The sequence below is a fragment of the Staphylococcus sp. GDY8P119P genome (assembly GCF_017892075.1).
GTDB classification, from domain to species: Bacteria; Bacillota; Bacilli; order Staphylococcales; family Staphylococcaceae; genus Staphylococcus; species Staphylococcus ureilyticus.
In genome coordinates this window covers 31,884-89,554 of the sequence record NZ_JAESKJ010000008.1, presented here as the reverse complement: position 1 = coordinate 89,554, position 57,671 = coordinate 31,884, and the positions used below count along the sequence as shown (strand labels likewise).

57 protein-coding genes and 1 pseudogene are annotated in these 57,671 nt (G+C 31.6%); 17 read left to right on the top strand and 41 right to left on the bottom strand.

All coding sequences use genetic code 11. From position 1 onward, the window contains the following. The first annotated feature begins 9 nt into the window (after window positions 1-9). The 3 genes from KA830_RS10775 (at window position 10) to KA830_RS10765 (ending at window position 2,159) form a co-directional block, all read left to right on the top strand. Window positions 10-474 carry a low molecular weight protein-tyrosine-phosphatase gene (locus KA830_RS10775; protein ID WP_046207950.1) on the top strand — a complete coding sequence of 155 codons (465 nt, stop codon included), beginning with the start codon at window positions 10-12 and terminating at the stop codon, window positions 472-474. A gap of 7 nt (window positions 475-481) precedes the next feature. Then, window positions 482-766 (top strand): YtxH domain-containing protein, encoded by a 285-nt coding sequence (locus KA830_RS10770; RefSeq protein WP_046207951.1) that lies wholly within the window; start codon window positions 482-484, stop codon window positions 764-766. A gap of 304 nt (window positions 767-1,070) precedes the next feature. Then, entirely contained in the window at window positions 1,071-2,159 is a 1,089-nt protein-coding gene (locus tag KA830_RS10765; RefSeq protein ID WP_046207952.1) for a YihY/virulence factor BrkB family protein, read from the top strand. 69 nt (window positions 2,160-2,228) lie between these two features. On the opposite strand, the gene vraR is transcribed toward KA830_RS10765, so the two are convergent. The 5 genes from vraR to map all read right to left on the bottom strand — a co-directional run bounded on the left by vraR (window position 2,229) and on the right by map (window position 5,849). Further along, window positions 2,229-2,858 carry a response regulator transcription factor VraR gene (gene vraR / locus KA830_RS10760; RefSeq protein WP_019469616.1) on the bottom strand — a complete coding sequence of 210 codons (630 nt, stop codon included), beginning with the start codon at window positions 2,856-2,858 and terminating at the stop codon, window positions 2,229-2,231. Continuing rightward, window positions 2,848-3,891: a sensor histidine kinase VraS gene (vraS, locus tag KA830_RS10755; RefSeq protein ID WP_046207953.1), complete on the bottom strand. Its 1,044-nt coding sequence runs from the start codon at window positions 3,889-3,891 to the stop codon at window positions 2,848-2,850. Before vraS ends, vraR begins: the two co-directional genes overlap by 11 nt. Further along, the gene (gene vraT / locus KA830_RS10750) at window positions 3,888-4,589 is read right to left on the bottom strand and encodes a cell wall-active antibiotics response protein VraT (protein ID WP_073345877.1); all 702 of its coding nucleotides are present in this window, start codon (window positions 4,587-4,589) and stop codon (window positions 3,888-3,890) included. The genes vraS and vraT overlap by 4 nt, the downstream gene beginning before the upstream one ends. A 16-nt stretch (window positions 4,590-4,605) precedes the next feature. Further along, window positions 4,606-4,992 (bottom strand): hypothetical protein, encoded by a 387-nt coding sequence (locus KA830_RS10745; protein WP_210134248.1) that lies wholly within the window; start codon window positions 4,990-4,992, stop codon window positions 4,606-4,608. A 104-nt stretch (window positions 4,993-5,096) separates the two neighbouring features. Then, entirely contained in the window at window positions 5,097-5,849 is a 753-nt protein-coding gene (gene map / locus KA830_RS10740) for a type I methionyl aminopeptidase (protein WP_046207955.1), read from the bottom strand. Between the two features lie 176 nt (window positions 5,850-6,025). Here map and KA830_RS10735 point away from each other — a divergent pair. Next, window positions 6,026-7,013 (top strand): annotated as a pseudogene (locus KA830_RS10735) (FUSC family protein). A 70-nt stretch (window positions 7,014-7,083) separates the two neighbouring features. Here the strand turns inward: KA830_RS10735 and gatD are convergent. Together gatD and murT are read right to left on the bottom strand one after the other, a co-directional pair. Beyond that, the gene (gatD, locus tag KA830_RS10730; protein WP_064209718.1) at window positions 7,084-7,809 is read right to left on the bottom strand and encodes a lipid II isoglutaminyl synthase subunit GatD; all 726 of its coding nucleotides are present in this window, start codon (window positions 7,807-7,809) and stop codon (window positions 7,084-7,086) included. Beyond that, window positions 7,806-9,125: a lipid II isoglutaminyl synthase subunit MurT gene (gene murT / locus KA830_RS10725; protein ID WP_046207958.1), complete on the bottom strand. Its 1,320-nt coding sequence runs from the start codon at window positions 9,123-9,125 to the stop codon at window positions 7,806-7,808. The genes gatD and murT overlap by 4 nt, the downstream gene beginning before the upstream one ends. 170 nt (window positions 9,126-9,295) lie before the next feature. Here murT and KA830_RS10720 point away from each other — a divergent pair, with 170 nt between their 5' ends. Beyond that, entirely contained in the window at window positions 9,296-9,802 is a 507-nt protein-coding gene (locus KA830_RS10720) for a ferritin (RefSeq protein ID WP_046207959.1), read from the top strand. Between the two features lie 215 nt (window positions 9,803-10,017). After that, a complete protein-coding gene (locus KA830_RS10715; RefSeq protein ID WP_046207960.1) occupies window positions 10,018-10,572 on the top strand; it encodes a 3'-5' exonuclease in 555 nt (184 codons plus the stop codon). 38 nt (window positions 10,573-10,610) lie between these two features. Here KA830_RS10715 and dinB read toward each other — a convergent pair whose 3' ends face one another. The 7 genes from dinB to gatC form a co-directional block, all read right to left on the bottom strand. Next, a complete protein-coding gene (gene dinB / locus KA830_RS10710) occupies window positions 10,611-11,681 on the bottom strand; it encodes a DNA polymerase IV (RefSeq protein ID WP_070039292.1) in 1,071 nt (356 codons plus the stop codon). Window positions 11,682-11,880: 199 nt separating this feature from the next. Next, window positions 11,881-12,435 carry a DUF3267 domain-containing protein gene (locus tag KA830_RS10705; protein WP_046207962.1) on the bottom strand — a complete coding sequence of 185 codons (555 nt, stop codon included), beginning with the start codon at window positions 12,433-12,435 and terminating at the stop codon, window positions 11,881-11,883. 204 nt (window positions 12,436-12,639) lie between these two features. Continuing rightward, complete coding sequence (gene rlmD / locus KA830_RS10700) at window positions 12,640-14,001, bottom strand: 23S rRNA (uracil(1939)-C(5))-methyltransferase RlmD (protein ID WP_064209722.1); 1,362 nt, start codon at window positions 13,999-14,001, stop codon at window positions 12,640-12,642. 137 nt (window positions 14,002-14,138) lie between these two features. Then, window positions 14,139-15,056, bottom strand: coding sequence for a diacylglycerol kinase (locus KA830_RS10695; protein ID WP_046207964.1), 918 nt, complete (start codon window positions 15,054-15,056; stop codon window positions 14,139-14,141). Between the two features lie 448 nt (window positions 15,057-15,504). Further along, window positions 15,505-16,932: an Asp-tRNA(Asn)/Glu-tRNA(Gln) amidotransferase subunit GatB gene (gatB, locus tag KA830_RS10690; protein WP_046207965.1), complete on the bottom strand. Its 1,428-nt coding sequence runs from the start codon at window positions 16,930-16,932 to the stop codon at window positions 15,505-15,507. A gap of 12 nt (window positions 16,933-16,944) precedes the next feature. Next, window positions 16,945-18,402 carry an Asp-tRNA(Asn)/Glu-tRNA(Gln) amidotransferase subunit GatA gene (gatA, locus tag KA830_RS10685; RefSeq protein ID WP_046207966.1) on the bottom strand — a complete coding sequence of 486 codons (1,458 nt, stop codon included), beginning with the start codon at window positions 18,400-18,402 and terminating at the stop codon, window positions 16,945-16,947. A gap of 1 nt (window position 18,403) precedes the next feature. Then, window positions 18,404-18,706 (bottom strand): Asp-tRNA(Asn)/Glu-tRNA(Gln) amidotransferase subunit GatC, encoded by a 303-nt coding sequence (gatC, locus tag KA830_RS10680; protein WP_019469599.1) that lies wholly within the window; start codon window positions 18,704-18,706, stop codon window positions 18,404-18,406. A 381-nt stretch (window positions 18,707-19,087) separates the two neighbouring features. Between gatC and putP the strand changes: the two genes are divergently transcribed. After that, entirely contained in the window at window positions 19,088-20,623 is a 1,536-nt protein-coding gene (gene putP / locus KA830_RS10675) for a sodium/proline symporter PutP (RefSeq protein WP_204180464.1), read from the top strand. Between the two features lie 98 nt (window positions 20,624-20,721). Here the strand turns inward: putP and KA830_RS10670 are convergent, their stop codons facing one another. From KA830_RS10670 to KA830_RS10625, 10 genes are all read right to left on the bottom strand, one after another. Beyond that, a complete protein-coding gene (locus KA830_RS10670; protein WP_064209724.1) occupies window positions 20,722-21,933 on the bottom strand; it encodes a CamS family sex pheromone protein in 1,212 nt (403 codons plus the stop codon). 12 nt (window positions 21,934-21,945) lie between these two features. Next, window positions 21,946-23,949: an NAD-dependent DNA ligase LigA gene (gene ligA / locus KA830_RS10665; protein ID WP_204180465.1), complete on the bottom strand. Its 2,004-nt coding sequence runs from the start codon at window positions 23,947-23,949 to the stop codon at window positions 21,946-21,948. Between the two features lie 3 nt (window positions 23,950-23,952). Continuing rightward, window positions 23,953-26,157 (bottom strand): DNA helicase PcrA, encoded by a 2,205-nt coding sequence (gene pcrA, locus KA830_RS10660; protein ID WP_210134247.1) that lies wholly within the window; start codon window positions 26,155-26,157, stop codon window positions 23,953-23,955. Continuing rightward, on the bottom strand, window positions 26,154-26,846 hold the full coding sequence (gene pcrB, locus KA830_RS10655; RefSeq protein WP_070039287.1) for a heptaprenylglyceryl phosphate synthase: 693 nt from the start codon (window positions 26,844-26,846) through the stop codon (window positions 26,154-26,156). Before pcrB ends, pcrA begins: the two co-directional genes overlap by 4 nt. A gap of 296 nt (window positions 26,847-27,142) precedes the next feature. Next, window positions 27,143-27,445, bottom strand: coding sequence for a YerC/YecD family TrpR-related protein (locus KA830_RS10650; RefSeq protein WP_046207972.1), 303 nt, complete (start codon window positions 27,443-27,445; stop codon window positions 27,143-27,145). A gap of 85 nt (window positions 27,446-27,530) precedes the next feature. Further along, window positions 27,531-28,826: an adenylosuccinate lyase gene (gene purB / locus KA830_RS10645; RefSeq protein ID WP_064209727.1), complete on the bottom strand. Its 1,296-nt coding sequence runs from the start codon at window positions 28,824-28,826 to the stop codon at window positions 27,531-27,533. Between the two features lie 327 nt (window positions 28,827-29,153). Continuing rightward, a complete protein-coding gene (locus tag KA830_RS10640) occupies window positions 29,154-29,339 on the bottom strand; it encodes an NETI motif-containing protein (protein ID WP_046207974.1) in 186 nt (61 codons plus the stop codon). Next, a complete protein-coding gene (locus tag KA830_RS10635) occupies window positions 29,336-29,914 on the bottom strand; it encodes a DUF2179 domain-containing protein (protein WP_019469590.1) in 579 nt (192 codons plus the stop codon). The genes KA830_RS10640 and KA830_RS10635 overlap by 4 nt, the downstream gene beginning before the upstream one ends. 69 nt (window positions 29,915-29,983) lie before the next feature. Next, the gene (gene nadE / locus KA830_RS10630) at window positions 29,984-30,820 is read right to left on the bottom strand and encodes an ammonia-dependent NAD(+) synthetase (RefSeq protein ID WP_070039285.1); all 837 of its coding nucleotides are present in this window, start codon (window positions 30,818-30,820) and stop codon (window positions 29,984-29,986) included. After that, window positions 30,813-32,282 (bottom strand): nicotinate phosphoribosyltransferase, encoded by a 1,470-nt coding sequence (locus KA830_RS10625; RefSeq protein ID WP_107365332.1) that lies wholly within the window; start codon window positions 32,280-32,282, stop codon window positions 30,813-30,815. The genes nadE and KA830_RS10625 overlap by 8 nt, the downstream gene beginning before the upstream one ends. Before the next feature lie 240 nt (window positions 32,283-32,522). On the opposite strand from KA830_RS10625, the gene KA830_RS10620 reads away from it, so the two are divergent. Beyond that, window positions 32,523-33,590: a nitric oxide synthase oxygenase gene (locus tag KA830_RS10620; protein WP_046207977.1), complete on the top strand. Its 1,068-nt coding sequence runs from the start codon at window positions 32,523-32,525 to the stop codon at window positions 33,588-33,590. Between the two features lie 33 nt (window positions 33,591-33,623). Continuing rightward, window positions 33,624-34,433 carry a prephenate dehydratase gene (locus KA830_RS10615; protein WP_046207978.1) on the top strand — a complete coding sequence of 270 codons (810 nt, stop codon included), beginning with the start codon at window positions 33,624-33,626 and terminating at the stop codon, window positions 34,431-34,433. A gap of 95 nt (window positions 34,434-34,528) precedes the next feature. Here the strand turns inward: KA830_RS10615 and KA830_RS10610 are convergent, their stop codons facing one another. Continuing rightward, window positions 34,529-36,082 carry an SLC13 family permease gene (locus tag KA830_RS10610; protein ID WP_046207979.1) on the bottom strand — a complete coding sequence of 518 codons (1,554 nt, stop codon included), beginning with the start codon at window positions 36,080-36,082 and terminating at the stop codon, window positions 34,529-34,531. 132 nt (window positions 36,083-36,214) lie between these two features. Further along, window positions 36,215-37,297, bottom strand: coding sequence for a glycosyl hydrolase family 28-related protein (locus tag KA830_RS10605; RefSeq protein WP_046207980.1), 1,083 nt, complete (start codon window positions 37,295-37,297; stop codon window positions 36,215-36,217). Between the two features lie 136 nt (window positions 37,298-37,433). On the opposite strand from KA830_RS10605, the gene KA830_RS10600 reads away from it, so the two are divergent. The 3 genes from KA830_RS10600 (at window position 37,434) to KA830_RS10590 (ending at window position 40,498) form a co-directional block, all read left to right on the top strand. Next, window positions 37,434-37,985 (top strand): cysteine hydrolase family protein, encoded by a 552-nt coding sequence (locus tag KA830_RS10600; protein WP_070039281.1) that lies wholly within the window; start codon window positions 37,434-37,436, stop codon window positions 37,983-37,985. Window positions 37,986-38,040: 55 nt separating this feature from the next. Then, a complete protein-coding gene (locus KA830_RS10595; RefSeq protein WP_046207982.1) occupies window positions 38,041-38,967 on the top strand; it encodes a manganese-dependent inorganic pyrophosphatase in 927 nt (308 codons plus the stop codon). Between the two features lie 151 nt (window positions 38,968-39,118). Then, complete coding sequence (locus KA830_RS10590; protein ID WP_046207983.1) at window positions 39,119-40,498, top strand: aldehyde dehydrogenase; 1,380 nt, start codon at window positions 39,119-39,121, stop codon at window positions 40,496-40,498. A 60-nt stretch (window positions 40,499-40,558) separates the two neighbouring features. Here KA830_RS10590 and pglS read toward each other — a convergent pair whose 3' ends face one another. Further along, window positions 40,559-41,596, bottom strand: a complete 1,038-nt coding sequence (gene pglS, locus KA830_RS10585) for a 6-phosphogluconolactonase (RefSeq protein WP_046207984.1) — start codon at window positions 41,594-41,596, stop codon at window positions 40,559-40,561. A gap of 312 nt (window positions 41,597-41,908) precedes the next feature. On the opposite strand from pglS, the gene KA830_RS10580 reads away from it, so the two are divergent. Beyond that, entirely contained in the window at window positions 41,909-42,334 is a 426-nt protein-coding gene (locus KA830_RS10580) for a YolD-like family protein (RefSeq protein WP_204180468.1), read from the top strand. Window positions 42,335-42,519: 185 nt separating this feature from the next. On the opposite strand, the gene KA830_RS10575 is transcribed toward KA830_RS10580, so the two are convergent. Next, a complete protein-coding gene (locus KA830_RS10575) occupies window positions 42,520-42,690 on the bottom strand; it encodes a hypothetical protein (RefSeq protein ID WP_019469577.1) in 171 nt (56 codons plus the stop codon). A gap of 429 nt (window positions 42,691-43,119) precedes the next feature. Here KA830_RS10575 and KA830_RS10570 point away from each other — a divergent pair, with 429 nt between their 5' ends. Beyond that, window positions 43,120-44,160 carry a C45 family autoproteolytic acyltransferase/hydrolase gene (locus tag KA830_RS10570; RefSeq protein WP_046207986.1) on the top strand — a complete coding sequence of 347 codons (1,041 nt, stop codon included), beginning with the start codon at window positions 43,120-43,122 and terminating at the stop codon, window positions 44,158-44,160. A 190-nt stretch (window positions 44,161-44,350) separates the two neighbouring features. Here KA830_RS10570 and KA830_RS10565 read toward each other — a convergent pair whose 3' ends face one another. Together KA830_RS10565 and KA830_RS10560 are read right to left on the bottom strand one after the other, a co-directional pair. Beyond that, window positions 44,351-45,202: a DUF4097 family beta strand repeat-containing protein gene (locus KA830_RS10565; protein WP_046207987.1), complete on the bottom strand. Its 852-nt coding sequence runs from the start codon at window positions 45,200-45,202 to the stop codon at window positions 44,351-44,353. Then, a complete protein-coding gene (locus tag KA830_RS10560; RefSeq protein ID WP_064209733.1) occupies window positions 45,199-45,759 on the bottom strand; it encodes an HAAS signaling domain-containing protein in 561 nt (186 codons plus the stop codon). Before KA830_RS10560 ends, KA830_RS10565 begins: the two co-directional genes overlap by 4 nt. A gap of 452 nt (window positions 45,760-46,211) precedes the next feature. Between KA830_RS10560 and KA830_RS10555 the strand changes: the two genes are divergently transcribed. Then, window positions 46,212-46,772: a thioredoxin family protein gene (locus KA830_RS10555; RefSeq protein ID WP_064209734.1), complete on the top strand. Its 561-nt coding sequence runs from the start codon at window positions 46,212-46,214 to the stop codon at window positions 46,770-46,772. A gap of 71 nt (window positions 46,773-46,843) precedes the next feature. Here KA830_RS10555 and pmtD read toward each other — a convergent pair whose 3' ends face one another. The 7 genes from pmtD to KA830_RS13735 all read right to left on the bottom strand — a co-directional run bounded on the left by pmtD (window position 46,844) and on the right by KA830_RS13735 (window position 51,145). Further along, the gene (gene pmtD, locus KA830_RS10550) at window positions 46,844-47,572 is read right to left on the bottom strand and encodes a phenol-soluble modulin export ABC transporter permease subunit PmtD (protein ID WP_046207990.1); all 729 of its coding nucleotides are present in this window, start codon (window positions 47,570-47,572) and stop codon (window positions 46,844-46,846) included. Continuing rightward, the gene (gene pmtC, locus KA830_RS10545) at window positions 47,572-48,444 is read right to left on the bottom strand and encodes a phenol-soluble modulin export ABC transporter ATP-binding protein PmtC (RefSeq protein ID WP_046207991.1); all 873 of its coding nucleotides are present in this window, start codon (window positions 48,442-48,444) and stop codon (window positions 47,572-47,574) included. Before pmtC ends, pmtD begins: the two co-directional genes overlap by 1 nt. 18 nt (window positions 48,445-48,462) lie before the next feature. After that, a complete protein-coding gene (pmtB, locus tag KA830_RS10540; protein WP_070039275.1) occupies window positions 48,463-49,125 on the bottom strand; it encodes a phenol-soluble modulin export ABC transporter permease subunit PmtB in 663 nt (220 codons plus the stop codon). 36 nt (window positions 49,126-49,161) lie between these two features. After that, on the bottom strand, window positions 49,162-50,028 hold the full coding sequence (gene pmtA / locus KA830_RS10535) for a phenol-soluble modulin export ABC transporter ATP-binding protein PmtA (protein WP_046207993.1): 867 nt from the start codon (window positions 50,026-50,028) through the stop codon (window positions 49,162-49,164). Then, on the bottom strand, window positions 50,025-50,405 hold the full coding sequence (pmtR, locus tag KA830_RS10530; RefSeq protein ID WP_046207994.1) for a PSM export ABC transporter transcriptional regulator PmtR: 381 nt from the start codon (window positions 50,403-50,405) through the stop codon (window positions 50,025-50,027). The genes pmtA and pmtR overlap by 4 nt, the downstream gene beginning before the upstream one ends. A 220-nt stretch (window positions 50,406-50,625) precedes the next feature. Then, window positions 50,626-50,820: an SE1626 family protein gene (locus tag KA830_RS10525; protein WP_046207995.1), complete on the bottom strand. Its 195-nt coding sequence runs from the start codon at window positions 50,818-50,820 to the stop codon at window positions 50,626-50,628. Between the two features lie 229 nt (window positions 50,821-51,049). After that, on the bottom strand, window positions 51,050-51,145 hold the full coding sequence (locus KA830_RS13735) for a Trp-rich small protein (RefSeq protein WP_225309943.1): 96 nt from the start codon (window positions 51,143-51,145) through the stop codon (window positions 51,050-51,052). A gap of 201 nt (window positions 51,146-51,346) precedes the next feature. Here KA830_RS13735 and KA830_RS10520 point away from each other — a divergent pair, with 201 nt between their 5' ends. Next, window positions 51,347-52,639, top strand: a complete 1,293-nt coding sequence (locus KA830_RS10520; RefSeq protein ID WP_204180469.1) for an aminotransferase class I/II-fold pyridoxal phosphate-dependent enzyme — start codon at window positions 51,347-51,349, stop codon at window positions 52,637-52,639. Between the two features lie 370 nt (window positions 52,640-53,009). Here the strand turns inward: KA830_RS10520 and KA830_RS10515 are convergent, their stop codons facing one another. The 3 genes from KA830_RS10515 to groES form a co-directional block, all read right to left on the bottom strand. Then, window positions 53,010-53,477, bottom strand: coding sequence for a bacillithiol transferase BstA (locus KA830_RS10515; RefSeq protein ID WP_064209736.1), 468 nt, complete (start codon window positions 53,475-53,477; stop codon window positions 53,010-53,012). 403 nt (window positions 53,478-53,880) lie between these two features. After that, complete coding sequence (gene groL / locus KA830_RS10510; RefSeq protein ID WP_046207998.1) at window positions 53,881-55,503, bottom strand: chaperonin GroEL; 1,623 nt, start codon at window positions 55,501-55,503, stop codon at window positions 53,881-53,883. A gap of 51 nt (window positions 55,504-55,554) precedes the next feature. Continuing rightward, a complete protein-coding gene (groES, locus tag KA830_RS10505; RefSeq protein ID WP_019469562.1) occupies window positions 55,555-55,839 on the bottom strand; it encodes a co-chaperone GroES in 285 nt (94 codons plus the stop codon). Window positions 55,840-56,014: 175 nt separating this feature from the next. On the opposite strand from groES, the gene mroQ reads away from it, so the two are divergent. Continuing rightward, complete coding sequence (mroQ, locus tag KA830_RS10500; protein WP_064209758.1) at window positions 56,015-56,758, top strand: intramembrane glutamic endopeptidase MroQ; 744 nt, start codon at window positions 56,015-56,017, stop codon at window positions 56,756-56,758. Window positions 56,759-56,851: 93 nt separating this feature from the next. Here the strand turns inward: mroQ and KA830_RS10495 are convergent. Continuing rightward, on the bottom strand, window positions 56,852-57,671 hold an 820-nt coding region (locus KA830_RS10495), incomplete at its 5' end, for an SdrH family protein (RefSeq protein WP_245335772.1).

Sequence of the window (57,671 nt, the reverse complement as noted above, 5' to 3'; positions counted from 1 at the left end):
GGTCAATATATGATTACAGTTGCATTTGTTTGTTTAGGAAATATTTGTCGCTCACCTATGGCAGAAGCTATAATGCGCCAAAGATTAAAAGATAGAAGTATCGATGGTATAGAAGTCACTTCAAGAGGTACAGGTAAATGGAATCTTGGTCAATCACCTCACGAAGGGACACAAAAAATATTAACTGAACATCATATTCCATTTGATGGGATGATTAGTGAACTATTTGATTCTAACGACGACTTTGATTATATTATTGCTATGGATCAAAGCAACGTTGATGATATTCAAAGTATTAATCCAAATATTAAAGGAAAATTATTTAAATTGTTAGATTTCAGTGATATGACTGAAACTGATGTACCAGATCCTTATTATACAAACAATTTCGAAGGCGTGTATAAAATGGTACAATCGTCTTGTGATAATTTAATTGATTTCATTATTAAAGATGCTAATTTAAGAGAGGGGTAACAACATCATGCAAAACAAATTAATTCCAGGTATATTATTAGGTGCTGTAATAGGAGGCGCAGCAACACTTGCTGACAAATCTACACGCCAATCATTAAAACAATCAATTAAAGATATTAAAGAAGGTAATCGTTCACAAAAGCCTTCAGCATTTTCTAACATTAAAGATGAAGTTTCATATTGGAAAGATGCAATTGAAGAAATTAGACGTAATAATCCTGAGTTAGAACGTTCTTTAAAAGATGCAAAGGATACATTTGTTGAACGCAAAAATAATCGTTTGAAAAATTAAGGAACAGCTTTACTAATGAACATTATAAATGTTTATCTATTTCATATTTATAAATTGAAGTGAATCGTCAAAGATGACTAGCAGAAATATAACATAGTCAACTTAGCCGGGGGTGGGAATTGGAAATCAACTTGTTAGTTATGATTTCTTTCCTACCCTCTTTATTTTTGATTTATTATCTGATATTTTATTTCTCAAAAGATACTTTATTTCAAAAGAATGTGGCAACACATATTTACCTTTAATAGATTTTACAGTATATTAAACTGTATACGTAAAATATCAGTACACAAGGAGATTTGATATGTCTAAAAATGAAAAAACATCTTCTAATTTTCTGAATGAAACTAAAGAAGTTGAAGAACAAAAGAACAAAAAAGATAAGCACGAACAAATTGAACGTGATCGCATATACATAACACCAAATGAATTCAAATCGAAATCACCAAAAAAAGATAATCAAGAATTTTTTGTCTCACGTATCAATAAACCAGCAAAATATACTAAAGATTCAAATTTTTTCTCTTATTTAGTATATAGAATAGGAAAAGACGATGCATCAGGATTATCAGCACAATTATCCTATTATTTTATGCTGTCACTATTTCCTATGTTACTTTTCTTGTTATCTATTGTGCCATATCTCGGTATTAAACAAGGTTCAATTAGAAGCATGATTAAGGAACATGTACCACAAGATTACGCACCACAAGTATCATCTATTATCGGTGATATTATGGACAATGCTAGTGGTGGCTTACTATCTATTGGGTTAATCGCAGCATTATGGTCTGCATCCAACGGTATGACTGCATTAATGAATTCGTTCAATGTCGCATATGATGTTGAAGATAGTAGAAACTTTGTAGTTTCTAAACTATATAGCGTGTTATTCACATTAGCAATGATAATCGTAATGCCAGTTGCGCTTGTTTTACCTACATTTGGTCAACAAATTGGCGATCTATTATTTGGGCCTATTGGACTTGGTGAACAAGTGAAATGGGTATTTGATACAGTACGTTTTGTATTGCCCGTTATTGTCGTTCTAATTGCATTTATGGTTTTATACACATTAGCGCCAAATGTTAAAATTAAAATGCTTTCAGTTATACCTGGTGCTATTTTTGCAACTATCGTATTTTTAGGCGGCTCTTATTTATTTGGTATTTATATTTCAAACTTTGCTAATTATTCTAAAACATATGGCAGTATTGCCGGTATCATTATATTAATGCTATGGCTTTATATCACTGGTTTTATCATCATCATTGGTGCTGAAATCAATGCTATTATGCATCAAAGAAAAGTTGTTGCAGGTAAGACACCAGAAGAAATTACCATTGATCAACTTGAAGAAGAAAAAAATAATGATGTAAATGAAACGACTTAATTTTCTTTATATATAAATTTAAAAAGCTAAAACCTAGGCACACATTATTTGCTTAGGTTTTAGCTTTTTTTATTGTATTAAATTATGTTGAAATGCATAAATTACAGCTTGAGTTCTATCTTGTACTTCTAATTTACTCAACACGTTACTGACATGTGTTTTAACTGTTTTGATTGTAATATGTGAAGCACTAGCAATTTCCTGATTTGAGTAACCTTTAGCGATTAATAATAATATCTCCATCTCACGTTCAGTTAACATCTCATATAATTCAGCGCGTTGTTTCATACGATTCCTCATCTTAACCAACACTTCTGCTTCAAACACAGATTCATCACGATATGTTTTACGTATCGCTTCGGCGATATCGCTGGCACTTGTCGTTTTTAAAATATAACTATCTACACCAGAATCTAAAGCACGGTATACTTCATTATCTTCAATATAACTGGTTAGCATAACAACTTTAATGTGTGGCAAATCTTTCTTGATTTGTTCTGTAGCTTCTACACCATCCATATCATCCATGAGTAAGTCCATTAAAATTAAATCAGGCTTAAGTTCATGTGCTTTTTCAATTGCATCTTTCCCCGATTGCCCTTCTCCGACTACTTCTATATCTGGTTGAGTAGATAAATAACTAGAAATACCAATTCTGACCATTTCATGATCATCAACAAATAATACTTTAATCGGCATACGAATCCTCCTTATTTAATGGGGCTTTGACTTCAATCCGTGTTCCTGAATCTGGCAGTGATACTATATGAAATGTTGCGCCAATTTCAAGTGCTCGTTCACGCATATTTTTTAACCCATAGCTTTGTTCTACCTTATCATCAACGTTAAAGCCTTTACCATCATCTTGTATACGTAATAATAAATATTCTTCTCTATTAAACAATTCAATTGTAACTTTTGTACCTTTTGAATGTCTTAATGTATTTGAAATTGCTTCTTGTGTAATTCTAAACAAATGATCTTCAATGCCTTTAGGAACGTCGAAATCTTCAATATCATGTACGACTTTCATTGGCACTTTTTTCTGTAGATCAACCACTAAATCTTTGATACCTTGGCCAAGTGATTTATCCTTCAAGCCAATTGGTCTTAAATGTAATAGCAAGGCGCGCATTTCTAATTGTGAATCTTGGACCATTTTTTCCAATACTGGAATTTGTTGATCTAAAGGTGCTTTCAAATCAGTTTCTTTAATGGCAGAGAGCATCATGCTTGCTGCAAATAGTTGCTGGCTTACGGAATCATGTAACTCACGAGCCAGTCTTTGCCTTTCATCTTCAATTATTTTTTTAACTTTCACATCGTTCATATTATATGATTCATTCGTTAAATTTTGTGTTTTTAAACGTAATTTATGAACTTCTTGATTGAGCGGTACAAGTGTTTGATATAATTCAATTGTTTCATTATATAATTCTATATTCTGGTCGTTGATACCAACTGTTTGTCCTTCAATAGAACGCTCAATTTGATCTTGTAACCAATGATTTTGTTGGTTGATTTTATATGCTAATACTGAGCCAACTATGATGCATAGTAATATAACTAATAAATTAATAAATAGTAAAACTGGAATACCAAAGATTTGTGTATAAATCATACCTTGAAAATATATAATATTCACAAATACTTTATCTATAAAAAACATAGCGAAAAATGTACTATAAACTAATATCAACATCGACCCTATTGCTCTTATGTAGTGATTCATTTATAAATCACCTCAACATCTCCTATGAATGTTGACAAATAGACATTAACAGCATAATTATCTTCTTTTGTTTCTTCACTAACTTTAATATTGTTGTTTTCAACTTTATATGATGTTTCATTGACGTATGCATTGCCATAAAGTGCTGAAAAATGTAATTTTATATTGTAATTTAAAGGCACAATAATTTGCACTTTACCTAAAAAATGTCTGATTACTACCGTATTATGTTCTCTAATATTAGCAGCTTTAGACATATCTATATGAATATCACCAATACCATGCTGTATTTGTAAATCTTCCCATTTATAAACATAAATAGGTGTACGTTGCTCACCAAACCACTTTTGTTTAATAAATTCTGGAGATTCAACTGCCTCTTCTGTCGCAATAATTTTCAACGGTTTAAATCTATAAAAGATATATCTCACTATTAACACAATTAAAAATATAAATAATATAATAATCGTGTATTTATTGGATAATAAAGTAAAAGCAATAAGTAATACCCCTATCCAAAATGACAATAAACCTCGTATTTTATGAAAATATAAATATCCTACATAAACCAATATACAGCCTAATAATAATACAAAAATAAAGCCAATTTTTTCAAAGAAAATATAGTAGAAATTAGCTATTATCATTAATGCTGTAAACACAATCAACATCTCAGTTGATATATATTTATGAGTCATGTTTCGCCACCTTTCTTCAAGCGACTAAACTAATTTGTTCGATTAAATCAAATTCTGTTTCAACATTTACTTTTTCTTTAGCTTGTTGTGATAAATCGGCTACAATACGTGCGTAGTCTGCTTCCATTTCATTCAAATCATTTTTAATTTTTTCTATATCATAGTGCTCAATTTCCTGTGCACATTCAATATCAGATTCATCTAAAATGTCGATATATTTATTTTCTAAAGATAATGTTAAATGATCTATTAGCCTAGCTACATAAGTTTTTCTTTCAAACAGATAATTTATGTACATTTCTATACTTCTTAATTTTTTATCAAGATATTGTCTATACTCAATTAAGCTTGAATAAAAGGTTTGTTTGGTCATTTTTTCTAAATAAGTCGTAATATAATTCATAGAATCACCTCATGATTGATTAGATTCTATTATAAAAAATATCCGGAACCATTAGTATAGGCTCCGGAACCATCTTATATTAGGACTTTAGACCGAAACTTATTCTAATCTATTTTAGTAGTTAAAACTGGTCCTTCTTTCGTTACTATAACGGTATGTTCAATTTGAGCAACAAAGCTTTTATCTTGCGTTTCAAAAGCCCATTCATTTTTACCTTCTGTAACAAATGTTGCTTTTGAAGAAATAAATGGCTCAACAGCAATTACAGTGCCTTCTTTGAGCAATGTTTTATCTTTTGGATCATAATAATTCATCACATGGCTTGGAGATTCATGTAATGACTGACCTACACCATGACCTGTTAAATTTTTAATCACAGTTAAATCATTTTTACGTGCCGTCGCGTGGACTGCTTTACCAATTTGACTTAGCTTCGCACCAGGCTTGATTTTGGTCATAGCTGCATCAAATGCTTCTAATGCAACATCACAAACTTTTTGTTTCAATGGATTATCCGCTTCACCAACTACAAATGAAATCCCTGTGTCCGCATAATAGCCATTTTTCAAGGCAGAAACATCAATATTTACTAAGTCGCCTTCACGAATTTTTCGTTTTCCAGGAATACCATGTGCCACTTCTTCATTTACGCTGATACAAGTTTGGCCTGGAAAGTTTTCGTCATGAATTGGCGCTGAAATAGCTCCATGTGCTTCAAATAAATCTTTTGCAATATCATCAAGTTCTTTTGTAGTAATACCAGGTTTAGTAGCTTCTTGCATTTTGTCTCTGACAAGTGCACAAATGTATCCAATATCTTTTAGTGCTGTTAATTCTTCTTCTGTTTTTACAATCATTTTATCCCGTTCCTTTTTGTAAATTATATTCCTTCTTATTATAGCAGACTTTTTTTGATATAATAAATTAGAAAATTTTTATCATATATAGTTTAACATTTTAACGAAGTAATGACATAACCAGTTTTACAATTCTGGTTAAATCATTAAACGTTTATTTATATAGGAGTTTTAATATGAATGATTCTTGGTATAAAAATATTGTTGGTGCACGTACAATAAAAACAGGTTTAGCTACATTTTTAACTGCTCTTTTTTGTTTAGCCTTAAATTTAAACCCAATTTTCGCTATATTAACAGCTATAGTCACAATTGAACCAACCGCTAAGGCTTCATTAATAAAAGGGTATAGAAGACTTCCTGCTACAATTATTGGTGCATTATTTGCCGTGATTTTCACTTTTATTTTTGGTGATCAATCTGCTTTTGCCTATGCATTTAGTGCAACATTCACCATTATTTTATGTACAAAATTGAACTTACAAGTTGGTACTACTGTAGCAACATTAACCGCAATGGCTATGATCCCTGGTATACATGATGCTTATTATTTTAATTTCTTTTCCAGACTATTAACAGCTATTATTGGATTAGTAACAGCTGGATTAGTAAACTTTATTGTCTTACCACCCAAATATTATGATCAACTGGATGATGCTATTAATTTAACAGAAGAAAAAATGTATGCACTATTTCATAAGCGTATACGCCAACTAGTTGTTGGTAAATTTTATAATGGATCGACCAATCAACAACTTGCCACTTTATTAAATTTAAATCAAAAAGTCGAAACGTTGCTTTCTTATCAAAAAGACGAACTCAGTTATCATAAACATCATCATTCAGAATGGATTCGTTTAAAGTCTTTAACTACACGTACACATACAAATCGCTTATTCATAACACACCTATCTAACTTAGTTTATTTGCCAAAAGACACGCAGGTTACTTTTACTAAAGAAGAGCAACTTGCTATGCTGAATATTGCTGACAGTATAAATAATATACATAGTACCGGATATTTTTGAACGTCATCCTGAATCAGCGTCATTACTTAAATCCACGGTCAAAGGTTTAGATGAGTTTGATAAAAACCAATTAAAAAGTCATATTGTCTATGAAATACTATTAATTTATAGAATTTTAAATAGTCGATTTGCTTAAAGAATAACATTAAATACGTAACATAAAAAATAGCCTAGGCTATTTTTTATGTTTTAATAAAGTCGAAATTCTATTTTTTCTGTTGAGAAACGCGTTCAATAATGACTTTCTTAGCTGCTTCTTCCTCAGTATTATCTAATTCTTTCGGTTCGAATACAATGCCTTTGCGTTCACACGCTTTTTCTAATAGATAGTCTGTAATTTCATGGTTTTTAGGTAGTATGGGTCCATGTAAATACGTACCTAATAAATTCTTGTAATGAATACCTTCTTTGGCATCGTCATCATTATTACCAAAACCATGCGTAACTTCTCCCAAAGTCCCGAAATTATGATAAGTACGTCCCCCATGATTTTCAAATCCAACTATTGTGCCAAAAGTATTACTTTCGATTACAATATCTCCTGTCAAACGATCTTTTTTAGATTCTGTATAAAAATCTAAAATATTTAAACCGTCTAATTCTGTACCATCTGGCGTAACGTATTTACGTCCTAAAAATTGGTAACCACCGCACACAGTTAGACCGGGTAAGCCATCTTCAATCGCATCTTTCAACTTGCTTTTAATTTTAGTTAATTCTTGTGTAGCTAATGCTTGTTCTCTGTCACTACCGCCACCAATAAAAAAGATATCACATTCATCGAAAGTAACATTTTCTGTCTGATTAATATCTACTACCTTTAGTTCGATATTACGGCGTTTAGCACGTTGTTTAAGTGCAATGATATTTCCTATATCACTATATAAATTTAATTTATCGGGCATAAAGTGATAGACCGTCAACTCATTCATTTTACTTTGTCCTCCTCAAAAGAGTGGTTCAATTGCTTTAACATAGGGGAAAGTGAAGTATAGTTAGGTATTGCTACAGTAAAGCTATTTGTATATTCCATTGTTTTCGCAGTCGCTTTGTAGATATCACTTTCTAATATGATCGGTACATTAATCTCTGCAAGTTTTAATCTTAATTGTAGCTCTTCCGCTCGTGAACCTGTAACTATAATAGCTTCTATTTGTTGATTCACTAATTTTTCAAAATCAGCATCGTAAATCCAAGATGTGTCACGTCCGTCCGCAGCATAATCATTTAAACTGATAACATAAACTTTATTCCCTTCTATTCGATCACCGACCGAGAGACTTGCATTCATACCGGCAGGGTTTTTTGCTAGATTGATCATAGCTTCTTTGGTACCCTTTTTAAAATACTGCATTCTGCCATTATCAGAAGTATAAGTTTCAAACCCTTTTCGAATTGACGCATCATTTAATCCAAGTTCTCTGAGCACGGTATAAGCAGCAATTGCATTATATGCATTAAAATCGCCTGCAATTTTCATATTAAATGTTGTAGTACCAACATTTAAGTTAAGAAATGGAGTTAAATCAAATTGAGATACTTCATATTTTGTTTTTTCTCGTTTAAAACCACATTCACAATAATAATGGCCTAATTGGTTATAATGAATATAATCATAATGTAATAAACGACCACAATTAGGACAATATCTACTTTCATTCATAGAACTTTGTTCAAAATCATGCGCATGCTTTTTCATACCATAATAAGTAACAGTATCACTTGCTATCTTTAATCTACTAACAAAAGGATCGTCGGCATTTAATAATAATTTTATACCTTTATTATCAATTGCTTTTGCAATATTATTTACCATAATATCGATTTCCCCAAATCGATCCATTTGGTCACGAAAGAAATTAGTGACGACCATCATTGTAGGTGTAACTTCGTTTAGTACTCTTGGTATAGAACCTTCATCAATTTCAATAACTGCAATTTTAGTATTTTTTTTAAGTTGCAAAATAAAAGCTGATGTAATTCCAGCAGCCATATTTGCACCTTCATTATTATGTATGATTTCAATTTGGTTTGCTTTTAACGTATGACCTATTAAATTTGATGTAGTCGTTTTCCCATTTGTACCACTTATAAATACAATCTCATCAACATGAGATGCTAATTCTCTTAAAATATTTTTATCCACTCTTCTAGCGACTTGACCTGGTAAGTCTGTTCCTTTTTTCCCAACAGTACGACTTACTTGTCTTGCCAATCTCGCTAGGCGTGTTGCAGTCCATTGTCTCATCTACTTCCTCCTCTACTATTCACTCAAATATTATAACACGATTAAGTTGTATTCCAAACAATTCTCAATGCAAATATATATATCAACCTCCCAGATTAGAATAATTATTATTTACGAATGAGAATAAATTTGCTATACTAATAAAAAATGATACATGGAGGCTTTGACTTATGTTGAATAAAGAATTATTAGATGCATTAAATGAACAAATGAATCACGAATATTTTGCTGCACACGCCTATATGGCAATGGCTGCATATTGTGATAGCAAATCCTACGAAGGCTTTGCTAATTTCTATATCCAGCAAGCAAAAGAAGAAAGATTTCATGGTAAGAAAATTTATGATTACATCAATGATCGTGGTGAACAAGCAATCTTTAATTCGATACCAGCACCTAAATCCGAATTCACAAGTATCTTAGAAACCTTTGAAGATGGCTTAGCTCAAGAACAAGACGTAACACGCAGATTTTATAACTTATCTGATTTAGCTAATAAAGATAAAGATTATGCTACGATTTCATTTTTAAATTGGTTCCTAGATGAACAAGTCGAAGAAGAATCAATGTTTGATACACATATTGATTACTTAAAACGTATCGGTGATGATAGTAATACTTTATATTTATATGAGAAAGAATTAGCCTCACGTTCATTTAATGAAGATGAAGCATAGAGTTAGTGTGGTAACTCACTACTTATTTCTATATAGTTATTAATAACTATACAAAAGCATGCCAATGATGTTGGCATGCTTTTTAAGTATTTATGAGTCAGCAGCAAAGACTAGCAGGTGCAACTATTTGTATCATTGAGTTTTACTCACTTGACTTCGAAAAGAGAATTATATAAAGTCATAACATATTCTATAAGAGAAAGGATTCTTGCTTGATGACAGCTAATGCTTATATTGCTTTAGATTTTGAAACTGCAAATGGAAAAAGAACGAGTATATGTTCAGTGGGAATGGTCAAAGTGATCAATCATCAAATTACAGAATCTTTTTACACACTAGTTAATCCAAATGACTATTTTTCAAAACAAAACATTGCAGTTCATGGTATTAATCCAAATGATGTGAAAGATGCACCGACATTTGAGTCAGTATATCCATATATGATGCAATTCATTGATGGTTTACCAGTAGTTGCTCATAACGCAGCTTTTGATATGAATGTGTTGTATGACAGTATTAAACAAATTGGACAAGAAACGCCAACAATTACTTATTTTTGTTCACTACAACTGTCTAGAAAAACAATAAATAGTCATCGTTATGGGTTGAGCCACATGATGCATTATTACAATCTAGATTTTCATGGTCATCACGATGCTTTAAATGATGCGAAAGCATGTGCAATGATTACCTTTAGACTATTACAACACTATGATGATTTAAACAGTATGTTATCAATATTTGGTAAACAGTTAAAAGATAAAGATTAATGGATTTAAAATCAGTCTATATTACCTTTGTATTTTACTTAAATATAGTCGTAAATTGTCATATTTTCATAGGTCGCCTTTTCTAGGTTACCCACTGTCACACCGACCAATCTAATTGGTGTTTCTGAATCTTTTAATTCAGTATATAAACTATAGGCGATGTTATAAATATCCGTCTCATTTCTTACTGGATCTCTCAAACTTCTTTGTTTTGACAAAGTTTCAAATTTAAAAGTTTTAATTTTAACAGTAACGGTTTTGCCAGATTTTTGAATTCTGGCTAAGCGTTCAGCTGTTTTATGACTTAATTCCCATATTTTTTGCAGAATTTGATCATCATCGTTAATATCAGTTGCAAAAGTACGTTCTGTGCCGACGGATTTTCTAATTCTTGTAGCTTTCACTTCATTATTGTCTATACCTCTTGCCTTATTGTACAATCCATAACCGCGTTTTCCAAAAAGACGAATTAATTCACGTTCACTTTGATTATACAAATCTTGACCATTATAAATTTTATGTTCATGCATTTTTTCTTTTGAAGCTTTACCCACCCCTGGAAAATCTCCAATATCTAATCCCATTAAAATATCGTGTACATTTTTGTAATCAATAATAGTTAGACCATTAGGCTTATTCATACCACTCGCTAACTTCGCCAAAAATTTATTGTACGAGACACCTGCAGAGGATGTTAACTTAGTTGCTTCATATATATCTCTGCGAATATATTGTGCAATCATAGACGCTGGTAAATCAGGTCGCACTAAATGCGTAATATCTAAATAAGCCTCATCTAATGACAATGGTTCGACAATTTCAGTATAACTTTTAAAAATATTCATAATTGTATTTGAAGCTTCTTTATAAGCTTCAAATCTAGGTGATACATAAAAACCATTCGGACATAATTTATGAGCTTGTGCGGTGGGCATTGCAGAATGAACACCATATTTTCTTGCCTCATAAGAAGCTGTTGACACCACGCCTCTACCACTTGCCTTTCCACCGACGATGACTGGCTTCCCTTCCAAATTTGGATTATCTCTTATTTCTACTTGAGCAAAGAAATAGTCCATATCTATATGAATAATCCTTCTTTCTGACAATGCACACACCTCCCTTTTAAAATTCATATTATGATGCTTTTGATATTTATCTTACAATCTAAATGATTTTGTTACATAATATATGCTCATAACAAAAAAAACATACAAAAAAGAGTTAGCTAACCACTTTTTTAACACGCAATGATCCATAAAAACAACTGCGTATATAGTAGTAATACTAACTCAGATTAATTATTTTTTATGATTTTGGTTCAGTTTGCAATTCATTTGAAGGGTTTTTTGTATAATATTTAATACCATCCTCAGTGTCTTCTATCACTTCAACCTTGTCATTTAATACGCCGGAAAGTAAATATAAATCCATAACACAATAGCCAATGTGAAAACTTGCTATAAATATGATAGATGAATAAGGCGTAATAAAAAATACGATAAATAAAATGGATGATATAACAATTAAAGGGGCTAACATAATCAAGCTATATTGCCATTTTTTAAAATAAACTTGTGGCATATGTGACTTTACCAAACCATACTTAACTCGATAAATTGGTTTTTGACCTTTTGATAAAATGCGAAACATCAAGTTATGAATCAATTCATGTATGAAATAAACAATTGTAAAACCTAAAATACCATATATTAAATTAAATAAGATATTTTGCTCTATAACTGAAGCAAATAAATAAGCAAATTTATACGATAGCAATATACTGATCATTACTATTGTCAATTGGAATAGTAAAAATCCTTCTAATAACTTTTTATTAGAAAACAACTCAATTTTAAACATTAGCAACCCTCCAAATGCTTTGTTGTTACCTAGAGTATACAATGATTTTATCCACTTAGAAAGAGCTATTGAACAAAGTTAATGACTTGTAATTGAATTTTAACAAATCTTCTTAGATTGAAATAAACTGCAATACTGAGTAAATAACAAGTTAATTAACTTTACACAAAGTTTATTGAATAACACTTATCTATTAAGCTATTTTTAAATACGGTTGAATTGTGCAACCGTTTCAACATGTGTTGTATGTGGAAACATATCTACTGGTGTAATTTTCGTTAGTTTGTAATGTTGCGCTAAATATTGCGCATCACGTTGCTGTGTAGATGGATTACATGAAATATAGACAATTTTTCTTGGATTTAATTCTAATAATGTTTGTAAAAATGTTTCATCACAGCCTTTTCTAGGTGGATCAACCATCACTACATCTGGTTTAATTCCTTGTGATTTCCATTTTAATATAACCTCTTCTGCCTTACCACAGACAAAAGTAGTATTTTCAAATTGGTTTATAGTCGCATTTTGTTGTGCATCTTCAATGGCTTCTGGCACGACTTCTACTCCATAAACATGTTTTGCTTTTGGTGCCATATATAAACCTATTGTTCCAATACCACAATATGTATCCAGGACAATATCATCTTGATTTAAGTTTGCATATTCAATCGCAAGTTGATACAATTTTTCAGTTTGTATCGAATTAATTTGATAAAAAGATTGATCGCTTATTTTAAAAGTAACGTCTGATAATTTATCATTAATTGTTGTCTCACCATATAAGGTATTAGACTCGGCTCCTAATATCACATTGGAATGTGTATTGTTGATATTATGTTTAATACTCGTGATTTCAGGAAATGTATCAATTAATTTTTGTACAAGTAAATCACTTTGTTTAAATTTCCTGCCATTTGTCACAAAAATAACCATTAATTCTCTTGAATGGTGTCCAGTACGTATAACAACATGTCTCATAAGCCCTTGTTTTTTTTGTTCATTATAAACACTAATATTTAATTCGTTAAACCAAACTTTAAGTTGGTTCATAACTTTTTGATGCAATTGGTCTTGAATTAAACATGTTTCCATATCTATAATATCGTGACTTCTTTGTCTATAAAAACCTGAGATAATCTCTCCTTCTTTATTCTTTCCAACGGGTATTTGTGATTTATTTCGATAATACCAGGGGTTTTCCATACCAACTGTTTCATTAATTATCGTTTCTTTAAAATCTGCTTTTCGATGAAACAAATTAACCACTTGTTCTTTCTTCATATTCAATTGAGCTTGGTATGTCATATGTTGTAATTGACAGCCCCCGCATTTGTAATAATATACACAGGGTGGCTCGACACGTTCACTACTTTGTTCTTTAACTTCTATTAATTTACCTATCGCAAAATTCTTTTTTACTTTGATCACTTTAAATTTAATCGTTTCATCTATTAAACTATTAGGAACAAACACAGGATAACGGTCTAACTTTACAACGCCATGTCCTTCATGTGTTAAATCAATTACACGTCCTTCTATAATTTCATTTTTTTGTATTATGCTCATTTTGTCACCCCATATAAAAGAGGTTAGGCTATTTGTAGTTTTACCTAACCTCGTTGTCTATTAACATTTTGGAAGATTCATTTTATCTTATTCATTAATCTCGTTCACGATGATGCTTTATTTTAATATATTGTCTATTATTGCTCAACTAACTCCTCGTTTTTAATATCGTTTGGTGTATAGACTTCAATATGCTGTTTTAAATTCAAAAAGTTTCCAGGCAACTTGCCACCATATTCACCATCCACATTCAATTGCAAATCTATAAATGAAGAAATATTAATCGATTTGGCTTTTTTATAATGTACTTTAGGATGTTTAATATGTTCACCTCGAGATGCAAGCGTCATAATATGTCCTAATTCTGCTAAATTAGCTTTTTCAACTATAATCAAGGTAAAATAGCCATCATCTAATTTGGCATCAGGCACTAACTTTTCAAATCCTGCCATAGAGTTGGTCAAACCTAATAAAAATAAGAGCGCCTCTCCTTGGAAAACCTCATCATCATATTCGATACGTAAATCAACAGCTTTCATCTGAGGCAACATTTCAAATCCTTTAATATAATATGCAAAAGGGCCGACAATTGATTTTAATCTACTTGGTGTCTCATAAGATACCTGTGTTAATTGTCCACCTGCAGCTAAATTAATGAAGTATCTACTGTTCATTTTCCCGATATCAACGCGTGTTGAATGACCTTCAATAATGACATCTATCGCGCTCATAATATCATTAGGTAAGTGCAAAGCTCGCCCAAAATCATTTACAGTTCCCATTGGGATAATGCCAATCTTAGGTCTATTCGGATGTTCTGCTATGCCATTGATGACTTCATTAAGTGTCCCATCACCACCAGCAGCTATTAAAACATCATAATCTTGTGTTAAACAACGCTTCGCCTCAGTGGTAGCATCTCCAATTTTTTCAGTCGCATAGGCACTCGTTTCAAAACCGGCCTTTTCTAATTTTATTAACACATCTGGTAATGTTCGCTTAAACAATTCTTTACCAGATGTTGGGTTATAAATGATTCTAGCTCGTTTTCTCATATTTTATCCCTCAACTTTTTATACTCAGTATATATATTAAATGATTTAGTTAAATGATAAAAGCATTTAGGCTATTTTTAAAAAGAAAATATAATATACTACTCAATATTAAAGTTTTTGAAACATCCATACCAATGGCTAAAACATAAGCATTAATCCATAATTAAGAATTGCTATCACATTAGAAATTTTAAAGTTTTGATTGTGCTACATTTTACATGAATATACCTTATCCTCATTTGCTCATTTTAAATAATCCCCCTGGTGTCAATAATTGCCAAAATCGCTAAAAAAAGATGATAATGATATATTCCTGAATGTTACACCAACAAAAAACGCCAATTCCTATATTTGTAATAGAAATTGACGTTTATTTTTTAATTTAAGATGCTTCAGTCTCAGGTTTTTCTTTAATTAGATTAAAACTGTTTAAAAATGAATGATGATGTTATCTTTTATCTAATTCTTGTTTTAATAATTGGTTCACTAATTGTGGGTTAGCTTGACCTTTGGAAGCTTTCATAATTTGACCAACTAAGAAGCCCATAGCTTTACCCTTACCATTTTGATAATCTTCAACGGATTGTGGATTGTTGTCTAACGCTTCATTTACAAATTTAAGCAGTGTTGCTTCATCAGAGATTTGCACTAAGCCTTTATCTTCCATAATTTGTTTGGCATCTCCACCATTTTCAGCTAGTTCTGGGAAAACTTTTTTAGCGATTTTACTACTCATTGTGCCATCTTCAATCAACTTAATCATACCTGCAAGATTTTGTGGTGTAAGTTTAGTATCTAATAATTCTATTTGATGTTTATTTAAATACTCATTAACGCCGCCCATTAACCAGTTTGAAGTTAATTTTACATCTGCACCTTCAGCTACTGCACCTTCAAAGAAATCCGACATTTCTTTTGTCAATGTAATCACATGTGCATCATATGCTGGTAAACCAAATTGATTGACGTATTTATCTTTTCTTTCATCTGGTAATTCAGGTATTGTTTGACGTACGCGTTCTTTCCATTCATCGTCAACATATAAAGGCACAATATCTGGTTCTGGGAAGTAACGGTAATCATCAGAACCTTCTTTTACACGCATAAGATTCGTTTTACCTGTAGCTTCATCAAAACGTCTCGTTTCTTGTAAAATCTCTCCGCCGTTCAATAATTCTTCTTCTTGACGTTTTTCTTCATATTCTAACCCTTTACGTACATAAGTAAATGAGTTTAAATTTTTCAATTCTGCTTTTGTTCCAAACTCTTCTTGACCATATGGTCGTAAAGAAATATTAGCATCACAACGCAATGATCCTTCTTCCATTTTACAATCAGAGACACCAGTATATTGTATGATTGAACGCAATTTTTCTAAGTATGCATACGCTTCTTGTGGTGAGCGAATATCTGGTTCAGATACAATTTCAATCAATGGTGTACCTTGTCTATTTAAGTCAACTAGTGAATAACCATCCTTATGCGTTGACTTACCAGCATCTTCTTCCATGTGTAAACGTGTGATACCTATACGTTTCGTTTCACCATCTACTTCAATATCAATATAACCATTTTCACCAATTGGCTGATCAAATTGTGAAATTTGATATGCTTTAGGATTATCTGGATAGAAATAGTTTTTACGATCAAATTTTGATTCTGTTGCAATATCCATATTTAATGCCATTGATGCTCTCATCGCCCAATCAACCGCACGTCTATTGACAACCGGTAATACACCAGGGTAAGCCAAATCAATGACGTTTGTGTTTGAGTTAGGTTTTGCTCCGAAATGTGCTGGTGATGGAGAAAACATTTTAGATTCTGTTTTTAACTCAACATGGACCTCTAGTCCAATAACTGTTTCAAAATGCATGATTTCCACTCCTTATAAATTTTCGTATTCATTATGCAAATTAAATTTTGTTTCATATTGGAAAGCGACACGATATAATGTTTTCTCATCAAATGGTTTACCAATAAATTGCAAACCAATTGGACGTCCATTCGCTTTACCGCAAGGAATAGATATACCTGGCAAACCAGCTAAGTTAACTGGTGTTGTTAGTAAGTCATTCGCATACATTGTAAGTGGATCATCGATTTCTTCACCTATATTAAATGCAGTTGTTGGTGTTGTTGGTCCTACTACAACATCATAGTTATCAAAAATACGATCGAAATCATTTTTAATTAATGTTCTAACTTTTTGTGATTTTTTGTAGAACGCATCATAGTAACCCGAACTTAACGCAAATGTACCAAGGAAAATACGACGCTTAACTTCTTCACCAAATCCTTCACTTCTTGACATTTTATATAATTCTTCAAGTGAATTTGCTTCTGGTGAATGATAACCGTATCTGATACCATCAAAACGCGATAAATTTGATGATGCTTCAGATGATGCGATTACATAATAAGAAGGAATGCCATATTTTGTGTTTGGTAATGAAACTTCTTCTACTGTAGCACCTAGTTCTTTCAATGTTTCAACAGCGTTTTTCACAGATGCTTTCACTTCGTCAGATATACCTTCGCCAAGATATTCTTTTGGTAATGCTACTTTAAGTCCTTGAATATCTTTACCAATATCAGATGTAAAGTCTGCATCTTCTACTGGTGCACTTGTACTATCATTTTCATCTAAACCAGTGATTGCTTCTAATACTAAAGCATTGTCCTTAACATTGCGTGTTAACGGTCCGATTTGGTCTAATGAAGACGCAAACGCTACCAAACCAAAACGTGATACACGACCATAAGTTGGTTTTAAGCCTACGATTCCACAATAAGCTGCAGGTTGACGAATTGAACCACCAGTATCAGAGCCTAAACTAAAAGGAACTAATCCTGCTGCAACTGCTGCTGCAGAACCACCAGATGAACCACCAGGAACAGCTGTGTGATCAAATGGATTTAACGTTTTTTTAAAATAAGAAGTTTCTGTAGAACCTCCCATTGCAAATTCATCCATGTTTAATTTTCCAATTAAAACCGCTTGTTCGTTGCGTAATTTATTCATAACTGTGGATTCATAGATAGGTACAAATCCTTCTAGCATTTTACTAGCACATGTTGTTTCTACACCTTCAGTAATAATATTATCTTTAATTCCCATTGGAATACCAAAAAGTTTGCCTTCCATTTGGTCCTTGGCTTGTAACTCATCTAATTCTTGTGCTTTTTTAATAGCATTATCTTTATCTAATGCAAGAAATGATTTGATTGTTGGATCAGTTTCTTCAATTGCATCGTAGATATCGTTTACTACTTGTGAAGGTTTAATTTCTTTGTTTTTTATTAATGTAATTAAATTTTCCACAGATTCATAACGGATGGTCATCTTAAGCGTCCTCCTCATTCATGATAGATGGCACCTTGAATTGTCCATCTTCCGTCTCTTTAGCATTTTTTAATGCAAGCTCTTGAGGAATGCCCTCGATTGCTTTGTCTTCTCTTAACACGTTTTGTAAATCTAATACATGATAAGTTGGCTCAATTGAGCTAGTGTCTGCTGTATCTATATGATTAGCAAAATTTAAAATACTTTCTAATGTATCTTGCATTTCAATTGTTTCTTCTTCTGATATTTGAAGTCTAGCTAAATTAGCAATATGCTCTACCTCTTCACGTGTAACTTTAGCCATTAAATAAAAGCCTCCTTTTTACTCATTCATTATAAAATTGTATCAAAATTCCAAGCAAAAATCTAAACTTTTCACCAATAACAATAAATAACCCTGTTTATTTTAATTCCTTTTGCTTAACCTTTTGGAATTATGTGACATAAATATATTTTGAACATAATCTACTTAAGTATCACAGCATTTATATCAATCATTGCATAATAAATCATATTTTTTATAAATAGTGTAATATTATTTTATTTGATGTAAGCATTTTCATTTTTGTCATTGAGCTAATTATTTTGAAAACCAAAAAATATTTCTACTCTATTTATAAATTTCATTGTATAATAATTCATGTAACACAATTTAATATTCTGGGAATAAGGGAGTTGAAGTATTATGTTTATTCTAGGCACATCTTTAGTGAATCAAGTTCACGCTACTTGGCAAACGTATATCATGATTATTATTTATTTTATCATTTTATTAGTTATTGGCTATTACGGTTATAAGCAATCCACAGGTAATTTAAGTGAATTTATGCTTGGAGGTAGAAGTATTGGCCCTTATGTAACCGCCCTATCAGCAGGTGCATCTGATATGAGTGGATGGATGATTATGGGGCTTCCTGGATCTGTATATAGTACTGGATTATCTGCAATGTGGATTACAATTGGTTTATCGCTTGGCGCTTATGTTAACTATTTTGTAGTCGCACCTCGACTTCGTATTTATACTGAAATTGCAGGAGATGCTATTACCTTACCAGATTTTTTTAAAAATCGACTCAACGACCGCAAAAATTACATAAAAATAATTTCAGGTCTAATCATCGTTGTGTTTTTTACTTTATATACACATTCTGGGTTTGTATCTGGTGGTAAATTATTTGAAAGTGCTTTTGGCTTGAACTATCATTGGGGGCTTATCATTGTTGCAGCAATCGTTATTTTTTATACGTTTTTTGGTGGATATTTAGCTGTATCCATTACAGATTTCTTTCAAGGTGTAATTATGTTAATTGCTATGGTCATGGTCCCTATCGTAGCACTTATAAAACTCAACGGTTTGGATACATTTAGTGAGGTAGCAGCAATGAAACCTACCAATATGGACTTGTTTAAAGGGACTACATTTTTAGGTATTATTTCCTTATTTGCCTGGGGTTTAGGTTATTTTGGACAACCACATATCATCGTTCGTTTTATGTCCATTAAAACACATAAACTTTTACCAAAAGCTAGACGTTTAGGTATAAGCTGGATGGTTGTAGGGCTCTTAGGTGCAGTTGCTGTAGGGTTAACAGGTATCGCATTTATACCTCAATACCATATTAAAATGGAAGATCCAGAGACACTATTTATCATTATGAGCCAAATTTTATTCCATCCACTCGTTGGTGGATTCTTATTAGCAGCTATATTGGCAGCTATCATGAGCACAATTTCATCTCAGTTATTAGTAACTTCTAGTTCACTGACTGAAGATTTTTATAAACTTATTCGCGGTGAATCGAAAGCAAAAACACACGAAAAAGAGTTTGTAATGATAGGAAGACTATCTGTTTTACTAGTAGCAATTATTGCAATTTGGATTGCTTGGTCTCCAAATGATACAATTTTAAACCTTGTAGGTAATGCTTGGGCAGGGTTTGGCGCGGCATTTAGTCCGTTAGTAATCTTCTCACTTTACTGGAAGGGTTTGTCTCACGCTGGTGCTTTGAGCGGTATGATTACCGGTGCTTTAGTCGTTATTGTATGGATTGCTTGGATTAAACCATTAGCATCAATAAATGAAATCTTCGGTATGTATGAAATAATTCCTGGTTTCCTAGCCAGTGTGATCGTTACTTATCTAGTAAGTAAAATTACGAAAAAGCCCGGTGAATTTGTAAATAACGATTTAAATAAAGTAAAAGAGATTGTCAAAGAATAATCGTGTAATAACTCTTTCACTATAAATTAACACTAAAAAAGCCACACTTGTAATACATATCTTGATTACAAGTGTGGCTTTTAATGTGTATATGCTTATTAATTATTGTTTTTATAAATATGGACTTGTGGGTCTTTGTCATCTTTAGTTTTACTGATTAAAGCTTTTGCCTTGTTACCATCTTTTATACGAATTTCATATTCGTCAATATCATCAAAGTATTTCTCTGCTTGTTCAGTGATATATTGTGTGATACCAATTGTTTCTGCTTCGCCATAATAATCAATCGGTACATCAACAGTTAGTTGCTTCGCTTTTTTATTATCAAATTTAACTGTCCCTACTGCTTGAGTAAAGTTATTAAAATACGTCTGTAAATCATCATTAAATTGTTTGAAATTATTATTTAAATTTTCATCAATTTTACTTGCTTCATCAGAAGGTAACAATGCTGTTGTTTGATTAATATCTTTCCATTCATTAATACGTGTCTTACCATCTTCAACTGTCGTACCAGCAATAAACTCTCCTGGTACAATTGAATTTTCGCCAGTTTGTTTATAAATTGCAAAGTGTATAGGTATGTCTTTCAAAGCTTTATTTTCTCTGACTCTTGACAAAATTTCGCCTGCCATTTGCTTTCCTTGTTTCTTAATTTCTTTATCATCTAAATCTTTACTATAGGTCTCGCCATCTTTTTCTTTTTGATAGTAATAAGTACTATTCATTGCTAGCCCAATGGTCATACCTTTAATTTTCTTCCCTTTAGTATCACCACTCGCATAAAAATCCTGTTCCAAAATATTAGAAAGATATGCAGGTGAATCTTCCGCAATTTTTTCTGGATCTGTTTCACCATTATGTGATGGATTTAAACCTAAATTCTCATTCGCTTTCTTTTCTTTTCGTTCATCTTCATCCATTGCATCTACTTCTGATTTGGTATATTTCGGGTCTAAATAAGCGTTAATCGTATCTTTATCTAAGTATTGACCATCTTGATATAAATAATCGTCAGTTGGAAAAACTTCTTTACTCAATTCTAAAAGCCCGTTTTCAAAATCTTCACCGTTATAACTATTTGCCATATTATCTTGTAATAAACCACGTGCTTGACTTTCTTTAAATGGTAAAATCGTTCTATAATTATTGCCTTGAACATTTTTATCGGTGGCAATTTCTTTAACTGAACCTGATTTTTCTTGCTGCTTATTGTCATTAGATTGTTCTTTACTTTTTTCATTATCCTCATTTCCACATGCTGATAATAGAAAAATTGCTGAGATGAATAGTATAATCGTTCTTTTCATGCATTATCTCCTCTATCCCTCTATTTCTTTTTGTTTCTGGACAAAGTCATCTTCTGTCCAAACTTCTGTACCAAATTGTTCAGCTTTTGTAAGTTTTGAACCAGCGTCTTCTCCAGCAATTACTAAATCTGTCTTTTTTGTAACACTGTTTGTAACTTTAGCACCTTGAATCTCTAACCATTTTGAAGCTTCATTTCTTGTCATTTGATATAACTTTCCAGTTAAAACAATGGTCTTATTAATAAATTCTGGATGTCCTTCTAACTCTGTTGTGTTGACACCTTTATAAGTCATATTAACATGTTTTTTCTTTAATTTATTAATAAGTGCACGGATATCTTCATTTTCTAAATAAGTGACTAATGATTGTGCTAATTTTTGACCAACATCATAGATTTCAATCAATGACTCTTCTGTAACATTAAATAAATCATCCATGGTTCCATATTTTTCAGCAATGACTTGGCTCGCTTTGACACCTAAGTGTCTAATCCCTAAACCAAATAGCAAATGTTCTAATGAGTTTGATTTAGCATCTTCAATCGCATTTAATAGATTGTTTACTTTCTTTTCACCCATTCGCTCTAATGGTAGCAAATCGTCTTTAGTTAAGTAAAATATATCAGCAACATCTTTTATTTTTTCATTTTCATAAAGTTGTTGAATAATTTTAGTACCTAAACCATCTATATTCATTGCTTGTCGTGATACAAAATGAATCATACCTTCAACAAGTTGTGCTTGGCATTTTGGATTGATACATCTTAAAGCCACTTCTCCTTCAATTCTTACAAGTTCATGACTACAACTAGGGCAATGTGTAGGCATGTGATAAACTTCAGCATTTTGTGGTCGACGATTTAATACGCTTTTTATGACTTCTGGTATAATGTCTCCCGCCTTCTTAATTACAACACTATCACCAATTCGAATATCTTTTTCATGTATTAGATCTTCATTATGTAAAGAAGCTCTAGAAACTGTAGTGCCCGCTACTTTAACTGGTTCAAGTATAGCCGTAGGTGTAACGACGCCTGTTCTACCAATACTCAGTTCAATATCTAATAAATCTGTTATGACTTCTTCAGCAGGAAACTTATACGCAATTGCCCAACGAGGAGATTTTTGTGTATAGCCAAGCTCATCTTGCTGGTCTAAATCATTTACTTTGATAACAATGCCGTCGATATCATAAGGTAACTGTTCACGTGCTTCAGTCCATTTTTCAATATAATCGAATACTTCTTCTATAGTTTGGACACGTTCTCTTTCTTTATTTGTTTTAAAACCTAATTTATCTAATTCATCTAAAGCTTCGCTTTGTGTATGTGCATGAAATTGTGTAAAGTCATTTACGCTATATAAGAAAACACTTAACTTTCTCTTTGCTGCAAGTTTGGAGTCTAATTGTCGAAGTGAACCAGCAGCTGCATTTCTTGGATTGGCAAAAGGTTGCTCATCATTTTGTGCTTTAGCTTCATTTAAATCAAAAAATGATTTTCTGGGCATGTATGCTTCACCACGAACTTCAAATGTTCTAGCTTCATTAATCTTTAATGGTATTGCATGTATAGTTCTTAAGTTTTCGGTGATATCTTCACCCGTAGTACCGTCACCACGCGTCAAACCTTGTACAAATTTACCATTCTCGTATTTGAGAGAGACTGCTAAACCATCTATTTTCAATTCGCACATGTATTCCACATGATTAATTTGTTCACGTATACGCTGGTCAAATTTTTTTAAATCTTCTTTATTAAAAGCATTCCCTAAACTTAGCATCGGTGTATCATGATTCACTTTTTCAAAAGTTGATTGAGCTGAGCCACCTACTCTTACTGTAGGTGAATCAGCTGTTCGATATTCTGGGTTGTTCGCCTCAATATCTATCAATTCATGTAAAAGTTTATCGTATTCACTGTCTGGTACTGAAGGGTTGTCTTGTACATAATATTCATAACTATATTGATTTAGTAATTGATGTAATACATCGACACGCGATTGTAAGTCAGCCACGCTTTATTCCCCTTTCTTTTCAATAGGTGCAAATTGAGCAAGCAAACGTTTAGGCCCTTCAGATTTAAAGATAATATCTAATTCAACCGAACCATTTTTTTCATTAACATTACTTACCATACCTTCGCCCCATGATTTATGAATAACTTTGTCACCAACATGCCAATCCGTCGATTGTTGTGCTTTTTCCGAGGATGTCACACGTTTACTATATCCTCTTTTTTCAGGTTGTTTGGTTGCAGATTTAAATCGATTTCCTTGTGCAGTTGCCCGTGATTTATTTTCGTTTTCTAATAAATCTTCAGGTATTTCATTTAAGAATCTTGAAGCCATATTGGACTGCGGTCTTCCAAAAAGCATTCTTGATGTCGCATGCGTTAAATATAACGTTTCTTCAGCACGTGTAATCGCTACATAACAAATTCTTCTTTCTTCTTGCATTTCATGATCATCATCACTTTTTATCGCCGTTATATGTGGAAATAATGATTCTTCCATGCCCATAATAAATACAATAGGAAACTCTAATCCTTTGGCTGAGTGCATTGTCATCAACGTTATGCCATCATCTATTTGCGCTTCGTCTATATCAGCAACTAAAGATAAGTCTGTTAAAAAATTGATTAACGACTGTTCTTCTAATGGCGTGTTTTCTTCGTAGTCTTTAGGGACTGACATAAATTCATCTATATTTTCTAATCTACTTCTTGATTCTAATGTTTGTTCTCGTTCCAACATCTCACGGTAACCTGATTTCACCAATACTTCTTCAACGATTTCTGTAATCTCTAAAAATTCTTGTTGTTTAATTAAGTTCTGTATCATGTCATAAAATGAAATACATGCTTGTGTTACTTTTTTAGATAAGCCTATAAAGTCTACTTCTGCTAGTGCATCAAACATACTTATCTCGTTTTGAGCAGCATATGCCTGAATTTTATCTACTGTCGATGGACCTACACCACGTTTTGGTACATTGATTACACGACGTAAACTGATATCATCATTGCTATTGGCTATTATTCTCAAATAGCTAAGTAGATCTTTAATTTCTTTACGATCATAGAATTTTTGACCACCAACCATTGTGTATGGAATATTAGATTTCATAAATGTCTCTTCCAACACACGAGACTGAGCATTGGTACGGTATAAGATAGCCATATCTTTATATTTTTTTCCATTACGTTGTTGTTTCATAATTTCCTTAACTACATATTCCGCTTCGTCTCTCTCAGTAGTAGCTTCATAATAGTGAATTTTTTCTCCAGATGTATTACCTGTCCATAACCCTTTGGGTTTACGCTCTGAATTATTTTTGATTACTTCGTTAGCTGCATTTAATATATTTTTAGTTGAGCGATAATTTTGTTCTAAAAATATCGTTTTAGCTTCAGGATAATCTTCTTCAAAGGAAAGTATGTTTTGAATATCAGCACCACGCCAACCATAAATAGATTGATCAGAATCACCAACTACACATAAATTTTTAAATTTAGATGCTAAAAGATTTACTAATGTATATTGTGCTTTGTTTGTATCTTGGTACTCATCGACATGAATGTATTGGAATTTATTTTGATAAAATTCTAACACATCTGGCACACGTTCAAATAATCGAATTGTAACCATGATTAAATCATCAAAATCTAACGCTTCATTTCTTGATAACTGTCTTTGATATCCTTTATACACTGTAGCAACCATTTGTTCATGATATGTTTCAGCATCTTTTTGTGCATCCTCTGGTGTTTTCAATTCATTTTTCAAATTACTTATAGCACCTATAAACATTCTTGGTTCAAACTTTTTACTATCTATATTTTCATTTTTCAATACATCTTTGATAACTGATTTTTGGTCAGTAGGATCAATTATAGTAAAATTACGTTCAATACCAATTCTATCCGCATCTCTTCTCAGTATTCTTACACACATTGAGTGAAATGTTGACATCCATATAACTTGAGCCGGTTCTCCTACTAAAGCTTCCACACGTGCTTTCATTTCTTTTGCTGCCTTGTTTGTAAAAGTAATCGCTAGAATGTTGTATGGGGATACGTCCTTTTCATCAAGCAAGTAAGCTATACGATGAGTTAAAACACGTGTTTTGCCTGAACCCGCACCCGCCATAATAAGTAGTGGCCCTTCTGTAGTGCGTACTGCTAAACTTTGTTCATCATTCATCTTATTTACTAATGCATTCATTTATGTGACTCCTTTATCTTAACTGTTTTTAATGCGTTTTTAATATCTTTATAAACAATATCACCAACGATAATCGTATCAGCAATCGAAGCCATTTCTTCAGCTTCTTCTTGATTACTAATGCCACCACCATAAAATAATTGTGTATCACTTAACATATTTGCAGCTGTCTTTACCTTTTCAACTTCTCCGTATGCACCACTATATTCAAGGTACATAACTGGTAATTTATACATTTCATTAATCATTTGAGCATATGCTTCGATATCTTCATCTGTTAAATTTGTTTCAGCTTGTGTAACTTGTGCTACTTTGCTTTCAGGATTCATGACAACATATCCTTCAAAAACAACTTCTTCAAAATCTATGACATGTCCAAATGATTTCAATGCTTCTAAAAGTACACCGTTATGATATTTTACATCTGTACTATTCAATACAGTCGGTACAAAATAAAAGTCAAAACCAGGCATAACACTTTCGATATTGGAAATTTCGAAAACGAGAGGTAAAGGATATCTTCTCACCCTACTCATCAATTGAATAACATTATCTTCAGTAACATCATCTGTGCCACCTATCATAATTGCGTCGGTTTGAGACATACATACCGCATCTAAATCATCGTCAGAAATCGACTTAGCAGGATCTAATTTAAAAATATGTTTCCATTTTTTAATGTCATACATGATATGTTACTCCTTTTTTTAGCATACTTTTGATTATATCATTTTTAACCACTGAGTTCTAAAACGATATAGGATTTTATATTGAATTCTAACATGACATATCAATGGTAGATTAATCATGTTTCTCATTAAATATATTCAAAATTTTTCAGAAAAATAATCGCTTCGTATCTATTTTATCAATACACTTTAAATTAACAACATAAAAAGCTGTCAGCAAAGAAAGTTTCTTTACTAACAGCTTTACTAATGAAATCATTAAAATTACACTTCGCTACAGTATATAGAATTGTTAATTAATCGGCCGTTTCAATATTCATGCGGTCTAGAATCATTGTGTAAGCATCATTTCCCCATTGTAAAGATCTCTTAACACGAGAAATCGTTGCAGTTGAAGCACCAGACTCTTGTTCAATCGTCGCATAAGTATATCCTTGCTTAATCATTTTTGCGACTTGCAATCGTTGAGATAACGATTGAATCTCATTTACTGTACATAAATCGTCAAAGAATTGGTAACATTCTTCTCTGTTTTCTAATGTAAGAATTGCATCAAATAATTCATCTAATGCTTTTCCTCTTAATTTTTCTATTTGCATTAAAAACAACCCCTGTACTTTCATTTTAATCTTAATTCAACGTGCTAATACATTAAAGTGTAACGATTTCATAAGTAAATTTCAATTATTCTAATCCTGCACGTTTAAAAATCGTATCAACTTGGTTTAAATGATGTTTTGGATTGAAACATTCATCTAATTCTTCAGTGCTCAATAAATCTGTAATAGATGAATCTTGTTCAATTAATGTTCTAAATGGTGTTTTTGTTTCCCAAGACTCCATCGCTTTTGGCTGTACTTTATCATATGCTGCTTCACGTGCTAAACCTTTATTTATCAACGCTAATAATACACGTTGCGAATAAATAAGACCAAAAGTTTTATCGATATTTGCTAACATATTATCTTCAAATACAGTAAGTCTTTCTACAATATTTGTAAATCTATTTAACCCGTAATCTAAAGCTATCGTTACATCTGGCAGCATGATTCTTTCTGCAGATGAATGTGAAATATCTCTTTCATGCCATAAAGCTACATTTTCATATGCAGTTGTAATGTATCCTCTGATAACACGAGCAATACCAGTAATATTTTCTGAGCCAATTGGATTACGTTTGTGTGGCATCGCTGACGAACCTTTTTGGCCTTTAGCAAAAGCTTCTTCAACTTCTCTTGTTTCAGTTTTTTGTAAGTTGCGTATTTCCACTGCAAATTTTTCCATAGAAGTACTTATCAACGCTAAAGTAGCTATATAATATGCGTGTCGGTCACGTTGTAACGTCTGAGTAGAAACAGCGGCTGTATCTAAACCTAAATTTTCACAGACATGCGCTTCAATTTCAGGTGGGATGTTTGCAAAAGTCCCTACTGCACCACTCATTTTACCAACTTCTATTTCTTTTCTCACACGCTTAAAACGCTCTAAATTACGTTTCATTTCTGTATACCATAATGCCATTTTGACACCAAATGTTGTTGGTTCCGCATGTACACCATGAGTTCGTCCCATCATTAAAGTATATTTATAATTTTTAGCTTTTTGTGCTAAAACATCAATAAATCTTTCTAAATCTTTTTCAATAATATCGTTTGCTTGTTTAATGACATAACTTAATGCCGTATCAACTACATCAGTTGATGTTAACCCGTAGTGTACCCATTTACGCTCTTCACCTAATGTCTCTGATACTTGTCTTGTAAATGCAACGACATCGTGTCGTGTTTCTTCCTCAATTTCTTTTGCGCGGTTAACATCAACCTTTGCATTCTGACGAATTTTCAATACATCTTCAGCAGGTATATCTCCTAATTTACTCCAAGCTTCACATGCTAGTATTTCTACTTCTAACCAAGCTTCATAGCGATTTTGATCCGTCCAAATATTAGACATTTCTTCTCTAGAATAACGTTCTATCATTAAAATAAGCTCCTATCTTGCGTAAGTTTTAGTTCACAAACTCCAAAAACATGTACATTCTATCAAAAAATACAATTAAAGTTCGTGTTTATTCTTGTCATTATTAGTTTAACAGAATTGATCATAAATGTATAAGTCTTTTCTATCTTCTTTATAGAAATTTTAACACGTTTTATCAAAAGCCGTGCATAAAAACCTTATTCTCCTCAAGATTTATCATTTTATATTAATTTGCGATTATATGATAAAAAAATCGTTGACCTGAGATTTCTATCTCTGCCAACGATTACGTTTATATATCTAACACTAAGTATCTGTTTTAAACAATTATTCTATTAATTTCCCAACAAATTGAATTTCTTGCCTGTATACTTCATATTTACCATCTTTATTTTCTTTATAAATTGGTTTTTCAAAGCGTTTAATAGGCATATATCCAGCATCTCGCATACGTTGCAAACAAGCCTGTATCGTTTCGTTTTCTTCTACTTTAAACTTTTGCTGCTTTTTCATATACTTTCCACTTTATCTGGATCATATTGTTTAAGTTTCTTGCTACGCACACCTTTAACCCAAAAACCACCGTGAATTGTTCTTGGTTCATATGCGATGATAAACGCTTTTTCATCAATTTGCTTAATGGTTTCTATCAATTTCAGCTCAAAACGTCTTGGTGTTAATATTTGTAAAATTAATCTTGTGCCATCTCTGCCATAAGCAGTATTATGTGTAACGCCATAACCTAAATCTCTCAATTGCTTTGGTAAATCTAATTCATATTCAGATGAAGTAACATTCACAACTGTATAGCCAAGCGCTAATTTCTCTTCAATTTTCATTCCTACAATAATACCGATTGAAAACCCAAATGCATATGCAAAGACATTTTGAATTTGATCTAAACTAGACATAACCATTCCCAAACCGATAACGTATACTAAAACTTCTAAGAAACTTACCACTGCTGCAACATAACGATAACCTTTGAGTGTTAAAATCGTTCTCATTGTCAAACAAGTTACATAAGCAACATTAATAATAAAAATAGCTAAAACCATTAACCATGGATTAGAAGTAATTACTGACATGTTCATTTCCCTTTCTTTCTCATTAAATTCAAATTATTTTATCAGTAACTTATTATTTTGTCACTAAAATCATTCGAAATCTGTTTGATTTTTCGGCCATGTATATCTTGTGTAAGCTAATTCTCTTTTATGTGCATTTTTAATATAATGATTTTCTATGATAACTTTTGCTTCTTTTGGCACTTGTTTTCCTTCTAAATAATCATCTATATGAGCATAACTAACACCAAGTGCATCTTCATCTGGTAATTGTGGTTTGTTTTCTTCTAAATCAGCAGTTGGTACTTTTTCATATAAATGTGCTGGAGCATCTAAATATGCTAATATTTGTCGCCCTTGACGTTTATTTAAACCAAATAACGGTGCGATATCTGCTGCACCATCGCCATATTTTGTAAAAAATCCAGTCAAGTTTTCCGCTGAGTGATCAGTACCCACAACAATTCCTTGTTGATTGGATGCAATCGAAAATTGTGCTTTCATACGTTCACGCGCTTTTTCATTCCCTTTTTGGAAATCCGTCAACACAATTCCAGATTCTTTTAGCGATTCTACACTTTGATCTACTGAAGGTTTAATGTTGACTGTAATTGTTCGATCCGGTTGTATAAACTTCAAAGCATCTTCAACTTCATCAGCATCTTTTTGTTCGCCATATGGTAATTTAACTGCAATAAATTGACAATCAATATCTTTTTCTTTTAATTCATTTATCGCGATTTGACATAGCTTACCAGCTAAAGTCGAATCTTGCCCACCTGAAATACCTAAAACCAATGATTTAATAAATGAATGAGATTGGATATAATTTTTAATAAATTGAATAATATTACGCGTTTCTAATTTGCTATCAATGCTGGGCTTGACTTTCATTTCTCTTACGATAATATCTTGAATTTCACTCATTTTCTTCTTCCATCTCCTTCACATGTTCTGCCACTTCAAATATACGTTTATGTTTATTTTCCCAACATTCTGTACTTAAATCAACTGGGTACTCCTGAGGATTAAGATGACGCTTGTTCTCATCCCATAAGTACGAAAGACTTTTAGTCAAATAATTTTGTGCTTCCTTTTCATTTGGTAAATCATAAACGAGTTCACCTTCTTTAAAAATATCATGGTGTAACGGCTTGGCTATAAAGGATTTTATAAATTTCATCTTATACGTATGTACAGGATGGAACAATTTAAGTGGAGACTCATCATAAGGATCTTCATGCGCTAACGTGATATAGTCACCCTCAGCTTTGTTTGTTTTCTTATTAATAATACGATAGACGTTTTTCTTTCCTGGTGTAGTTACCTTTTCTGCATTGTTTGATAGCTTTATTCGGTCTACATAATTCCCTGAAGCATCTTCTACTGCCACAAGTTTGTATACTGCACCTAAGGCAGGCTGATCGTAACCAGTAATTAATTTAGTACCAACACCCCATGAATCAACCTTTGCACCTTGCGATTTCAAGCTTGTAATCGTTTGTTCATCTAAATCATTTGATGCAATAATTTTAGTTTCAGTAAATCCTGCATCATCTAACATGCGACGTGCTTCTTTTGATAAATAAGCGATATCACCAGAATCTAAACGTATACCAACAAAGTTAATTTCATCACCAAGCTCTTTAGCAACTTTTATCGCTGTTGGTACACCAGATTTCAAAGTATGAAAAGTATCAACTAAGAACACGCAATCTTTATGGCGTTCTGCATATTTTTTAAATGCAATATATTCATCACCATAAGTTTGAACCATTGCATGCGCATGCGTTCCTGATACTGGTATGCCAAAAAGTTTTCCAGCGCGCACATTACTCGTTGAATCAAATCCACCAATATATGCTGCTCTTGCACCCCACAAAGCAGCATCTGCTTCTTGTCCACGTCTTGTTCCAAATTCCATTAATGTGTCATTTGGCGCTACTTGTTTTATTCTACTTGCTTTCGTAGTAATTAGCGTGTGAAAATTCACGATATTTAACAACATCGTTTCAATTAATTGTGCTTGGATAAGTGGTGCTTCTACGCTTAATAAAGGTTCATTACCAAAACATAATTCTCCTTCTTGCATAGAACGAATATTACCAGTAAATTTCATATCTTTTAAATATTCTAAAAAGTCTTCTTGATAACCAATGGATTTTAAATATTTAATATCCGATTCTGAAAAATGAAAGTTATTGATATAAGCAATCACTCGTTTCAATCCATTAAACACTGCATATCCGCTGTTGAAAGGCATATTTCTAAAATATAAATCAAATACAGCATTTCTTTCATGAATCCCGTCATTCCAATAACTCTCCGCCATATTTATTTGATATAAATCATTATGTAATACTAATGTATCATCCTCAAATTGGTACACTGCTATCTCTCCTATCGGCTTTTTCATTAGTTTAACACAAAAAATTAAACGTTTATATCTGAAATGAATTTATCCATATTACTTCAAACATAACGCATCATAATATTAAATATAATTTTGTTATTTAATTATTATTTAGTTAGTAGTAAATTCAAAATAGTAGCGACAAAATCATGACAATTCTATAATTAAACATTAAAAATAGAAAAAATACCGTATAATGTGTGCGAGGTGTTTTATATGTTAAATGAAGCTAAATCATTTATTCAAACAATGTATAAAGAATTAAATTATAACGAAAATACTATTTTAAAACGAATTAATCAGATAGAAACACAAATAAACTTAACTGGTACGTATAAACATACTAATGAGGAACTTGTATATGGTGCTAAGATGGCTTGGAGAAATTCAAATCGTTGTATAGGCCGTGCATTCTGGGACTCATTAACCGTCAATGATGCAAGACATATCCAGACTGAACAAGAATTTTTAGATGCAATAGAAAATCATATTCAATTCGCTACAAATGGAGGGAAAATAAAACCATGTATCACTATTTTTGATGCTCAACATCCTCCAAAAATATATAATAATCAACTTATCAGATATGCAGGTTATGAAGACGTAGGTGACCCTTCCGAACTAAAAATCACACAATTAGCCGAACATTTAGGTTGGCAAGGCAAACATACAGATTTTGACATTTTACCTTTAATTTATAAAATTCCTGGTGAATCGTTAAAGTTTTACAATTATCAACCTGAAATGATAAAAGAAGTGCCTATTACCCATGATCGTTTTCCAAAATTAGAAAAGCTTGGGCTAAAATGGTATGCCGTACCAATTATATCTAACATGGACTTAAAAATTGGTGGAATCACATATCCAACCGCGCCGTTCAACGGCTGGTACATGGTAAATGAAATTGCGGTGCGAAATTTTACTGATTCATATCGCTACAATTTACTAGAAACCGTTGCAGAAGCTTTTGAATTTGATACACTAAAGAATAATTCTTTTAACAAAGATAGAACGTTAGTCGAATTGAATTATGCAGTATATCATTCTTTTAAAAATGAAGGCGTATCAATGGTTGATCATCTAACTGCGTCAAAACAATTTGAAAGATTTGAAAAAAACGAACGGAAAAATGGAAGAGATGTAACCGGAAAATGGTCTTGGTTGGCACCATCTTTATCTCCAACTTTAGTATCTAATTACCATCACGGGTATAAAAATGAGATGAAAGAACCGAATTTCTTTTATAAAAAACAATCATCTGTTTCTGGGTGTCCTTTCCATTAATTTTTAACACATATATACAAGGGGTAACGTCACATGAAATTATATTATTTAGGTCCAAAAGGAACATTTTCATATTTAGCGGCAAAACAATATCTATCAGAATCTGAGTTCGAATATACGTCTAAATCTAATTTGTATGAAGTCGTTACTGCTGTCTCAGAAGATAATCATAGTATTGCTGTCGTGCCCATCGAAAATTCAATTGAAGGTACAATCAATATTGTTGCCGATGCCTTAACACAACAAAATATTTATGCACAGGGAGAAATACATTTAGATATACAATTTGCTTTATATGGCCCTGAAAATGCAACAGTCAATGATATATCAAAAGTTTATTCAATAAGCCCAGCAATTAGTCAAACGAGCCAATATATACAACAACATAAGTTCACATATGATTATGTAGATAGCACGATACAAAGTTTAGAAAAAATAACCAACCAAGTGGGTGCAATCGCACCTTTAGGTAGTGGGGAAACTTATGGCTTTCAACCTATAGAACAAAACATTCAAGACTTCCCTCACAATGTCACACGTTTTTTAGTCGTAAGTAACCAGCCACAACATTCGGACAATGCTAGTGACACAATGTTACTCATTACACCACAATTTGATAAACCAGGCTTACTTGCAAGTATTTTAAACACTTTTGTGCTTTTTAACATCAACTTATCTTGGATTGAGTCTAGACCTTTAAAAACACAGCTGGGCATGTATCATTTTTTCGTCCAAGCAGATACTGGTTTAACAGAAGCGTTATCGAAAGTCATTAAAATCTTGAACACTTTAGATTTTCAAGTTACAATCATTGGATCTTTCAATAAGTTAAATCACGATTAATCAGAAAGTAAAATTCAAAAACTTATCATGATATGATACTTCAAAAATAATAGAGCCTGAGACATTTAATTGTCTCGGGCTCTATTATTTTTGATTTATTTTAATGGTAATGGTTTGGTAATATCTATACCTAATACTGGTGGTACTAAGAAATAAACTACTAACACAATAACAATAATACTCAACAGGTTAACCCAAAATCCAACTGACGCCATTTTTTTAATGCTAATCCTTCCAGTTCCAAATACAATAGCATTTGGTGGTGTGCCAACTGGTAACATATAAGCACAATTAGCGGCCATAGCAGCAGGTACCATGAGTAGTAGAGGATGTACATTAACTGCAACTGAAAGTGTTGCAAGTATAGGTAAAATCATAGTCGCAGTAGCTGTATTCGAAGTTATTTCTGTTAAAAACAACACAAATATTGTAATGACAAGAACGATAATTAATGGACTAACGCCTTCAATCAACTTTAATTGTTCACCTAACCATTTCGCTAAGCCACTCTCTGAGATACCTTTAGCAAGTGCCAAACCTCCACCAAATAAAATGAGTACGCCCCATGGCAAGTCTTTGGCAACATTCCAATCAATAATTCGCGTATGTTGTTCTTTATTTTTAGCCGGTATTAAAAATAATAATACAGCTATAAACATGGCAATTGTACCGTCTGCCACTTCTGAGGTGAACGACCAATTTTTCAATAAGAATTCTCTACTAATCCATAACAAACTTGCTAATATAAAAATTGCTTGTACCACTTTTTCTTCGTATTTCATCTTTCCTAATTCATCTAATTTTTTCCTAATTAAGTTCTGACCGCCTGGCAGTTCTTTCATATCATGTTTAAATGCAACATAACGTAGATACAACCATACTAAAATCAATAGTACAATGACTGTAGGTACGCCAATGACCATCCATTTAGCAAAGCTTATTTCCTCACCAAATGCAGATTGATATTGGCCTTTAAGGATAATAAGTGGAGGCGTTCCGATCAAAGTTCCTAAACCACCAATGGTTCCTGCATACCCAATGGCTAACACTAGCGATTGTTCAAATTTACTGATGCTTGTAGCATTCATTTCTTCCCCTTTTAAATCATTTGCTTCTTTAATAATCGCTAAACCTATCGGTATCATAATCATCACAGCTGCAGTATTAGAAACAAACATAGATAAGAATCCTGTCGCTATCATAAAACCTAATAAAATCTTTCCAGTACTTGTACCTAGAATACTAATGATTGTTAAGGCAACACGTGTATGTAAATTCCATCTTTCCATAGCAATAGCTAATATAAATCCACCTAAAAATAGAAAAATAATATCATTACCATATTGAGCAGATACTTCTTCTGGGCTAAGTACATGTCCAACAGGCAATAAAATTAATGGCAACAAACTAGTTGCAGCAATTGGTATTGCTTCAGTAATCCACCAAATAGCGATCCAAATAGTAATCGCTAATACAAAAACGCCTTTATACGATAAATTTTCAGGTTCAAAAGTTAACAATGTCAAAATAAATAGTAGTGGCCCTAAAATCAACCCTGTAAGCTGTCCTGCATTATAAGATTTATTTTTTTTAGAAAAAAATGTTAAATACTGCGAACGCCTATATTCCCCTTTGTTTATATTATTCATAATGATTCCCCCCGATTTCAATTACTTTCTGAATTTTCTTACTTTATTACTCTTTAACATAATATAATTTCTATTAAATTACAATATGTTTTATATTGTGTTTTAATTCAGAACTACTAAAATAAAGAATCATTATTTTATATTTATTTTTTTAACGCTTATATTTTCCTGATTTGAGAGATACAAATCTTCTATATCTTTTAAATAAAGTCTTTGCTGCTTATTGTCATAATAATTCTGTGCTATAAATATATTGTTGTGTTTTACGTTATTATAGCTTTGCACTCGAATGGCATCTTTAGACATATGACCTATAAAGTGATTATGATAAATATTTAAATTACTTCCAGATTGCGTTGGTCTTGCCTTACCTGTGAGATCTTGTGCATTTTTTCCATCTTTCACTGCTAAAAATCGAATCCCTCCTCCACAATTTTTAAATATATTATCATGGATAAAAGTATCTTTTGATTTTAAAGGTGTCAGTGCGTATTGGTTGATACCTTCAAATGTATTAAAACGAATGTGTATATTTTCGTAAAATTGATTAAATCTACTCGCATGAGATCCAATTGCTCTATTCCAAGCACCCATCGTTGGTGTCTTTGAATTTCCAAAATAACAATTTTCAATTATTACATTTTTAGTTATCGTACCATCCGTGGCACCAAATTTTGGGAAAGCACCTTTTACTTGTATATCAATTTGTACCGCTTCTGAAAATAACCTTTCTCCTTTATCGTCTTTAAATCCTAAAAATTCGCAACCATTTATATATAGGCCATTAATGCCGCATGCATCTATTGCATGACCTCCAACAACATCTTTAAATGTTACACCTAAAATTTGAATATTTTGAGCATGCCCCATGCACATTGCTGTATTGTTATATGGATACTCATAACCATTCATATCCAATGTTCCACCAGCAATGCAGATTTCACTATTACCTTCATATCCATAATAAGATTTCAGCCATCTACCATTTTTCAATAAAGTATCTTTGCCTACTCTTTTTAATACTGCTTCGTCGTCCATTATCAAAGTAGTTGAATCATATATTACCAACGGTCTACGAATATGATACTCTCCCTTGGGAATATAAATTGTTGTGTTTTTGTGTTTTCTAGCGTATTTTAACGCTTTTTGAATCGCGCGTGTATCTGCCCATCTATGCTTACCTTTTAGGCCGAACTGCATTGCATTAATTATCATTAGTAATTCTTCCTCCTCACTTAATACTTTATAATAAACTAATAGTTCGTTTTTCAAACGCTTTAAATGCACCTTTAATGATTTATGTACTTAGTATATAATAACTATAATCTTAATTTTGGGAGTGTTACATTAGATGAAAAATAGCGCGCTTATTATTGTTGACTATTCAAATGATTTTGTTGCTGATAATGGTAAATTAACTTGTGGCCTTCCGGGTCAACAAATTGAAAGTTATATTGTTGAAAGAATTGAAGCATATAATAAAAAACAGGCTAATATCTTTTTTCTTATGGATTTACATTATGAAGAAAATAGCTATCATCCAGAAAACAATCTTTTTCCACCTCATAATATAATTGATACCACTGGAAGAGAACTTTACGGTAAAGTAAATGATATTTTTCAAAATATCTTATTTAATGATCATGTGCATTATTTAGATAAAACACGTTATGATTCATTTTGTGGTACGCCCTTAGACATTATGTTACGTGAACGCAACATTACGCATTTAGAAATTGTTGGTGTATGTACAGATATTTGCGTGCTGCACACCGCAATCACTGCTTACAATTTGGGATATGCTATTTCAATTTCTCATAAGGGTGTCGCTTCTTTTAATCCAACAGGGCATCAATGGGCATTAGATCATTTTAAAAATTCATTAGGTGCTGAAGTAGAATAACAATAGAAAATCATGATAAAATAAAATTAAATAAAAAATTAAGGAGAATTAAAACATGGCAAAAACTTATATTTTCGGTCATAAAAATCCAGATACAGATGCAATCTCATCAGCTATTATTATGGCAGATTTTGAACAACAAACAGGAAATACAGACGCAACACCTTATCGTTTAGGCGAAGTAGGACCTGAAACTCAATATGCATTAAATCATTTTAATGTAGACACACCAGAATTACTTAGTGATGATTTAAATAATCAAAATGTTATCTTAGTTGACCATAATGAATTCCAACAAAGTGCTGATACAATTGATAAGTCATCAATTCAACATGTCGTTGACCATCATAGAATTTCAAACTTTGAAACTGCAGGACCATTATATTACCGTGCTGAGCCAGTAGGTTGTACTGCAACAATCTTATACAAAATGTACAAAGAACGTGGTTTTGAAATCAAACCTGAAATTGCTGGTTTAATGATTTCTGCTATCATTTCAGATAGCTTACTATTTAAATCACCAACTTGTACACAAGAAGATATTGACGCTGCTGAAGCTTTAAAATCAATTGCAGATGTTGACTTAGAATCTTATGGTTTAGAAATGTTAAAAGCAGGTGCTTCAACAACTGACAAAACTGCATCTGAGCTATTAAATATGGATGCAAAATCATTTAATATGGGTGACTATATTACACGTATCGGTCAAGTTAATACCGTAGATATTGATGAAGTATTCCAACGTCAAGAAGAGTTAGAAAAAGCAATGTTAGAAGTAAGTACAAATGAAAAATATGATTTATTTGTACTGCTTGTAACTGATATCATCAACAGTGATTCTAAAATTTTAGTTGTTGGTGCTGAAAAAGATAAAGTAGGCAACGCATTCAACGTTAAACTAGACAATAATACTGCATTTTTACCAGGTGTTGTATCTCGTAAAAAACAAGTTGTACCACAAATTACAGAAGCTTTAAGCTAATCTCATACTTTATCAATATATAACACTATATAGTAAAAACTTAAATAGTTTACTATATAGAAAAACTGGGACATAATAATAATTATGTTCCAGTTTTTTTATCCATCTTTTTAAACTATCTAAATCATCAATATACTAGGAGGAATAATATTTGAATTCAATAGAACAATCTTTCCACAATAGTAAACAATATTTTAATACTCATGAAACCAAATCACTTAAATTTAGAAAAAAACAACTCAAACAGTTAAGTAAGAGTATTAAAAATTATGAAAATGACTTACTTGAAGCTTTTCAAAAAGATTTAGGTAAAAATAAAGTAGAAGCCTACGCAACTGAGATTGGCTTTACATTAAAAAATATTAAATCAGCTCGTAAAGAACTAAAAAATTGGGCCAAAACCAAACAAGTCAATACACCCTTATTTATGTTTCCTACCAAAAGTTACATTATGAAAGAACCTTATGGCACAGTGCTAATTATTGGACCTTTTAATTATCCATTCCAATTGTTAATAGAACCGTTGATTGGTGCAATTGCTGCAGGAAACACTATAATACTAAAACCCTCTGAATTCACACCGAATGTATCTGATGTCATACAGCAAATCATTTCCGACGCCTTTGATCCTGAGTATATTAATATCATTCAAGGAAATGCTGATACAACTCAGTCTTTACTTCATTTACCTTTTGATTATATTTTCTTCACAGGTAGTGAGCAAGTTGGACGCATCGTATATAGTGCTGCAAGCAAAAACTTAACGCCTGTAACTTTAGAATTAGGTGGAAAGTCACCTGCAATCATTGACGAAAGTGCAAATATTAAAGTTGCAAGTGAACGTATTTGTTTTGGTAAGTTTACAAATGCTGGACAAACTTGTGTTGCACCGGATTACTTACTGGTAAATCGTAAAGTAAAAGATGAGCTCATCAGTGCATTAAAAAAGACAATAACTGAATTTTATGGTACAAATATTCAAGATAGTCCAGACTTTGGACGTATTGTAAACAAAAAACATTATCACCGTTTAAATGAATTGTTAAATATTCATCACCCTGAGATTACTTTTGGTGGTCAAACTGATATTGATGAAAATTTTATTGCACCTACTATCTTAGACGGTACTACTTTCGATTCAAAAATTATGGAAAATGAAATTTTCGGACCAATTTTACCTATTATAGCTTACGATGATTTTGACGAAGCAATTGATTTAATACGTACTAAACCTAAACCACTTAGCCTTTATTTATTTAGTGAAGATGAAAACAGTTCAGAGAGAATACTAAATGAATTATCCTTTGGTGGTGGTGCAATCAATGATACCTTAATGCATTTAGCAAACCCTAATTTACCTTTTGGTGGTGTTGGTGCTTCCGGTATAGGAAAATACCATGGAAAATATTCTTTTGATACTTTTAGTCATGATAAATCATATATTTTTAAATCTACAAGGTTGGAATCAAGCCTATTGTTCCCTCCTTACAAAGGAAAATTTAAATATATTAAAGCATTCTTCAACAAATAATATTTTAATATAGTAAATCCCGAAAACTAAGCTAAGTTTTCGGGATTTTTATCATTTATTTTATTTTAAAAACTGAACACAAACACCTTCTGGTGCATTTTTGTTGTCATCTGCTTTCTCTAATTTTCCAGTAACTTTGTCTCTCTTAAATACAACAACTTCATAATCACCCTCTTGGTGGGCGCAAACTAAGAAGTCATCTGATCCAGTAATATTAAAATCACGAGGAAATGCTCCTCCACTTGCCACTATATCTACGAGTGAAATTGTTGAGCCATTGTCTCCAAGTTTGAAGATAGCAATACTATCATGTCCTCTATTACTAATATATAAGAACTTTTGATCGTGAGATAATCTTACTGCAGCTAACTTGGTTGCACCTTCAAAATTTTCGGGTATTGTTGCATGGCGCTCAATTTCTGAGAATTCACCATTTTCGTATTCCATAACACTTACAATATTTGATAATTCGTGTACAACATAAGCGATTTTCCCATTTTCATGGAAAGCAATATGCCGTGGTCCATCTCCTGGCTCAAAGTCATATACTGCATATTCACTGTATCCATTATCTCCAAATTCATACGTTACAATCTTATCTGTCCCTAAATCCATAGCCACCACATATTTTTCATCTGGTGTTATACCAAGGTAATGGACATGAGGTTGTTCTTGTCTTTCTAAAGGACCTGTTGGGTAATCATGTGTTAACTCTTGAATTAAACGAATAACTTCACCAGTAGTCGGATTCGCTTCATAAATACGAGCCAGTCCTGCACCATAAACTGCTTCAAAAATGTATTTTCCATTTGGCGAAACTGAAACATAACATCCGCTACCTTTTGTTGAAGCTAAACATTTATTAATAAAGCTAATTTTGCCATCTTGGTCTATTTTAAAACTTGCGATACCACAGTCTTCGCCTTCACGTGTGACAGCATATAAAAATGAGTCATGCTGATTCACGTATGTTGATGCTTCTAATTCATAACCTGTTTCTACCTCAACAATCGTTCCTGTTTGTTCATCTAATTCGAAACGGTAAATGCCCTTCCCCTCTTTTTTCGTATATGAACCGATATATCCTACTGTAGTCATGTAAACCCCTCCATATAATGATACTTTCATTTTAATAAATATTAATGCTAAATGACAATATAATGGTTTTAGTGCTAATACGCGATTATACATCATCTCATTGTAACCTATATGACAAAAATAACTTTTACTTTTATTAAACTAATTTATCTTAATTAAACATATCATTTTCTAGCTTTCACTTTAATTATTATCTGCTTTCTTTTATAAATCAGGTCAGTTTTCAGACGTTACGCTAACATTTTATTAAATATTGAAAAATAACTTGCAATAATGCGAACAAATGTTCTATTATTGAATTGAGGTGATTAGATGCTTTCAAATGAATATAATAATAAAGAAACTGATTATAGAAAAATACCTAGGGAAAAATTAAATCCTAATATTCCACAAGGACGCGGAATGGTTAAGTGGGCACCATTTGCAACGTTACCCGAACAATTTGAGGCAGTACAACAACATATCATTGATCAAAATAAAATTGACCGTCCTATTTTATCAGACGATCAATTAAATGAACTTAATATTCAACTACATCAAGCACTACATGCAAATATACCAGTGGATATCGAATATTATAAGAATGGTTGGCTAGAATATATCACATTGGAAATTAAAAATATTGATATGCTTCATATGTACTTAGAGGGATATCCACTTGCCAATTCAAACACAATAAAGCTATCACTTTTTGATATCACAAACATAAACCTAAAGCATCAATCAACATCGTACTAAAAGTCAGTTATTGCACACATGTCATTCGCAGTCTTTCGACTGCATAAGCCTCCGTAGCATCTGCTTTCGGCAGTTCTTTTACTTTGGTTCGCAGTCTTCCGACTGCATAAGCCTCCGTAGCATCTGCTTTCGGCAGATGAACGGAGGCTAAAAAAATAGAACACTTAAAAGTGTTCTATCAGTAATTAATTATTAGATTCGATGTCTGAAACGATTTCTTTTGTTTTATTTTCGATATCTTCAAAGTCTTTTTTGAAGATATAAGCGAATACAACAGCACCTATTCCTGCTGCTAACGATACAGTAAGAATTGTACCGAATACAAATTTAAATAAACCTTTAATAAAATTCCACATTCTGTTTCACCTCAATAATTTATTAACATGTCTAACAATTATGATAGCATACTTAAAGACATCAATAAATATATACCCTTTTTCAAATAAATTATTCTAAGGATTCATAATATAAAATTACATTATAAATATACTAAATAACCATTATAACTTAAATAGTTTGAAAAGAATTGGAATTTAATAACCATTTGAAGTAAACATGATACTACTATAAAATAATCATTAGATATTAATTACCCCACCAAGTTGATAGAGCATCTCTTAATTGTCCATAGTAATTTAACATAATCATCACCTCATTCAACTAAATTAAGATTTAGTTTTAAAAGTTAATTTTATGATAACTTCCACAGAACAGTAATACAATTAACATGACGTTACAATGAGATAACATTATTGTAAGGTTACACTTAACATAGGAGTTTTTTTATGCAAAAAGTACAATCAGATATTTTAACGCACCGAGGATCACATTTTGATTTAGGCGTCAAAACTGCTAAATGGATGCAGCAAACACCAATGCTAAAAAATAGAGAAAAAGAATGGAAAAAACGCATGCCTAGATTTGATATAAATATTAAAGAAACATATGAAATTTTCCAAATATATGCCCCACAAATTTGGGAAGAAATAAAAGGTATGCAAGAAGTTTTGAATCTCCCTACCAAACAAATGATATTAAACTTCGGACATTACCGTTTTACACCATTAAAAAATAGCGGTTGCACTGTCTTTTTAGGAAATGATTACATGGTACGCAATTACGACTACCATCCTGCCACTTATGATGGACGATATTTATTATTTCAACCAAATGATGGTGGTTTAGCACAGGTTGGGCCAACTTCGCGTGTAACTGGAAGAATGGATGGAATGAACGAAGCTGGGCTGTCTATGGGTTACAATTTCATGCACCGTAAACATCCTGGAGACGGTTTTGTATGTTATATGATAGGTAGAATTATTCTACAGTATTGTAAAACTGTACCAGAAGCAATACAACTATTAAAGGAAATCCCACATAGAAGTTCATTTAGCTACATTGTTATGGATAAAAATCTAGATCATGCAATTATTGAAGTTACACCCCGTTCAATTAACGTGCGCTATGACCAAACTTGTACGAATCACTTTAAATTATTAACACATGAAAATAGAAATTATACAGCAGAATCAGAAGCGCGTTTAGAACGGCTTATTAAACATAAACCAGCACACCTAAATAAAGCAGAAGCTTTTAAATTATTTAATAACCCTCAATATAACATTTATAGCAAGCTTTTTAGAAGTTGGTCAGGAACAATACATACGAGTATGTATGAACCACAGACTTTAACTGCATATATTGCAATCGGTGAAAATAAACATCCGACTAAAATAAACTTTGCAAACTGGCTTAATGGACAAGCTTTATCTACAGACACACTTTTTGGTCAATTAGATACCGAATTAACCTTTGCAACTTATTAGACTATACAAAAGGAGTGAAACAGAGATCTAATTTTATTAAAAAGATTTTATTGTCTCTCTCCTAGCAATGATGATTAAAATCGAAAAAAGTACAAAATGAGTACCTGGTCTGAATCTTATACATAAGGCTCACTAACAATATGAAAAAATCTGGGACGAGTCAATGATGTCCCAGATTCTATAAAAGTAATTAATCAATCACTATATCTCCGTCAGTGGTATATAACTCTAAAATATTATCCCCATTTCCTATTTTTTGATTCACAAAATGCTTATTGTTAACTTTTTCATCTCCATGAAATGGATATAACTTTAGAAGTGTATTTTTCGGCGCCGCTTTATAACTAATATTAATATCACCTTTTTTAGCAGAAGCCTTAAAATTTGAATCGATTTCTGTATTAGATAAGTTTATGCTTCCATTATTTACTAATAACACAGACGCTTGGATAAGAGTATTTTCACTATTTATTCTGGCATTTTCAGTTTTAATATTAGCATTATTTATTTCACTATTTTTAAACGTTATAGCTGAATTTAGTCCTTTATACCTTAACTTTTCAAACTTAGATTCATTTACAAACACCTTACCTCCATTTTTATGCTTTTTTGAAAAATCTGCATCATTTACATTTAATTGTTTAACCGTTATAGTGTTATATTTACTTGAAACATGCAGTTCATTTAATTTTTCTTCAGGTAAAGTGATAATTAAGTTATCCTCAAAGTTTCTAAAAGGATTGTAATTTAAACCATAATGGTTTTCTAGTTTTTCAGTCTCTTTAACTTTCAACGTTTTATCATGATTGCTAATATCAAGATTTCTTTTACCTTTATATCTCACTGACGTTTTATCTCCAGCTTTAATTAAAACTTTACAATTTTCAGTTAAAACATCTAAATTTTTAATATCTTTAGAATCTAATACTTTATTAACACTATTTAATTTTTCATTTTGCTTTTCAAAACCGAACCATGTAACACTTCCTAAAAGAAAGCACGTTATAAATAAAGTTAATCCACCTAAAAATAACCGCTTCATAAATCTACACTTCCTTTAATTGTTCGGATATTCCATCTTAAATATTTTAAAATTAAACGATAAACAAGTTGAGCTAGTTTAGCTATAATTACAAATAAAACAATACCTAACCCTGTAAAAGAAAAAGCAAAAAAATAATTACTTATCGCAAGACTAATCATGTGATTCAATAATCCATGAACAATTAACAATATAGGGCTAATAGTTAAGAAAAACGCAACGAGTAATAAGCCACACATAAATACAGCTAATATTACCATAGGTATCAAAATAATAATTAATGACAAAATCCCCATACCTAGAGAAGCCATTATTGCTCTGACAATATTTTTAGTACTTGGTCTATATTCGGCAGATACAATAGCATTTTTTGCCATTATCTGTTTACCAATCTGCTTTGGCGATTCTAAAGCTCCAATGATTTGGTATTCATTTTTCCCATTGTTTTCTTGTTCAAAAAAATACTGCTCATATTCATACATCACTTTATCTCGTTCGTTTCGAGGTAGGTTTTCTAATTCTTGTTCTAACGCATTTAAAAATGTGATTTTATCCAAGTTATCTACCGCCATTCAAATTGTAAGATTTCATCGATTTCTATTTCAATTCAAAACATGGCAAACCGATAAGGCATGTCATTACCAAATTTAATAATACAAATTTCAACGCTCTAATTTCATCATTTCTATGTATAACAAACACTTTAATATATTCATCATCTAAATGTTGCGTTAAGATTATTAAGTAAACATAATCTAACATATCAAAGATTCAATGATTAAATATAATAAATTTAATGTTTAAATATTATTAGTTAAAAACTAATATCAAAAAGTTATGTAATCCAATGTTGTTTTACACTATTCATACTAAATTAATATAGCATAATCATTTAGTATTTTCATTTAAAACAAATATTAAAACTTATTACTTTTCTAAGTATTAAAAATTTTCTTTCATTAAAAATTGTTGCTATAATAATAGCTAATAAATTAAAGGGGGAAAAATAATGACAAGTTTAGAAACTTATTTCAAAAACAGTCAGCCACTTGATCAGTACATTGAGGATATGACTGAAAACCAAGAAAATTTACTTACAATTTATAAATCATTCTCACTTCCTCAAGATGATGAACGTCTTGAAAAAATCAAATCTTTACCTTACAGCAAAGTGCTTGTAATAACAGAAGATTGGTGCGGAGATGCTATGATGAATCTTCCTATTCTAAAACATATTAGTGAAGCATTACACTTGGAAGTCAGAGTATTCCATCGCGATGAAAATACTGATTTAATAGATCAATACTTAACAAATGGCACGGCTAGATCTATTCCAATATTTGTCTTTCTAAATGATGATTTTGAACAACAAACTGTTTGGGGACCTCGTGCTAGACAAGTCCAAAACTTTGTAGATGACACGCGCTCAAAATTACCTGAAAAAGACGACCCTACATTTAAAGACAAATCAGCAGAAACACACACAATTATTGCAAATCGTTACAAAACAGACTCACAAATGTGGAAACATGTTTACGATTCAATCTTAGATAAATTAATCACTAAATAATTAAACACGTATGAATTGGATGAGCTTTACTACAATTCATACGTGTTTTTATTGAAGTTTAATTTCTACTATTAAATATCTTTTTTAGATGCATAGAATAGATTAATAATAAATAAAATAACAATTGAAGCTGAGGTAATAAACCATTGCCAATTACTGAATGTATAATCTCCAGAAGTCGTTTTCGATGTTAAATAACTAAATGGAATATATTTTAATGAGTCTTGTATGTTATCTCCAATTTTTGGAATCATTGGTAAGAAAGGCTCTGCAAAAGGCACAATCAATACTAAGAAAATTCCTAATGTGAAAATAAGCGCTGTTTTAGGCACTACTAATGCAAATAAATATAATAGTAATCCAAAGAATAAATGGAACATTAGGAAAAACCATAGTAATTCAAAAATTTTATCCATTTTAATATTTTTACCATCTACAATACCTTGAACAATTAAAACAAATGCAACAAGAATAGCTGTTATTAATATAGCAATTAGTATAATAGAAACAACTTTTGCAACAACATAACCCACACGACTCGATGTTTTATTCATATATAATTGAATCGTACCTTGAGAAATATCACGTGTAATTGTTTTAATTACAAAAAGTAGACCCATAATAGAAAAGAACCAACTACCAATTGAAAGTAATGTATTACCATTCATTTCATCAGATTGTTGAACAAATAAAATTGTAAATCCAATCATTGGTAAAATCGTCAATAATAATGCTAAGTAAGTTAAAGGACTTTTAAATATACTAATCAAGTCATATTTTACGAGTTGTATACTGTTCATTATTGGCCACCTTTCTGATTGATATTAAAGTACGTATCACGTAACGAACTTTTACGTGTTTCAATAAATTCAGGAAAAATTTCTTTACTTGCTAACCCTCGTAATATGTCTTTATAGCTTTTTTGAGCCTTTAATATAACTTCTCCTGTTTCTTTTTGAGACTGTATAACATCAAAATGTTCATTTAAATAAGCTAATCCTGCCTCAAAGTCACCTGCTTCAAGATTCAATACCGTAGAATCTGTTGGAGCACCTTCTTTCATATCAACATCTTGTACAAATGTTCCATCTCTTAAAAAGACTGCTCTATCACAAATTAACTCTATGTCTTCAAGTTTATGACTTGAAATCAAGATTTTCATATCTAGTTCTTGAACAAGTGATTGTATCGTTTTTAAAACATCAATTGAACCGTCAGGATCCATTCCATTTGTTGGTTCATCTAAAATTAAATATTTGGGCTTATTCATTAAAGACACTGCAATAGCTAACTTTTGTTTCATACCCATTGAATATTTTTTAATTTTCTTTTTTATATAACCGCGCATTCCAAATGCATCGATAATTTGATCAGCATACTTTTTATCAAATCCTTTTCCTAACACATTTGCAAAAAGCTTCAAGTTATATAAGCCAGATTTATTATCGTATAATTTAGGATGCTCAATTAAATAACCTACGTTTTCTTTATTACTTAGTTGAACTTCACCTTTATAATTTACAATGTTGCCATTCATCACTTTCATTAAAGTGGTTTTACCCACTCCATTTTTACCTATTAAACCAACAATTTGACTATGGCCAAAATCAAAATCAATATGGTCTAATACGTTATTACTACCATATGTTTTAGTAATTTGTTTTAACTGCATAATGCGCCTCCTTTAATGTTAATTTAGCTTTCTATATTGAATGATATAATTTATTCCTAAAAATATAACACTTAGTGACAAAAAGCCATAGTTAAAGAAATTTTTAAAATATCTTAAATGTTCAAAGTCATAATCAAATAGTAATGAACAACCGATAATGATAATTGCAATGACAAACGGTAAGAAAATTAACATCCCTAGCACGTAAGGAATAAATGAAATATATTCTGCCTTTTGTTCTGTATAACGCTTAAAGCCTAATGGTATGGCAAAGAAGTTGATGGCAATATAAGAAAATGGCAATGTGAAGTTAATGTTAATTGTATTATTTGTATAGTTATCATTGGAAATACCATATAAAGATAAAATGCCTGCACCAATAAAAGTAAATACCAAAACAGTTATATAGTTCGCATTTAATAAAGATAATTTAGAAACCGGTAAACTAGCAAAAAAGTCATAGGATTGTTTGTGTCCTAGCTTTTTATTAAAACGAAAAACATGTCCTGAATCTAAAACTGAAATAACTACCAGTACCATAACAAGTGCAGAATAAATCACTTTATTCATCAAGGTGTCATGATTCAAAATTAATTGTAAAGGCGAAATAACAAGTAAAACTGCATATAAAACAATCGTCCATTTACGTAACTTAAGGTTTCGAATAAGTAAATTTTTCATCTTATACCTCCCGCGTTGTTAATTATTAGAAAGGCCCTAATCATTCTTTTGGGTACCTTTTTCGAGGTAAACCATTAAGTCTTCAATTGTTGGACTAGTGATTGCAACGGCGTTTCCAAATATTTCATAAAACACATTGGCTTGAGTTGTTAGTGCAGTATAACCCGTTTTATTACTTTCAAAGTATTGAGTTAATTGCCTTAACTCTTCATCAATTTGATCGGAATCACCTTTGACAATTTTAAACTGATTTAAAAGTTTATCTAAAAAATCATTCAAAACAACTTCTCCATCTTTAATATAGACTAAATAATCAGCAATTTTTTCCAAATCAGAAATAATATGTGTTGATAAAAAAACAGTCTTTTTCTCATCAATAAGTTCTTTTTGAATGATATCTAAAACTTCATTTCTAACAATAGGATCTAGGCCTGAAGTAGGTTCATCTAAAATAAATAATTCCGCTTGATGGCTAAATGCAATTGCAATAGATAACTTCATCTTCATTCCTGTTGAAAATGTTTTAATCTTTTTATTAAAAGGTAAACCAAACAACTCAACATAATGTTTAAAAATATCATGACTCCAATAACTATAAAATGGCGCAATATAACTTTCTGTTTTCTTTATTGTCCATTTATCATTAAGATATAACTCAGAATAAATAAAACCAATTTTATCTTTTATTGCTACAGCATTATTTTTCATTTTTTGGTTAAAAACGAATATTTCACCATCATTAGGTTCAATTAAATCCATGATTAACCTGATAATTGTCGTTTTACCAACACCATTTGCTCCGATAAAACCAGTTACAAATCCTTGAGGGACTTTAAATGAAATATCATTTAATTGAAATTCTTTAAAATGATAATTAATGTTTTTCAATTCTATTGCATTCATTCGTCGTCCTCCTCATAAATCAACGCTAATATTTCTTGTAACTCTGACAAAGTCATCCCAATGGTCTTGGCTTCTTTACTCATTGATTTAGCTAAGGATTCTATAACTATAAATTGTTTTTCTTTTAAAATTGAACTGTCCTGCTCCTTCACAAATGTACCTTTTCCTCTTATAGTAAAAACAAAACCATCTTTTTCTAAATCTTCGTAGGCACGTTTTGTGGTGATTACACTGACACTTAAATCCTGTGCTAATTCTCTCATTGAAGGCAAATGTTCTCCAGGAGCAACGTATCCTTTTAAAATGTTCTCTTTTACTTGTTGTTTGATTTGCTCATAAATCGGCCTTTCACTACTATTTTTTAAAAGTATTTTCATTAACGTCCTCCCTCATAACTGTATATACACAATATATACAATATATACACACTTGTAAAGTCAAAATTTCATTTTAAATAAAAATTTACAGTGATTGAAAATTTTGTTTTAAATATTAAAACCAATAACTATATCGTTTAAAATAAAAAAGGCTAACCCACATAAAAAATGGGTAGCCTTACTCTTAGTAAGAAAGAAATTGTTGTCTCTATCTTACTATTTATTTCCTTTTATGATTTTGGTTATTTCTTTTGCGTCTATCATTACTTCTATTTATAAATGCACATATCATAAACATAATTGCTGCAATTAATAATTTTATGCCTGAATTTTCATGACCAGTAGCTTGCAAATAATAACCAACGACAAACAATACAATAGCAATAACCACAAATATTTTTGTTAAATGCTTCACTATACTCACCTCAAATAATTATATTGTATCAAAATTCACTCGCAATTTCTAAAACTCATTCGTATTATTTCTATTTAAATTTATTATTTTATTAATTTCCATTACACGCAATAGAATATATTGTTTGCAGTTTATACTTGGTGGTGCTAAAATATAATTGTATCCACGAATTATACTACACAACCCCAAGTCTGCGCTATCAGACTTGGGGTTTTTTGTGTAAGGCCACCTATTTGTCTTTCCACTTATCTTCTAACCAAACACGGAATACAACAAGTAAGCCACCTGTTATTAAAGTTACTAAAATTTCTTGCCACCACGTAATCATACTACACCCCCCACAAAAAAAGTACCATGTAGGATTTTGATGGCCTATCTATATTCTAACATAAAACAGAACACATGTTCGTATAAAATGACCATAAATTTATATTTTTCTTATAAAATGTTTACAACGCTTTAATTTTGACTGATTTCAAGATAATATAGTTATATCATTTAAAAAGTAAAGAGAGGTTAACAAACTATGAATCCTTTAGCTTTAGATTTAAACGAACAATTATCTAAATCCAATCCAGAAATCGCAGATATGCTCTCAGACTTGGGCAAATTAATGTATTATCCAAAGGGCATTCTATCACAATCTGCAGAAGCAAAAGCTACTAAATATAATGCCACGATTGGTATGGCAACATATAAAGATAGTAAAATGTATGCTGAAACGTTAAATGATATGTTCAATTATTTAGAACCAAATGACATCTTTCCGTACGCACCTCCTCAAGGTTTAGAAGCACTTCGCGATTTATGGCAACAAAAAATGTTGAAAGACAATCCTGATTTAACTGCGAATCACATGACAAGACCTATTGTTACGAATGCATTGACACATGGTCTATCTATTGTGGGAGATATGTTTGTTGATAGCGGAGACACAATTTTACTACCATCACATAATTGGGGTAACTATAAATTAGTATATAGTACAAGACATAGTGCTGAAATTGAAACATATGATATCTTCGATGAGCATGGACATTTTACCACTGAACAACTTGTTCATACTTTAGAACAATATAACAAAGATAAAGTTATTTTAATCCTAAATTATCCTAATAACCCAACTGGCTATACGCCTACTAAAGATGAAGTAGCCGTTATTGTCGATGCTATCAAATCACTTGCAGAGCGTGGCACTAATGTTATTGCATTAATAGACGACGCTTACTATGGTTTATTCTATGAAGATGTTTACACGCAATCTCTATTTACTGCATTAACAAATTTACATTTGCCTAATTTATTACCTATCCGCTTAGATGGAGCTACTAAAGAATTCTTTGCATGGGGGTTACGTGTTGGATTTATTAGTTTTGGTGTGAACGATCCTATTACAAAACAAGTCTTAGAAGCCAAAGTAAAAGGGTTAATTAGAAGTAATATTTCTAGTGGACCAATGCCTTCTCAAAGTGCAGTTAAATATGTACTTGAAAACCATGATCAATTTGACAAAGAGATTCAAAAGAATATAGATACATTAAATGCAAGATACCAAACTACAAAATCTGTTGTTTATGACGAAAAATATTCAACATATTGGCAACCCTATGATTTTAACTCTGGATACTTTATGGCGCTTAAAGTTAAAAATGTTAATCCAGAACAGTTACGTAAGCATTTAATCGAAAATTATTCTATTGGTGTAATTGCATTAAATGATTCTGACATTAGAATTGCTTTTAGTTGTGTAGAAAAAGATGATATCCCTCATGTCTTTGATTCAATAGCTAAAGCCATTTCTGATTTACAAAATGTATAAAAAAGTCACTGGGACATAAAGTTCTTGGACAAGTAAAAAAGGGCAATTTCTATTGAAATCATATAGAAATTGCCCTTTTCAATATTGTATTAATTATAGTTTGCTCATTGAGCTACTACCTAGTTTGATATAGAGCCTTGTTTTTTAAAGTATTTTAATGTGGAATTACATGTGAATAAGTTGTATTTTAGCGAGACGCTTGGGGGAACAAGATAAGCTGAAGATCACAGGATGAAGCTGCCCCCCCTAAGAAAGCGAGTCAACAATACGAAATACTGAAGAATAAAGAAGCACGCAGATGGATTAAATTATATCATTAAATCATCTGCGTGCTATTTTTCTAGGATTTATATATCAGTATCTATTTAATTTATTGTTGTTGTTTTAAAACACGAGACATTTCTTCAATTTTACCAGCATGTAAAGGAATATGAATGGCATTTAATACCAACAATTCGTCTAACGTATTACAACCTGCAATGGTTTCAGTTAATTCTGCTTGTAGTTCTTCATCTGAAATTTTTTGAGCACGCTCTGGTAAGGTTTGTAAATCGTTCAAGATTTCATCTATTTTTGGTACTGTTTCATCTCCCCAATTTTCTGGTGAGGATCCATAACCAAATAAACGCGTGTATTTCTCTACATCTACTGTATTTTTATCATATAAAGATAATGCAGATTCAAATATAGTTAAAACATGACCATATTGCCAATGTATTGTATTTGGGAATAAATCAATTTTATCGTCCAATACTTGATCATTACTCCAATTATCATAACCTGAAATTAAATAATTAACACCCATATCAATAACATCATATACTGATTTCTTTGTCATAATTTAATCCCCTCCACTCTTCAAATATCGTGCAACTTAAATATAATGTGGCTATAAAAACGTACATCCACTCTCTACCCTTTTATTTAATACTTATTCACATAAGTAAAATTATTATAAACAATGTATATTTTAATTATTAATATCTAGTCCATCGATTCAAAATTTAGATATAATTTATAATCAAAAAGCATACACTGACACCTTTTTATTATCACTAGTAAATCTTCAGTTTAATAACACGTTTGTTTTGCTTTAACTTATACTATGATATATATAAAAGACGTTTCTCAAAAAATTTGTTTAAATGAGAAACGTCCATGAGTATCTTCTATAAAGTTTGTTTTTAATTTTTATATTATTTCGTCATATCAATCAACTAAATATTGATGTGATAAATATTTTACATCATGCCTGGCATGCCACCCATACCTGGTTGTGGTTCATTGTTATTTTCTTCAGGAATATTGGCAACAACTGCTTCTGTTGTTAAGAACATAGCTGCAACACTTGCTGCGTGTTGAAGTGATGAGCGTGTTACTTTAGTTGGATCTACAATACCAGCTTCAAGCATATTCACCCATTCATTAGTAGCAGCATTAAAGCCAACGCCTACTTCTGAATTTTTAAGTCTTTCAACTATAATTGAGCCTTCTAAGCCAGCATTTTCTGCTATTTGACGTACAGGTGCTTCTAGAGCTTTTAAGACGATATTAACCCCTGTAGCTACGTCGCCTTCAGCTTCAATTTTTGATACTTCATCAAAAATGTTCATAAATGCTGTACCACCGCCTGCTACAATTCCTTCTTCAACGGCAGCTCTTGTAGAGTTTAAAGCATCTTCAATACGTAATTTACGCTCTTTTAACTCTGTTTCACTTGCTGCACCAACTTTAATTACTGCAACACCGCCTGCTAATTTCGCTAAGCGTTCCTGTAATTTTTCTCTATCAAAATCAGAATCAGTTTCATCAATTTGTGCTTTGATTTGACTTACTCTTGCATCGATATTGTTTTGATCACCATCACCATCGACAACTGTAGTATTGTCTTTAGTAATTTCAGCTTTATTAGCAGTACCAAGCATATCAATTGTTGCATCTTTAAGTTCTAAGCCTAAATCGTCAGTAATCACTTGTGCACCTGTTAAAATTGCTAAATCTTCTAACATTGCTTTGCGACGATCGCCAAATCCAGGCGCTTTTACTGCAACTGCTGTAAACGTGCCACGCATACGGTTTAATACTATATTTGTTAATGCATCGCCTTCAACATCGTCAGCTACTATTAAAATTGGACGGTTAGCTTGAACTACTTGTTCCAATAACGGTAAAATATCTTGGAAAGATGAAATCTTTTTATCTGTAATTAAAATATATGGTCTTTCTAACTCTGCAACCATTTTATCTGAATCTGTGACCATATATGGAGATTGATAACCTCTGTCGAATTGCATACCTTCTACAACTTCTAATTCGGTATTAAAGCCACTTGATTCTTCAATTGTAATCACACCATCATTTCCAACTTTTTCCATTGCTTCAGAAATATATTTACCAATTTCTTCATCAGCTGCTGAAATAGAACCAACTTGTGCTATTTCATTTTTATTATCTACATTTTGTGAAATTTCATGTAAAGCTTCAATCGCTACTTCTACAGCTTTGTCAATACCTTGACGTAGTCCAACTGGATTAGCACCGCTTGTAACATTTTTCAAACCTTCTTGAATCATTGCTTGTGCTAATACAGTAGCTGTAGTTGTACCGTCTCCAGCGATTTCATTTGTCTTGTTCGCTACTTCTTGTACTAATTTAGCACCCATATTTTCATAAGGATCTTCTAATTCAATTTCTTTTGCAATTGTTACACCGTCATTAGTAATTAATGGTGAAGTGTATTCTTTATCTAATACAACATTACGTCCTTTAGGACCAATTGTAACTTTGACAGCATTTGCTAATTTATCTACACCTCTTAGCATAGATTGACGTGCATCTTCAGAGAACTTTAAATCTTTAGCCATATTTCTTAACCTCCATGTTGTTAGTATATTTTATCGTAGTTATAATTTTTATTATTCAATAATTGCTAAAATATCATCTTCGTTTAGAATTAAATATGTTTCGTCTCCACGTTTAACTTCTGTGCCAGCGTATTGTTGAAAAACAACGTTGTCGCCTTCATTCACTTCAGGAGCAACTCGAGAACCATCTTTTAAAATACGTCCTGCACCTACTGCAATTATCGTACCTTCATTTGACTTCTCTTTAGCGCTATCTGTTAATACAATACCACTTTTTGTTGTTTGCTCTTGTTCTATTTTTTGAATAATTACTCGGTTACCTAATGGTTTTAACATTGATTGTTCCTCCTTAGAATTGGAAATCTTTAGCACTTTATTACCTTGAGTGCTAATCTATTTTCTATAATAATCAAAGTTGGTCAATATTTCAAGTTAAAACCATCGTTGTATATTTTGTGTATGAACATAATTTACGCTAAAATAAGATATAAACTATTTTTGGAGGTTCATTATGTCTCGTTTGTGGGTATCCATATTGACATTAGTTATTTATGGTCTAGCACAATATGGTGTTTTATTTTTACATATGGCTGGTTTTTTCAGCAATTTAAGTGGTAAATCGTTAATGTTTACCAATATTTATACACAAGTGATTTTATTTATAATTGCATCCATCATTATCATTATAATCAATAATTTCATTGCTAATCCAACACAATTAGAACAACAAACAAAAGAGAAGAAACGCTACGCAATACTATGGGCATTCGTTGGATATGTTAGTGTTATGGTTTATCAAATCATTGCTAATTTAATTAATATGTTTGTATTAGGTGGACCGCAATCAAGTCCAAATACAGAAAGGTTAATGAAAGTCGCTCAAGATATACCTGTCTTCATTATTTTAATTTCAATTGTAGGCCCAATTCTTGAAGAATATGTGTTTAGAAAAGTTATCTTTGGTGAGTTATATCAACTTATGAAAGGTAATAAGACCCTAAAATTCATTGTAGCTTCGGTAGTAAGTTCTATTATATTTAGTGCTGCACATGGTGACCCAGCTTTCTTCATCATTTACTTTGGTATGGGAATGATTTTTTCAGGATTATATGCATTTACTAAGCGCATATGGGTTCCTATTGCTGTACATATGATGCAAAATGGTTTTGTAGTAATTATTCAAGTTTTAATTGGACCAGAAAAAATAAAAGAGTTACAAGAAACTACTTCATTTATTTTTAATCTTATTGTTTAACTAACATTTTATTATAAAATATGAAAATAGTTACATTCTCAAAATAAAGGGTTAATCCATCTTATGAAATGGATTAACCCTTTTTTATTTTAGTTATTCATTATTTTTGTTTTTACGATGAACAAAGTAACCAACTACGACACCTACAAAGATAATAAAAATAGCTGTTATTAAAGCAAATAATATACGTTCAAATTTTATATCAATAGTATTTTTTGAATCTTTATCTGCAGTTTCAGTCATTTCTTCATCGCCACTAGAGTGATACTCATATTTACCTGTAGCACTTTCCGTTTTGGGATTTTTCAAATCTGGCATAGAACCAATTTCACCTGTAATCAAAGCTAAAACTTGATTATCTAAATTTTTATAATAATCCTGCGATTTTAATGGGTTAAAATACTGAAATTTAAAATAATTCGTTCCTTTCTGTAACTCATTTAAAAAAGCATTATCATCAAATCGTTGTGGTCTTAATATGGATAAAATTTCTCTATTAGAAATTTTTTCTTCACCATTGTTTAATTGTTTTACTTGGTTTACAACAAAAGGATTATATTTAAATGAACCGGTAGACATTTGGTTAAATCTATTTAAAATTTGACGGTCACTTTTTGTATGCGTCGACGCTTGATTTGTATCTTCTTTAACTGCTAAATCTCCATAATTAAAATCACTTTGATATTTATTTGATTGTGCATTTTCACTTGATCCTTTTAAGTTCGGACGCGCAGAATATGATGGTTTGATTGGTTTTGTTGGTTGATAAGCATCTCCATTACCACTCTCATGATTTCCATTACTTGGTGTATTGGGATAATGAGAGTTTGACGGTGGTGTCAAATTAGGTCGGTCAGGCTTTGTCGGTGTTCCTGTACCTCCATTTGAACCGGTTGTATTTCCATCACTAGGT

What these genes read in the sequence shown, in the direction of transcription:
- KA830_RS10775 (WP_046207950.1), top strand. Translation starts at nt 10, where the DNA reads ATGATTACAGTTGCATTTGTTTGTTTAGGAAATATTTGTCGCTCACCT.
- KA830_RS10770 (WP_046207951.1), top strand. Translation starts at nt 482, where the DNA reads ATGCAAAACAAATTAATTCCAGGTATATTATTAGGTGCTGTAATAGGA.
- KA830_RS10765 (WP_046207952.1), top strand. Translation starts at nt 1,071, where the DNA reads ATGTCTAAAAATGAAAAAACATCTTCTAATTTTCTGAATGAAACTAAA.
- vraR (WP_019469616.1), bottom strand. Translation starts at nt 2,858, where the DNA reads ATGCCGATTAAAGTATTATTTGTTGATGATCATGAAATGGTCAGAATT.
- vraS (WP_046207953.1), bottom strand. Translation starts at nt 3,891, where the DNA reads ATGAATCACTACATAAGAGCAATAGGGTCGATGTTGATATTAGTTTAT.
- vraT (WP_073345877.1), bottom strand. Translation starts at nt 4,589, where the DNA reads ATGACTCATAAATATATATCAACTGAGATGTTGATTGTGTTTACAGCA.
- KA830_RS10745 (WP_210134248.1), bottom strand. Translation starts at nt 4,992, where the DNA reads ATGAATTATATTACGACTTATTTAGAAAAAATGACCAAACAAACCTTT.
- map (WP_046207955.1), bottom strand. Translation starts at nt 5,849, where the DNA reads ATGATTGTAAAAACAGAAGAAGAATTAACAGCACTAAAAGATATTGGA.
- gatD (WP_064209718.1), bottom strand. Translation starts at nt 7,809, where the DNA reads ATGAATGAGTTGACGGTCTATCACTTTATGCCCGATAAATTAAATTTA.
- murT (WP_046207958.1), bottom strand. Translation starts at nt 9,125, where the DNA reads ATGAGACAATGGACTGCAACACGCCTAGCGAGATTGGCAAGACAAGTA.
- KA830_RS10720 (WP_046207959.1), top strand. Translation starts at nt 9,296, where the DNA reads ATGTTGAATAAAGAATTATTAGATGCATTAAATGAACAAATGAATCAC.
- KA830_RS10715 (WP_046207960.1), top strand. Translation starts at nt 10,018, where the DNA reads ATGACAGCTAATGCTTATATTGCTTTAGATTTTGAAACTGCAAATGGA.
- KA830_RS10705 (WP_046207962.1), bottom strand. Translation starts at nt 12,435, where the DNA reads ATGTTTAAAATTGAGTTGTTTTCTAATAAAAAGTTATTAGAAGGATTT.
- rlmD (WP_064209722.1), bottom strand. Translation starts at nt 14,001, where the DNA reads ATGAGCATAATACAAAAAAATGAAATTATAGAAGGACGTGTAATTGAT.
- KA830_RS10695 (WP_046207964.1), bottom strand. Translation starts at nt 15,056, where the DNA reads ATGAGAAAACGAGCTAGAATCATTTATAACCCAACATCTGGTAAAGAA.
- gatB (WP_046207965.1), bottom strand. Translation starts at nt 16,932, where the DNA reads ATGCATTTTGAAACAGTTATTGGACTAGAGGTCCATGTTGAGTTAAAA.
- gatA (WP_046207966.1), bottom strand. Translation starts at nt 18,402, where the DNA reads ATGACCATCCGTTATGAATCTGTGGAAAATTTAATTACATTAATAAAA.
- gatC (WP_019469599.1), bottom strand. Translation starts at nt 18,706, where the DNA reads ATGGCTAAAGTTACACGTGAAGAGGTAGAGCATATTGCTAATTTAGCT.
- putP (WP_204180464.1), top strand. Translation starts at nt 19,088, where the DNA reads ATGTTTATTCTAGGCACATCTTTAGTGAATCAAGTTCACGCTACTTGG.
- KA830_RS10670 (WP_064209724.1), bottom strand. Translation starts at nt 21,933, where the DNA reads ATGAAAAGAACGATTATACTATTCATCTCAGCAATTTTTCTATTATCA.
- pcrA (WP_210134247.1), bottom strand. Translation starts at nt 26,157, where the DNA reads ATGAATGCATTAGTAAATAAGATGAATGATGAACAAAGTTTAGCAGTA.
- pcrB (WP_070039287.1), bottom strand. Translation starts at nt 26,846, where the DNA reads ATGTATGACATTAAAAAATGGAAACATATTTTTAAATTAGATCCTGCT.
- KA830_RS10650 (WP_046207972.1), bottom strand. Translation starts at nt 27,445, where the DNA reads ATGCAAATAGAAAAATTAAGAGGAAAAGCATTAGATGAATTATTTGAT.
- purB (WP_064209727.1), bottom strand. Translation starts at nt 28,826, where the DNA reads ATGATAGAACGTTATTCTAGAGAAGAAATGTCTAATATTTGGACGGAT.
- KA830_RS10640 (WP_046207974.1), bottom strand. Translation starts at nt 29,339, where the DNA reads ATGAAAAAGCAGCAAAAGTTTAAAGTAGAAGAAAACGAAACGATACAG.
- KA830_RS10635 (WP_019469590.1), bottom strand. Translation starts at nt 29,914, where the DNA reads ATGTCAGTAATTACTTCTAATCCATGGTTAATGGTTTTAGCTATTTTT.
- nadE (WP_070039285.1), bottom strand. Translation starts at nt 30,820, where the DNA reads ATGAGTGAAATTCAAGATATTATCGTAAGAGAAATGAAAGTCAAGCCC.
- KA830_RS10620 (WP_046207977.1), top strand. Translation starts at nt 32,523, where the DNA reads ATGTTAAATGAAGCTAAATCATTTATTCAAACAATGTATAAAGAATTA.
- KA830_RS10615 (WP_046207978.1), top strand. Translation starts at nt 33,624, where the DNA reads ATGAAATTATATTATTTAGGTCCAAAAGGAACATTTTCATATTTAGCG.
- KA830_RS10610 (WP_046207979.1), bottom strand. Translation starts at nt 36,082, where the DNA reads ATGAATAATATAAACAAAGGGGAATATAGGCGTTCGCAGTATTTAACA.
- KA830_RS10605 (WP_046207980.1), bottom strand. Translation starts at nt 37,297, where the DNA reads ATGATAATTAATGCAATGCAGTTCGGCCTAAAAGGTAAGCATAGATGG.
- KA830_RS10600 (WP_070039281.1), top strand. Translation starts at nt 37,434, where the DNA reads ATGAAAAATAGCGCGCTTATTATTGTTGACTATTCAAATGATTTTGTT.
- KA830_RS10595 (WP_046207982.1), top strand. Translation starts at nt 38,041, where the DNA reads ATGGCAAAAACTTATATTTTCGGTCATAAAAATCCAGATACAGATGCA.
- pglS (WP_046207984.1), bottom strand. Translation starts at nt 41,596, where the DNA reads ATGACTACAGTAGGATATATCGGTTCATATACGAAAAAAGAGGGGAAG.
- KA830_RS10580 (WP_204180468.1), top strand. Translation starts at nt 41,909, where the DNA reads ATGCTTTCAAATGAATATAATAATAAAGAAACTGATTATAGAAAAATA.
- KA830_RS10575 (WP_019469577.1), bottom strand. Translation starts at nt 42,690, where the DNA reads ATGTGGAATTTTATTAAAGGTTTATTTAAATTTGTATTCGGTACAATT.
- KA830_RS10570 (WP_046207986.1), top strand. Translation starts at nt 43,120, where the DNA reads ATGCAAAAAGTACAATCAGATATTTTAACGCACCGAGGATCACATTTT.
- KA830_RS10565 (WP_046207987.1), bottom strand. Translation starts at nt 45,202, where the DNA reads ATGAAGCGGTTATTTTTAGGTGGATTAACTTTATTTATAACGTGCTTT.
- KA830_RS10555 (WP_064209734.1), top strand. Translation starts at nt 46,212, where the DNA reads ATGACAAGTTTAGAAACTTATTTCAAAAACAGTCAGCCACTTGATCAG.
- pmtD (WP_046207990.1), bottom strand. Translation starts at nt 47,572, where the DNA reads ATGAACAGTATACAACTCGTAAAATATGACTTGATTAGTATATTTAAA.
- pmtC (WP_046207991.1), bottom strand. Translation starts at nt 48,444, where the DNA reads ATGCAGTTAAAACAAATTACTAAAACATATGGTAGTAATAACGTATTA.
- pmtB (WP_070039275.1), bottom strand. Translation starts at nt 49,125, where the DNA reads ATGAAAAATTTACTTATTCGAAACCTTAAGTTACGTAAATGGACGATT.
- pmtA (WP_046207993.1), bottom strand. Translation starts at nt 50,028, where the DNA reads ATGAATGCAATAGAATTGAAAAACATTAATTATCATTTTAAAGAATTT.
- pmtR (WP_046207994.1), bottom strand. Translation starts at nt 50,405, where the DNA reads ATGAAAATACTTTTAAAAAATAGTAGTGAAAGGCCGATTTATGAGCAA.
- KA830_RS10520 (WP_204180469.1), top strand. Translation starts at nt 51,347, where the DNA reads ATGAATCCTTTAGCTTTAGATTTAAACGAACAATTATCTAAATCCAAT.
- KA830_RS10515 (WP_064209736.1), bottom strand. Translation starts at nt 53,477, where the DNA reads ATGACAAAGAAATCAGTATATGATGTTATTGATATGGGTGTTAATTAT.
- groL (WP_046207998.1), bottom strand. Translation starts at nt 55,503, where the DNA reads ATGGCTAAAGATTTAAAGTTCTCTGAAGATGCACGTCAATCTATGCTA.
- groES (WP_019469562.1), bottom strand. Translation starts at nt 55,839, where the DNA reads ATGTTAAAACCATTAGGTAACCGAGTAATTATTCAAAAAATAGAACAA.
- mroQ (WP_064209758.1), top strand. Translation starts at nt 56,015, where the DNA reads ATGTCTCGTTTGTGGGTATCCATATTGACATTAGTTATTTATGGTCTA.